Source organism: Duganella sp. GW821-FHT07G03 (genome assembly GCF_059418605.1).
Map to the genome: position 1 here is coordinate 57,672 of NZ_JBWKQE010000026.1, position 45,535 is coordinate 103,206.

The 45,535-nt window shown below is 63.1% G+C and carries 45 protein-coding genes and 1 pseudogene (1 of these 46 running past the window's edge); 10 read left to right on the forward strand and 36 right to left on the reverse strand.

The features are described from left to right. Together chrA and icd are read right to left on the reverse strand one after the other, a co-directional pair. A protein-coding gene (chrA, locus tag AC07OK_RS25950) for a chromate efflux transporter (RefSeq protein ID WP_494692962.1) crosses the window boundary here: on the reverse strand, positions 1-711 show its 5' portion. It extends 627 nt beyond the left edge of the window; only the first 711 of its 1,338 coding nucleotides appear in the window; the start codon lies at positions 709-711; its stop codon lies off the left edge, out of view. Between the two features lie 70 nt (positions 712-781). Beyond that, the gene (gene icd, locus AC07OK_RS25955; RefSeq protein ID WP_494692963.1) at positions 782-2,035 is read right to left on the reverse strand and encodes an NADP-dependent isocitrate dehydrogenase; all 1,254 of its coding nucleotides are present in this window, start codon (positions 2,033-2,035) and stop codon (positions 782-784) included. Positions 2,036-2,194: 159 nt separating this feature from the next. Here icd and AC07OK_RS25960 point away from each other — a divergent pair, with 159 nt between their 5' ends. Further along, positions 2,195-2,755, forward strand: coding sequence for a pseudouridine synthase (locus AC07OK_RS25960; protein ID WP_217940588.1), 561 nt, complete (start codon positions 2,195-2,197; stop codon positions 2,753-2,755). Between the two features lie 72 nt (positions 2,756-2,827). Here the strand turns inward: AC07OK_RS25960 and AC07OK_RS25965 are convergent, their stop codons facing one another. After that, positions 2,828-3,118 (reverse strand): hypothetical protein, encoded by a 291-nt coding sequence (locus AC07OK_RS25965; RefSeq protein WP_494692964.1) that lies wholly within the window; start codon positions 3,116-3,118, stop codon positions 2,828-2,830. A 225-nt stretch (positions 3,119-3,343) separates the two neighbouring features. After that, positions 3,344-3,610: a 30S ribosomal protein S20 gene (rpsT, locus tag AC07OK_RS25970; protein WP_008446456.1), complete on the reverse strand. Its 267-nt coding sequence runs from the start codon at positions 3,608-3,610 to the stop codon at positions 3,344-3,346. A gap of 191 nt (positions 3,611-3,801) precedes the next feature. On the opposite strand from rpsT, the gene murJ reads away from it, so the two are divergent. Next, positions 3,802-5,352, forward strand: coding sequence for a murein biosynthesis integral membrane protein MurJ (murJ, locus tag AC07OK_RS25975; protein WP_494692965.1), 1,551 nt, complete (start codon positions 3,802-3,804; stop codon positions 5,350-5,352). A gap of 62 nt (positions 5,353-5,414) precedes the next feature. On the opposite strand, the gene AC07OK_RS25980 is transcribed toward murJ, so the two are convergent. The 12 genes from AC07OK_RS25980 to gspG all read right to left on the reverse strand — a co-directional run bounded on the left by AC07OK_RS25980 (position 5,415) and on the right by gspG (position 15,670). After that, positions 5,415-5,897, reverse strand: coding sequence for an FxDxF family PEP-CTERM protein (locus AC07OK_RS25980; RefSeq protein ID WP_494692966.1), 483 nt, complete (start codon positions 5,895-5,897; stop codon positions 5,415-5,417). 379 nt (positions 5,898-6,276) lie between these two features. Then, complete coding sequence (locus tag AC07OK_RS25985; protein ID WP_494692967.1) at positions 6,277-6,975, reverse strand: type II secretion system protein; 699 nt, start codon at positions 6,973-6,975, stop codon at positions 6,277-6,279. Continuing rightward, the gene (locus AC07OK_RS25990) at positions 6,975-7,355 is read right to left on the reverse strand and encodes a type II secretion system protein (protein ID WP_494692968.1); all 381 of its coding nucleotides are present in this window, start codon (positions 7,353-7,355) and stop codon (positions 6,975-6,977) included. Before AC07OK_RS25990 ends, AC07OK_RS25985 begins: the two co-directional genes overlap by 1 nt. Next, entirely contained in the window at positions 7,349-7,825 is a 477-nt protein-coding gene (locus tag AC07OK_RS25995) for a prepilin-type N-terminal cleavage/methylation domain-containing protein (RefSeq protein ID WP_494692969.1), read from the reverse strand. The genes AC07OK_RS25990 and AC07OK_RS25995 overlap by 7 nt, the downstream gene beginning before the upstream one ends. Before the next feature lie 4 nt (positions 7,826-7,829). Next, complete coding sequence (locus AC07OK_RS26000) at positions 7,830-9,815, reverse strand: secretin GspD/PilQ domain-containing protein (RefSeq protein WP_494692970.1); 1,986 nt, start codon at positions 9,813-9,815, stop codon at positions 7,830-7,832. Further along, positions 9,815-10,354: a hypothetical protein gene (locus tag AC07OK_RS26005; protein WP_494692971.1), complete on the reverse strand. Its 540-nt coding sequence runs from the start codon at positions 10,352-10,354 to the stop codon at positions 9,815-9,817. Before AC07OK_RS26005 ends, AC07OK_RS26000 begins: the two co-directional genes overlap by 1 nt. After that, the gene (locus AC07OK_RS26010) at positions 10,351-10,914 is read right to left on the reverse strand and encodes a hypothetical protein (RefSeq protein ID WP_494692972.1); all 564 of its coding nucleotides are present in this window, start codon (positions 10,912-10,914) and stop codon (positions 10,351-10,353) included. Before AC07OK_RS26010 ends, AC07OK_RS26005 begins: the two co-directional genes overlap by 4 nt. Continuing rightward, on the reverse strand, positions 10,899-11,444 hold the full coding sequence (locus AC07OK_RS26015; protein ID WP_494692973.1) for a PilN domain-containing protein: 546 nt from the start codon (positions 11,442-11,444) through the stop codon (positions 10,899-10,901). Before AC07OK_RS26015 ends, AC07OK_RS26010 begins: the two co-directional genes overlap by 16 nt. Then, complete coding sequence (locus AC07OK_RS26020; protein WP_494692974.1) at positions 11,441-12,295, reverse strand: hypothetical protein; 855 nt, start codon at positions 12,293-12,295, stop codon at positions 11,441-11,443. The genes AC07OK_RS26015 and AC07OK_RS26020 overlap by 4 nt, the downstream gene beginning before the upstream one ends. Next, positions 12,288-14,003, reverse strand: coding sequence for a GspE/PulE family protein (locus AC07OK_RS26025; RefSeq protein ID WP_494692975.1), 1,716 nt, complete (start codon positions 14,001-14,003; stop codon positions 12,288-12,290). The genes AC07OK_RS26020 and AC07OK_RS26025 overlap by 8 nt, the downstream gene beginning before the upstream one ends. Further along, positions 14,000-15,196, reverse strand: coding sequence for a type II secretion system F family protein (locus AC07OK_RS26030; RefSeq protein WP_217940603.1), 1,197 nt, complete (start codon positions 15,194-15,196; stop codon positions 14,000-14,002). Before AC07OK_RS26030 ends, AC07OK_RS26025 begins: the two co-directional genes overlap by 4 nt. Positions 15,197-15,226: 30 nt before the next feature. Further along, positions 15,227-15,670 carry a type II secretion system major pseudopilin GspG gene (gene gspG / locus AC07OK_RS26035; protein ID WP_494692976.1) on the reverse strand — a complete coding sequence of 148 codons (444 nt, stop codon included), beginning with the start codon at positions 15,668-15,670 and terminating at the stop codon, positions 15,227-15,229. A 374-nt stretch (positions 15,671-16,044) separates the two neighbouring features. On the opposite strand from gspG, the gene AC07OK_RS26040 reads away from it, so the two are divergent. Beyond that, a complete protein-coding gene (locus tag AC07OK_RS26040; RefSeq protein ID WP_494692977.1) occupies positions 16,045-16,815 on the forward strand; it encodes an NF038120 family PEP-CTERM protein in 771 nt (256 codons plus the stop codon). Positions 16,816-16,844: 29 nt separating this feature from the next. Beyond that, a complete protein-coding gene (locus tag AC07OK_RS26045) occupies positions 16,845-20,030 on the forward strand; it encodes a S8 family serine peptidase (protein WP_494692978.1) in 3,186 nt (1,061 codons plus the stop codon). Between the two features lie 53 nt (positions 20,031-20,083). Here the strand turns inward: AC07OK_RS26045 and AC07OK_RS26050 are convergent, their stop codons facing one another. The 5 genes and pseudogenes from AC07OK_RS26050 to AC07OK_RS26070 form a co-directional block, all read right to left on the reverse strand. Further along, the gene (locus AC07OK_RS26050; protein WP_494692979.1) at positions 20,084-20,890 is read right to left on the reverse strand and encodes a LuxR C-terminal-related transcriptional regulator; all 807 of its coding nucleotides are present in this window, start codon (positions 20,888-20,890) and stop codon (positions 20,084-20,086) included. Between the two features lie 2 nt (positions 20,891-20,892). Further along, positions 20,893-21,627: a phosphate regulon transcriptional regulator PhoB gene (gene phoB, locus AC07OK_RS26055; RefSeq protein ID WP_494692980.1), complete on the reverse strand. Its 735-nt coding sequence runs from the start codon at positions 21,625-21,627 to the stop codon at positions 20,893-20,895. A 184-nt stretch (positions 21,628-21,811) separates the two neighbouring features. Continuing rightward, entirely contained in the window at positions 21,812-22,441 is a 630-nt protein-coding gene (locus tag AC07OK_RS26060; RefSeq protein WP_494692981.1) for an NF038129 family PEP-CTERM protein, read from the reverse strand. Between the two features lie 10 nt (positions 22,442-22,451). After that, positions 22,452-25,478, reverse strand: coding sequence for an ExeM/NucH family extracellular endonuclease (locus tag AC07OK_RS26065; protein ID WP_494692982.1), 3,027 nt, complete (start codon positions 25,476-25,478; stop codon positions 22,452-22,454). 125 nt (positions 25,479-25,603) lie between these two features. Continuing rightward, positions 25,604-25,720: pseudogene (locus AC07OK_RS26070) on the reverse strand (IS5/IS1182 family transposase); the annotation flags it as partial. Positions 25,721-26,013: 293 nt separating this feature from the next. Here AC07OK_RS26070 and AC07OK_RS26075 point away from each other — a divergent pair. The 6 genes from AC07OK_RS26075 (at position 26,014) to AC07OK_RS26100 (ending at position 30,843) form a co-directional block, all read left to right on the forward strand. Then, complete coding sequence (locus tag AC07OK_RS26075; RefSeq protein WP_494692983.1) at positions 26,014-26,430, forward strand: hypothetical protein; 417 nt, start codon at positions 26,014-26,016, stop codon at positions 26,428-26,430. Positions 26,431-26,859: 429 nt separating this feature from the next. Beyond that, positions 26,860-27,021 (forward strand): hypothetical protein, encoded by a 162-nt coding sequence (locus AC07OK_RS26080; RefSeq protein WP_494692984.1) that lies wholly within the window; start codon positions 26,860-26,862, stop codon positions 27,019-27,021. Positions 27,022-27,076: 55 nt separating this feature from the next. Continuing rightward, positions 27,077-28,285, forward strand: coding sequence for a zinc metalloprotease (locus AC07OK_RS26085; RefSeq protein WP_494692985.1), 1,209 nt, complete (start codon positions 27,077-27,079; stop codon positions 28,283-28,285). After that, on the forward strand, positions 28,266-29,423 hold the full coding sequence (locus AC07OK_RS26090; RefSeq protein ID WP_494692986.1) for an LpxL/LpxP family acyltransferase: 1,158 nt from the start codon (positions 28,266-28,268) through the stop codon (positions 29,421-29,423). Before AC07OK_RS26085 ends, AC07OK_RS26090 begins: the two co-directional genes overlap by 20 nt. A gap of 14 nt (positions 29,424-29,437) precedes the next feature. Beyond that, positions 29,438-30,169, forward strand: a complete 732-nt coding sequence (locus tag AC07OK_RS26095; protein WP_494692987.1) for a hypothetical protein — start codon at positions 29,438-29,440, stop codon at positions 30,167-30,169. Next, a complete protein-coding gene (locus tag AC07OK_RS26100) occupies positions 30,166-30,843 on the forward strand; it encodes a thiol:disulfide interchange protein DsbA/DsbL (protein WP_494692988.1) in 678 nt (225 codons plus the stop codon). The genes AC07OK_RS26095 and AC07OK_RS26100 overlap by 4 nt, the downstream gene beginning before the upstream one ends. Before the next feature lie 98 nt (positions 30,844-30,941). Here the strand turns inward: AC07OK_RS26100 and AC07OK_RS26105 are convergent, their stop codons facing one another. The 15 genes from AC07OK_RS26105 to AC07OK_RS26175 form a co-directional block, all read right to left on the reverse strand. Continuing rightward, positions 30,942-31,226 (reverse strand): transposase, encoded by a 285-nt coding sequence (locus AC07OK_RS26105; RefSeq protein ID WP_494692989.1) that lies wholly within the window; start codon positions 31,224-31,226, stop codon positions 30,942-30,944. A 9-nt stretch (positions 31,227-31,235) separates the two neighbouring features. Continuing rightward, positions 31,236-32,255: a TIGR03790 family protein gene (locus AC07OK_RS26110; RefSeq protein WP_494692990.1), complete on the reverse strand. Its 1,020-nt coding sequence runs from the start codon at positions 32,253-32,255 to the stop codon at positions 31,236-31,238. A 73-nt stretch (positions 32,256-32,328) separates the two neighbouring features. After that, on the reverse strand, positions 32,329-32,862 hold the full coding sequence (locus tag AC07OK_RS26115; protein ID WP_494692991.1) for an FxDxF family PEP-CTERM protein: 534 nt from the start codon (positions 32,860-32,862) through the stop codon (positions 32,329-32,331). 275 nt (positions 32,863-33,137) lie between these two features. Beyond that, positions 33,138-34,553 carry a mannose-1-phosphate guanylyltransferase/mannose-6-phosphate isomerase gene (locus tag AC07OK_RS26120; RefSeq protein WP_494692992.1) on the reverse strand — a complete coding sequence of 472 codons (1,416 nt, stop codon included), beginning with the start codon at positions 34,551-34,553 and terminating at the stop codon, positions 33,138-33,140. Beyond that, entirely contained in the window at positions 34,550-35,710 is a 1,161-nt protein-coding gene (locus AC07OK_RS26125) for a nucleotidyltransferase family protein (RefSeq protein WP_494692993.1), read from the reverse strand. Before AC07OK_RS26125 ends, AC07OK_RS26120 begins: the two co-directional genes overlap by 4 nt. Positions 35,711-35,719: 9 nt before the next feature. After that, the gene (gene galE / locus AC07OK_RS26130) at positions 35,720-36,724 is read right to left on the reverse strand and encodes a UDP-glucose 4-epimerase GalE (RefSeq protein ID WP_494692994.1); all 1,005 of its coding nucleotides are present in this window, start codon (positions 36,722-36,724) and stop codon (positions 35,720-35,722) included. A 32-nt stretch (positions 36,725-36,756) separates the two neighbouring features. Next, a complete protein-coding gene (locus AC07OK_RS26135; protein WP_494692995.1) occupies positions 36,757-37,470 on the reverse strand; it encodes a hypothetical protein in 714 nt (237 codons plus the stop codon). 12 nt (positions 37,471-37,482) lie between these two features. Next, a complete protein-coding gene (gene epsG, locus AC07OK_RS26140) occupies positions 37,483-38,361 on the reverse strand; it encodes a chain length determinant protein tyrosine kinase EpsG (RefSeq protein ID WP_494692996.1) in 879 nt (292 codons plus the stop codon). A gap of 11 nt (positions 38,362-38,372) precedes the next feature. Beyond that, positions 38,373-39,779 (reverse strand): chain length determinant protein EpsF, encoded by a 1,407-nt coding sequence (epsF, locus tag AC07OK_RS26145; RefSeq protein WP_494692997.1) that lies wholly within the window; start codon positions 39,777-39,779, stop codon positions 38,373-38,375. A gap of 71 nt (positions 39,780-39,850) precedes the next feature. Continuing rightward, a complete protein-coding gene (gene epsE / locus AC07OK_RS26150) occupies positions 39,851-40,639 on the reverse strand; it encodes a polysaccharide export protein EpsE (RefSeq protein WP_494692998.1) in 789 nt (262 codons plus the stop codon). A gap of 35 nt (positions 40,640-40,674) precedes the next feature. After that, entirely contained in the window at positions 40,675-41,643 is a 969-nt protein-coding gene (locus AC07OK_RS26155) for an EpsD family peptidyl-prolyl cis-trans isomerase (protein ID WP_494692999.1), read from the reverse strand. A gap of 172 nt (positions 41,644-41,815) precedes the next feature. Next, positions 41,816-43,192, reverse strand: coding sequence for an undecaprenyl-phosphate glucose phosphotransferase (locus tag AC07OK_RS26160; protein WP_494693000.1), 1,377 nt, complete (start codon positions 43,190-43,192; stop codon positions 41,816-41,818). A 9-nt stretch (positions 43,193-43,201) separates the two neighbouring features. Then, positions 43,202-44,476, reverse strand: a complete 1,275-nt coding sequence (gene epsL, locus AC07OK_RS26165; protein WP_494693001.1) for an XrtB/PEP-CTERM-associated polysaccharide biosynthesis outer membrane protein EpsL — start codon at positions 44,474-44,476, stop codon at positions 43,202-43,204. Positions 44,477-44,525: 49 nt separating this feature from the next. Further along, complete coding sequence (locus AC07OK_RS26170) at positions 44,526-45,185, reverse strand: CAAX prenyl protease-related protein (protein ID WP_494693002.1); 660 nt, start codon at positions 45,183-45,185, stop codon at positions 44,526-44,528. A gap of 91 nt (positions 45,186-45,276) precedes the next feature. Then, complete coding sequence (locus AC07OK_RS26175) at positions 45,277-45,480, reverse strand: ABC transporter C-terminal domain-containing protein (protein WP_494693003.1); 204 nt, start codon at positions 45,478-45,480, stop codon at positions 45,277-45,279. Positions 45,481-45,535 lie beyond the last annotated feature (55 nt).

Below are 45,535 nucleotides of genomic sequence, written 5' to 3' on the forward strand. Positions count from 1 at the left end.
CGGCGCCAGCCACAACAGCACGCCGCAGCCGCAGACCAGCGCCAGGCGGCTCCAGCGGAAGCGGGCGTGCGGTGGTGGCGGTGTTTCATCGTCGATCACGGCGGCCCCATACGATGCCTTGGCGGCACCATGCCCGCCGCCGGTCTTGAACGCCTGCGGCAAAAACCGTCCGCCGGCAAACCCAGCCAGCGCGGCGCCGGCGACGATCAGCGGGAACGGCAGTTGCAGGGTGAAGATCGCCACAAACGCCGCGCCGGCGATGGCCCACAGCCAGCCGTTGCGCAAAGCGCGCGTACCGATCCGGTGCGCGGCCTGCAGCACGATGGCCGTCACCGCCGGCTTGATGCCGTAGAACAGGCCGGCCACCAGCGGCTGCTGGCCGAACGCCATGTACACCCAAGACAACAGCACCAGCAATAGCAGCGAAGGCAGCACGAACAAGGCGCCGGCGATGATGCCGCCGCGCGTGCGATGCAGCAGCCAGCCGATGTAGGTGGCCAGCTGTTGCGCCTCGGGGCCGGGCAGCAGCATGCAGTAGTTCAGCGCGTGCAGGAAGCGGCGCTCGGAGATCCAGCGGCGGCGCTCGACCAGCTCCTGGTGCATGATGGCGATCTGGCCCGCCGGTCCGCCAAAGCTGATACAGCCCAGCTTGAGCCAGAAGCGGAAGGCTTGCCAGAGGGTGGGCGCCGGCGGCGCGTCGGAAGGCGTCATCGTGGGGTGCCTGTCAAAAAAAAACCCCGCTCCATTGCAGAAGCGGGGCTGATGTGCGTCGGTGGCCGGCTTACATCTGCTCGATCATCACGTCGCCGAAGCCGGAGCACGACACTTGGGTCGCGCCTTCCATCAGGCGGGCGAAGTCGTAGGTGACCTTCTTCGAGTCGATGGCTTTCTCCATCGATTTGATGATCAGGTCGGCCGCCTCCATCCAGCCCATGTGGCGCAGCATCATTTCGGCGGACAGGATCAACGAACCCGGGTTCACATAGTCCTTGCCGGCGTACTTAGGTGCGGTGCCGTGGGTGGCCTCGAACATCGCCACCGAGTCCGACAGGTTGGCGCCCGGCGCGATGCCGATGCCGCCCACCTGCGCCGCCAGCGCGTCGGAAATGTAGTCGCCGTTCAGGTTCAGGGTGGCGATCACGCTGTACTCGATAGGACGCAGCAGGATCTGTTGCAGGAAGGCGTCGGCGATCGAATCCTTGATGATGATGTCGCGGCCGGTCTTCGGATTCTTGAACTTGCACCATGGACCGCCGTCGATCAGCTCGGCGCCGAATTCTTTTTGCGCCAGTTCATAGGCCCAGTCACGGAAGCCACCTTCGGTGTACTTCATGATGTTGCCCTTGTGGACGATGGTCACCGATGGCTTGTCATTGTCGATGGCGTACTGGATCGCCTTGCGCACCAGGCGCTGCGTACCTTCGATCGACACCGGCTTGATGCCCAGGCCCGAGGTTTCCGGGAAGCGGATCTTGGTGACGCCCATTTCCTTGATCAGGAAGTCCATCAGCTTCTTGGCGCCTTCCGAACCCTGCTGGTATTCGATGCCGGCGTAGATGTCTTCCGAGTTCTCGCGGAAGATCACCATATTGGTCTTTTCCGGCTCTTTGACCGGCGACGGCACGCCGGTGAAGTAGCGCACCGGGCGCAGGCAGACGTACAGGTCCAGCTGCTGGCGCAGGGCCACGTTGAGCGAACGGATGCCGCCGCCGACCGGGGTGGTCAGCGGGCCCTTGATCGAGACCACGTAGTCCTTCAGCACGGTCAGGGTTTCTTCCGGCAGCCAGACATCCGGGCCGTACACGGTGGTCGATTTTTCGCCGGCGAAGATTTCCATCCAGCTGATCTTGCGCTTGCCGCCGTAGGACTTGGCCACCGCCGCGTCGATCACCTTGATCATGACCGGGCTGATATCGACGCCGGTGCCGTCACCCTCGATGTAGGGAATGATCGGGTTATCTGGTACATTCAGGGAAAAATCGGCGTTGACGGTGATTTTTTGGCCGTCGGCAGGTACTTTGATATGCTGATACATCGTGATCTCCGAAATGGACGTTGCCGGTTTGGTACATTTATCCTAGGTCTTCTATAAGACATAAGACTCTGTTTCACATTATGCACCAGTATTTTAGTGGGCGCTACGGTTTTCCTCCACCGGCCGTCAAGCCTACACCAAAATCATCTTAAGAGAAGTATGTCCCTCATTCTATTTAACAAACCTTTCCAGGTGCTGTGCCAGTTCTCGCCGCAGGACGGCCGCGCCACCCTGGCCGACCACCTGAAGATCCCCAACATCTACCCCGCCGGCCGCCTCGACGCCGACAGCGAAGGCTTAATGCTGCTGACCGACGACGGCAAGCTGCAACACAGCATCGCCCACCCCGACCACAAGGAAGCGAAGATTTACCTGGTGCAGGTCGACGGCGTGCCGGACGCCGACAGCCTGGCCCGGCTGCAGGCGCCGCTGGACCTGGGCGACTTCGTCACCAAGCCATGCAAGGCGGTGCAAATCGCCGAGCCGGCGTGGCTGTGGCCGCGCAATCCGCCGATCCGCAGCCGGGCCGAACACCCGACCAGCTGGCTGGCGATCACGCTACAGGAAGGCAAGAATCGCCAGGTGCGACGCATGACGGCGGCCGTCGGCCTGCCGACCTTGCGGCTGGTGCGCAGCGCCATCGGCGCCATCTCGCTGGCGACCCACCCACTGATGCCGGGCGAGTGGATGGAGGTGTCGGCCAAGGACCTGGCCGGGTAGATTGATGCGTTGCAGCAAATAAAATTCTGCTTTTCGCGCGTTTTTGTGTCAACTGGAAATTTTCGGGCAGCGTTAATGAGATAGATTCATCTGAATCTTCGTTTTTTTTAGCCGGTTCAATCCACTGCCAAAGGAACTCATCATGTCCAAGATCATCGCTGCCCTGGTTGCCTCCCTGTTTGCCGCTTCCGCTTTTGCTGCCGCCCCATCGGCGTCGGCATCCGCTTCGGCCGCGGCTTCGGCCCCGATGGCATCGGCCCCTTCCGCATCGGCCTCCGCCTCCGCTTCCGCACCAAAAGCCAAGAAAGCCAAGCACAAGAAAGCATCGGCAGAAGCTTCGGCGTCGGCTTCGATGCCAGCCAAGTAAGCGCTGCCACCCCAGCAAGCCGGCCTCGGGCCGGCTTTTTTTACGTCCACGCATGCGAAAAAACCCGCGCTAACCAGAGGCCAGGCGGGTTCTTGCTTTAAGAAGGCGCTTCAAAATGACTGTGGCGTCGTTTCGGCTCCTTGCCGTGCAGGCGCACTGCCTTCGTCGCCGCGCCTAGCCACACTCATTTTGAAACGCCTTCTACATCCCAGCGAGGGGAATTAAGCGGACAGTGCCTTCAGGGCAGCTGCCAGACGGCTCTTATGGCGAGCTGCCTTGTTTTTGTGGATGATCTTCTTGTCCGCAATGCTGTCGATGGTCGACACGGACGATTGGAAGATTGCCGTCGCAGCAGCTTTGTCGCCGCCTTGGATCGCTTTGCGTACTGCTTTGATAGCGGTACGCAGGGTCGAACGCTGGGACGAGTTGTGAGCGTTTTGCTTGACTGCTTGACGAGCGCGCTTGCGCGCTTGTGCGGTATTTGCCATGGAATTTCCTAAAACAGGGTAAAGGTGCGTTTGCAAACATTATTGTTTGCCAAACAGGTGCGTTCAGTGCGTCTGCCGAACCATGTGAGTCAAACTACTGCCTGCCAAACATTAGTGTCTGCGTAACAGAATTCTGTACAGCCTGCGATTATAGCGATGTTTTCTGTCAGGAGCAACTATAATCACTGCCCATGAACTTGCTTAAAACTCTAGCCGCCATCTCCAGCATGACCATGCTGTCCCGCGTAACCGGATTATTGCGTGAAACCTTGTTTGCCCGTGCCTTCGGCGCCGGCGCCTACACGGACGCTTTCATCGTCGCGTTCCGCATTCCCAACCTGCTGCGCCGCCTGTTTGCCGAGGGCGCCTTCTCGCAAGCGTTCGTGCCGATACTGTCCGAGTACAAGAACCAGCACGGCCAGGAAGCCAGCAAGACGCTGGCCGACCATGTGGCCAACACGCTGGTGTGGTCGACCTTGTTCGTCAGCGCGCTCGGCATTATAGGCGCGCCGTTGTTTGTTTACCTCATCGCCACCGGCCTGGACAAGCAACCGGGCGCCTTCGACGCCGCCGTCTGGATGACGCGGCTGATGTTCCCCTATATTAGCTTCATGGCCTTCGTGGCCATGGCCGGCGGCGTGCTCAACACCTGGCGCGAGTTCAAGATCCCGGCCTTCACGCCGGTGTTGCTGAATATATCCTTCATCGCCGCCTCGCTGTTCCTGCAAGCGCACCTGGAGCAGCCCATCTATGCGATGGCGATCGCGGTGTTCGTCGGCGGCATCTTGCAGGTGGCGATACAGATCCCGGCGCTGATCAAGATCGGCATGCTGCCGCGCCTGTCGTGGAATCCGGCGGCCGGCCTGGGCGATCCGGGCGTGCGGCGCGTGCTGAAGAAGATGGGACCGGCCGTGTTCGCCGTGTCGGCCGCGCAAATCAGCCTGATGATCAACACCAGCATCGCCTCGCGCCTGGCCGAGGGCAGCATTTCCTGGCTGTCCTACGCCGACCGCCTGATGGAGTTCCCCACGGCCCTGCTGGGCGTGGCGCTGGGCACGATTTTGCTGCCCAGCCTGTCCAAGGCCAAGGCCGATGGCGACACCCAGGAATATTCCGACCTGCTGGACTGGGGCCTGCGCCTGACCTTCCTGCTGGCGCTGCCTGCAGCGGTGGGCATGGCCGCGCTGGCCAAGCCGCTGATCGCCACCCTCTTCCACTACGGCAAATTCACCGACGAGGCGGCCACGCAGTCGTCCTACCCGCTGATCGCCTACAGTGCCGGCCTGCTGGGCATCATCCTGGTCAAGACGCTGGCGCCGGCGTTCTATGCGCGCCAGGACATCCGCACCCCGGTCAGGATCGCCATCGGCGTGCTGATCGCGACGCAGCTGATGAACTGGATATTCGTGCCGTATATCAAAGTATCCGGCCTGGCGCTGTCGATCGGCCTGGGCGCCTGCATCAACGCCAGCTTCCTGTATGCCGGACTGCGCAAGCGCGGCATTTACACGCCCAAGCCGGGCTGGCCGCTGTTCTGCGCCAAATTGGCGGTGGCGTGCGTGCTGATGGGCGCTGCCGCGTGGTTCGGCGGGCAGCAGGTGGACTGGCTGGGCATGCAGCACCACACGCTGCTGCGGATCGGCGCGCTGCTGCTGTTGATCGGCGTGTGCGGCGCGGTGTACTTCGCGGCGCTGTTTGCAATGGGCTTCCGCCTGCGCGACGTCAAACGCACGGCCCGATGAACTGGAAACGCCGGACGTAAAAAAACCCGCCGAGGCGGGTTTTTTTACGTCACAGCTGAAACTTAAGCTGCTTTTTTTGCTTTGCGACGAGCAACAACACCCATCAGAGCCAGGCCGCCCAGCAGCATGCCGTAGGTTTCTGGTTCTGGTACCGCGGTCACGGATACGTCACCCGAGTAACCGAAGGCTTTGTTAGCCTTGGTAGCGCCGCCGACCAGGGTCAGCGCGAACGGTGCCAGGCCGGTGTATTCAACGTCAATGAATTGCAGTTTGGTGCCCGTATAGGTGCCGGTAACGCCGTTCAGCTTGGTCAACGCCTGGTTCCAGGTGATGTTCTGCGAACTGATGGTCAGGCTGATGTCGTACTTGTGGCCAGCGGTTACGCCGGCAAAAGTAATCACGTCGTCGCCGCCATCCAGAATCGTCGGGGTTGCGGTGAACGATATAACATCAGTCAGATCCAGCGTTACAACTTGGTCACCAGCAAATGCGCTAACCGAAGCGGCGGCCAGCAGCGCGCCAGCAACGAAAGATTTCAATTTCATGTGATTTCCTTAATCAAACGAATTGTGGCTGCGCTTTCGCCAACCACCGTAGTGTTAATAGGAGTGTAGAAGTGCTACGGGACAAATAATAGCATAACAGCACGAAATGTCATTGTAAATTTTCCATTTTAGTTTACGTGAGAGCAACTTATTTCACAGTGCAAAATACCGTAATGCAACGCAATAAATTTTGTACTTGTTTTATGCAAGCAACGCACGGTTTGATGGATTTTTTTGCCTTGCCAGCACAAATGCGAGGTCTTCCGAGGCGGACGGAGCGGTTCGAGCACCACCGGCGGCAAATCCCAGGCGCAGCGCTATTTTGTTGTGCATTTGACACAGTTGCGGCCGGTGGCGCCTCTCCGGCCTAGCTTGGTCGTTATTCTTGCGGCACCGGCGGCGGTTCGGGCACCTCAGGCTCACGCGGCTGCGGCGGCTCCTCCGGCGCGGACGGTGGCGCGGGTGGCGCGGGCGGCGCGTCGGCTGGCGGCGCCGGCGGCGTGGGAGGACTTGGAGCAGCTGGCATCGGCGGGCTTGCCGTTTGTTGCTCAACCACCCTGGCGGAGATTTGCGGCGCTGGCCCAGTCATCAAACTTGGCTCCGGCCCCGCCTGGGCCATCGCAAACTTCCAGTCAGAAATATGGTTCTTGCTTTCAAACCCGGAATAGCGCGTGGGGAAATTCCCTATCTTTACTGGTTTTGCCGAGGACAGGCTGTACACCGCCAGCACGCCGACCTTGTCGCCGAGATAGACGATGCCCCACTCCGCCGTGCCCGTCATGGGATCGACGAACATTTTGCGCAGATGCCGGCGGGTGCCGGGAAAGCGCGGATCCTTCAGCAATTCCTTCAGCGACGGCGGCTGCGGCGGCAGGCCGGCGGGTGTGGCGTCGGCATAGCTTTTCAGGGCGTCGCTGAAGGCGGCGCCGATATCGAGCAACTCCTGCTCCGCCCGGCTGCGTTGTATCACCGCGCCCAGCTTCAACGCCGACGCCGTCACCAGCCCGATGATCGCCAGCAGGATGATCAGGCTCAGATAGGTAAAGCCGCCGCTGCGGCTCCGGCGTCGCGCGCTCATCACCAGTCGGCGTAGGGTTTGCCGCTGCGGTCGTTGCCGGGGGCGCCGCTCTTGATGTTGTACACGCCGCCCTTGGTGGCGTCTTCCGGCGGCACGATGACCCACGTGGTATCGCTGTCGGTGATCGGATCGACCGGCATCGCCCGCAGGTACTTCTTGTCCACCAGCTGTTCCAGCGAGTCGGGATAGCGGCCGGTGTCGCCGTAGTACTGGTCCAGCACCTGCCGCACATTGCGCAGGTTATCGGCCAGCACCACCTCCTTCGACTTGTCGATGCTGGGGAAGTAGCGCGGCACGGCCAGCGTCAGCATCAGCGCGACGATGCCCAGCACCACCAGCAGCTCGATCAGCGTGAATCCTTTGGTCTTCATGTTCACCATCTTTTGTAGGGTACGCCGTTCAGGCCGGTCTTGTCGCTCAAGCTGTAGACGTCGTAGACATCCTCGCCCTCCTTCGGCTGGTCGGCGTCGCTGGCGTAGCTGCGCTTGCCCCAGGTCTGCGACTCGCTCAGCGTGGCGTCCGGGTTGAACGGATCGCGCGGCACCCGGCGCAGGAAATACATCTTCAGATGCTTGGGGTTCTGCAAATCCGGCACGCCCTCCACCAGCAGGTCGAGCGTCTTCGGATAGCCGGTCGCGGCCAGCGTCTTGGCGACCCGGCCCTGGTCGTAGGCCAGCTTGTAGGCGTCCAGCGCGGCGCGGATCTGGTGCAGCGCCTCGCGCAGCTCCTGCTCCTGGCGACGCTGCACCACCACTTGCGCGGTCGGCACCACCAGGGCGCTGAGCAGGCCGAGGATGGCCAGCGTCACCAGCAGCTCGATCAGCGTGAACCCACGGCCGCGTTTCATCATGGGCTTACTGCACCGGTTGTTGCTGCGGCTGCGGCTGTTGCTGCTGCGGCTCCGGCTCGGGCGGCGGCAGCACCGGCTGCGGCTGTTGTCCCTGGCTAGGCGGCAGCGGCGCCGGCTGGCCCTGCGAGATCGGCATGGACTGCACCGGCAGCGGCGGACGCACCGGCGCCGGTGGCGGCAAGGCGCCCGGCGATGGCGGCATCGCCACGTTGGGGCGTGCGCTCAGGTCCGGGCGGCGGCGGAAGCTCGCCTCCGTGCCAGCCGAGAATTCCGACGCGGCCGCTTCCGGGCGCTGCACGTTGCGGATCAGGTGCGGCGTGATCGACAGCACGATCTCGGTCTTCTGGCTGTCGTCACGCTTGCTGCCGAACAGGCGGCCGATGATGGGCAGGTCGCCCGCGCCCGGCACGTGGTTGGCGGTGCCGCGTTCTTCGTTGTTGATCAGGCCCGCCAGCACCTGGTTCTCGCCATCCTTCAACTGCAGCATGGTGGTGGCCTGGCGCGTGCCGATCTGGTAGGCCGTGCCGCCGCTCTTGGTGGTGATGGTGCCGGTCAGGTTGCTCACCTCCAGCTGCACGCGGATCGCCACCTCGTTGTTCAGGTAGACCGTCGGCTCGACGTTGAGCGTCAGGCCGACGTCGACGTAGGTCACGTTGTCGCTGGCGAAGCCGCCCACGCCGGAGGACACGGTGGTGGTAATCACCGGCAGCTTGTCGCCGATGACGATCTTGGCCTTCTCCTTGTTGCGCACGCGGATGCGCGGATTGGCCAGCAGGTTGGAATCCGTGTCGTTCTTGTTGGCGTTGACGCCGAGCGCGATGCCGGTCACGCCGATGGTGCGCTGGTTCAGGTTATTCAGGTCGCGGATGGTGATGCCGGTGCCGCCCGAAGTCGACAAAGGCGTCAAGCCGACACCGGTCGGCCACACCACGCCCAGGTCCATCACGCTGCCGCGCTTCACTTCCAGGATCTCCACTTCCAGCATCACTTCCGCTTCCGGCGCGTCCTGCAAGGCCACCAGTTTCTCGGCCAGGCGGATCGCTTCCGGGCTGTCGCGCACGATCAACAGGTTGAGTTTTTCATCGACCACCACGTCGCGCGACTTGAGGATGGTCTTGAGCGTGTTGGCCACCAGCTTGGCCTCGGCGTTGGCCAGGAAGAAGGTCTTGACCGTCATCTCCTGGTATTCCTTCAGCTTGGCCGCCACGTTCGGGTAGATCAGGATGGTGTTCGCATCCATCACCTGCTGCTCCAGCTGATTGGTCAGCAGCAGGAAGTAGATCGCCGATTCGACGGTGCTGTTCTTCAGCAGCACGGTGGTGCGCTGGTCGGTCTTGACGTCCTTGTCGAACACGAAGTTCAGACCCGAACGGCGCGAGATCACTTCGAACACCTGCTTGAGCGGCGCGTCGCGGAACTCGATCGAGATCGGCTGCTTGTAGGCTTTCGACAGGCCCGGTTCCGCCGCCGGCGGCGCGATCTTGTCGCTGGCCTCGCGCAGCATCAGGCGCGCTTTGTCGTTGGCCGGATTTTCGGTCAGCACCGCGTTGAGCTTTTGCCTGGCCAGTTCGTACTCGCCCTTGTTCATATGCTCGGCGGCGGCGGCCATTTGCCTGGTCTGGCGGTCGTCGCGTTCCAGCGCGCGCAGGCCGGCGCGGGCGCGCTCGTTGAGCGGGTCCAGCGCCTGCACGCGGCGGAAGCCCTGCTCCGCCAGCGCCAGCTGCCCTTCCGACTGCTGGCGCTCGGCCTGGTCGAGGAAGCGCAGCGTGGCGCGGTCGCGCGCCAGCAGATAGGCCGAGCGGTATTCGGCGTTGCCCGGTTCGGCCTTGACGGCCTCCTGGTACTTGAGCAGGCCCGCTTCCAGCTGGTCCTTGGCGATCAGGTCGCGGCCATCGCGATAGGCCATTTGTCCGGCGCAACCGCTCAGGGCGATCGCCAGCATGGCAGGCAGCGCGGCGCGGCGGCCCAAATTCTTCAGATGACTAGCCATCAGTCGAGGACTCCAATATTGATCTGTTGTACCTGGTTCAAAGGCAGATAGGTCACGGACATCAGCGGCGGCGCGATCTTCTCGACCCGATACGTGCCGTCGATGACGGTCTGGTTTTTAACGACGTAAGTCTTGTCGCCACGCGCCAGGTAGACCTCCCAGGCGCCGTCGGCGACGGCCTTGCCGATCACCGTGAACGGCATCGGCGGCGCCACCGGCGCTGGCGGCGGAGCGTTCGATACGGGCGGCGGTGGCGGCGGGGGCGGATTCCAGTTCTGTCCCTGGAACACACCCTCGCCCGATGCGAAGGTCGCCTCGCCGGATTCGCCGACCAGCATGGCGCGCGGCGTCAGGCGCAGGATCGCCACCTCGGCCTGCGGCTTGGCTTCTTTGCCGGCGCGCGGCGCCGGTACGGCCGGCGTGGCGCGGCTGCGCGTCACCGGCTCGGCGATATCGCCCGCCGGCGAGTTATCGCCGAACAGCACCAGGCCACCGGCGACGGCCAGCGCGAGACCCATCGCGATTTGATAAGGCTTCATGGCTCGCCGTCCTTCAGGTACAAGGTAAAGCGCAAACGCGCCTCCACCGTGGGTTCGGCGATGGCTTCGCGGCGGAAGCCGACTTCGTCCAGCGATGCGAACGGCATGTCGCGCAGGCCCTGCATGGCGAACTGCCAGATCGATTGATACGGCCCCTTCACCGGCAGCAGGATCTGGTAGGTGCTGACGCGGCTGGCCTTGTCGTAGGCGGCCTTGTATTCGCCCTGGCTCAGCGACAGCTTGTTCTTGGCCGCCAGGTCGAACAGCACCTTGACCTGCTGCTCGGCGTAGCGCTTCTCGCCCAGCACTTCGTAGAAACCGGCCAGGTTCTGGTTGGCCGACGGCGGCGGCGGTGCGGTCACCAGCGACGCAGGCGTCGGCAAGGGGCGCGCCATCAGCTGCGCCTGCGCCGCACGCTGCGGCAGCAGCCACGCCCACGCAGCGGCGCCGGCCACGCACAGCGCGATGGCGATGCAGGCCGGCGCGCCCAGGCACACCAGCACCAGCCGCGCACGCAGCACGATGGCGGCCAGGTTGATCTTGGTCATCGGGCTATCCATGTCGCCTCCAGCTGGAAGCGCAAGGGCCGGTTCGGATCCTGCTCATTGATTTCATGACGGGTCAGCATCACGCCGCTGAACAGTTCCTGCTGCTTCAACTCCGCCACGTAGGCCACCATGTCGTCGCTGTTCTTGGTTTCGGCGGTGATCTTCAGCACCTGCTTGCGCGGGTCAGGCTCCATCGCCACCAGCGCGACGTTGCGCGGCGTGGCTGCGGCCACCGCATCTTGCAGTTCGCGCCACGGCAGGTTCAGTTGCAGGATGGCGCCGTTGACGAAGGCGGCCTGCCCTTCCGGTATCGCCACCTGCGCCACTTCCACCGGCCGCGCCGAGATGGCCGCCGCGCGTTCCTGCAAGTGGTGCAGTTCATGCTCGCGCAGGCGCTTTTGCTCGACCAGCTTCCAGCCGCCGAAGGCAGCGGCGGCGCTCAGCAGCAGCCCCGCGCCGGCCAGCGCCAGCACCGCCGGATGGGTGTGGAACAAGGTGCGGCGCAGGCTGCGCGGCGCGAAGTCGATATTCATACTCTTCATGTCGTGCTCCCGCCGCGCGCCAGCAGCGCCATCGTCGACAGGCCGCCGCTGGAAGCCTGCTGCACCTGGTCCAACACGGCGCAGGCGATGTGCGCGGGATTGCTCACCGGCTTGCTCCACACGGCCGGCGCGGCGCCGCACACTTGCAGCAGCTCCGGCTCGGGCATGTCCAGCAGCAGCGCTTCGCGCTTCAGCGTCTGGCCCAGCCAGTATTGATCGGCGCCCTGCCCGACCGGCATCGGCAAGGCGCGGATGGCGCGGATGCTCTTGCCATCGGCTTCGATGGCGGCCAGCGTCAGCAGGTGGTCGTGCGCCAGGCCGAACCATGCGCCCGGCTTCACGCCGCGCCGCCAGCGATTGTAGGCGCTGATGAAATGCGGCTCGATGCCGACCACGTGCAGCTTGAATTCCTGCGCCACCAGCCGCAGCACGGCCAGCAAGGAGCGCGGCACGGCGGCGGCGAAGAACGGCTGCGTGGCGCTCCAATCGCCCGAGATCTGCCAGGCCGCCGGCGCTTCGCCGTACAGCGCCTGGAAGCGGAAGCCCGCCGCCGCTTCGATGTCGGCCAGGCGCGCCGCCGCCGGCGGCGGCGTGACGCGCCACAAGCGCGTCAGGTCGTCGGCCAGCACGATGCAGACCGGCCAGCCGGCCACGCTCTTGTCGCCAAGCTGTTCGCCCAGCAGCGCGCGCAAGGCATTGGCGATGGCGTCGAACGGATGCTCGCCCGACGGCGCGAACGCATGCTCGGCCAGCACCGTCACCGGTTCGCCGCGCCAGCGGCTGGTGCGCAGCAGGCTGACGGCAAAGCCGGAGACGCCGATGCGCAGTGATTGTCCAATTGCTCTACGCATGCAAGGTTACTCGTTTGATTTCGGACAGCGTGGTGCCGCCCCGTTTGACCAGTTCCAAGGCCGCCAGGCGCAGGCTGCGCGTGCCGTTCTCGTAGGCCGCCTGCTTGATCTGGCGGATCGGCCGCTTGTCGACGATCAGCTCGCGGATCTCGTCGTTGAGCGTGAGGATCTCGGCGATCGAACGGCGGCCCTTGTAGCCGGTGCCGCGGCAATCGCCGCAGCCCTTGCCCTGCATGAAGCGGTAGTCGTAGACGTCGGCGCGGGCCAGGCCCACGCTGGCCAGTTCGTGGTCGTCCGGCGTGTACTGCGCCGCGCAGTGCGGGCAGTTGATGCGCACCAGGCGCTGCGCCCAGATGCCGTTCAGGGCCGACACAAACGCATACGGGTCGATGCCCATGTGGGTGAAGCGGCCGAACACGTCGAACACGTTGTTGGCGTGGACGGTGGTCAGCACCAGGTGGCCCGTCAGCGCCGACTGCACGGCGATTTCCGCCGTCTCGCGGTCGCGGATCTCGCCGACCATGATCTTGTCCGGGTCGTGCCGCAGGATGGAGCGCAAGCCCTTGGCGAAGGTCAGGCCCTTCTTTTCGTTGACCGGGATTTGCAGGATGCCCGGCAGCTGGTACTCGACCGGGTCCTCGATGGTGATGATTTTTTCGCGGCCGTTGTGGATCTCGGTCAGCGCCGCGTACAGCGTGGTGGTCTTGCCGGAGCCGGTCGGGCCGGTCACCAGCAGCATGCCGTAGGCTTCCTGCGCCAGCACGCGCAAGGTAGCCAGCGACGGCGCGTCGAAGCCCAGCGCCTCCAGCGTCAGCGAGCCGTAGGCCTCGATCATGGCGCGCTTGTCGAGAATACGGATCACCGCGTCCTCGCCGTGGATGCTCGGCATGATGGAGACGCGCAGGTCGATCTCGCGCGAGTTGGCCTCGACGCGGAAGCTGCCGTCCTGCGGCACGCGGCGTTCGGCGATGTCGAGCTCCGCCAGCACCTTCAGGCGCGAGATGATCTGCTCGGCGACGTCGATGCCGTTGACCGAGGTGGCGTGATCGAGCACGCCGTCCACGCGGTACTTGACGGCCAGGCCGCCGGCGGTGCTTTCCAGGTGGATGTCGGAGGCGCCGGCTTTCAAGGCGTCGTACAGGGTCGAATTGACCAGGCGCACGGCGGGACTGGCCGCTTCCGACACCGAGGCGAACGACAGCACGGCGGCGGTCTTGCCGTCGCGCCGGCCTTCGCTGGCGCCGGGCAGCAGCGTGTCGGTGGCGCGCGCCGACTCTTCCTGCTTCGACAGATAGGCCTGGATGTCGGCCTGCAGCGCCAGCCGGGTTTGCAGCGGCGCGTGCGGCGTGGCGCGCGCCTGCGTGCCCAGCCAGGTTTGCAGGTCCAGGTCGAAGGGGTCGGCGATCACGCCGACCACCGTGCCGTCGTGCCCGCGCAGCAGCACAGAATGACGAGCTAAAGCCTGGGATAGTGGCAGCAGCTCGAAGGCCGGCGTGTAGCCCAGCATGTCGATGGTCTCCAGCACCGCCATGCCGAACGGCTGCGCCAGCGCCTGCACCACCAGGCGCGGTTCCATGTCGGTCAGCGCGACCAGTTCCTCGACCAGCGTGCGCTTCGATTGCTGGCGCAGGTGGCGCGCGCGCGCCACCAGGGCCATGTCCAACGCCGGCGTTGCGGCGACTAGGTGGGGGGTGGCCTGGGCCGTCATGACATGTCTCCGGCCAGATCGAAAATCGGCATATACAGCAGCACCACGATGGCGCCGACCACCAGGCCGATCGCGGCCATCAGCAGCGGTTCAAAGGTGCGGGTAAAGCGCTCTATCCAGCGGCTGATTTCGCCGTCGTAGAAGGCCGCGGATTGGGTCAGCATCGGGCCCATGTCGCCGGTGCGCTCGCCCACCCGCAGCATGCGCAGCGAGATCGGCGTGGTCAGGTGGCTGGCCTCGAAGGCGGTCGACAGCGGCAGGCCCGATTCGATGTCGGCGCGCGCCGCTTGCAGGTTCTGGCGGATGCCGGCCGAGACCATGCCCTGCACGGTCTCGATCGCATGCACGATGGTGATGCCGCCTTCGCTGAGCATGCCCAAGGTCAGGTACAGCCGCGACAATTCGTAGATGCGCACCCGCTCGCCGATGCCGGGCAGGCGCCCCATCAGGCGGGCGAAGCCGCCGTTGCCCATCAGCTGGCGTACGCCCAGCACCAGCGCGCCCAGCACGGCGGCGATGCCGCCCAGCAGCACGGTCGTATGCGCGCCGGCGAACTGGCCCCAGTTCAGCATCTGCTGCGACAGCCACGGCAGGTTGCGGCCGGCGCCCTGGTAGACCTCGGCAAAGCGCGGCACCACATAACCGATCAGGAACAGGCTGACGCCGCCGCCGACCAGCAGCAGGATGCATGGATAGATCGCGGCCGACACCAGCTTGCCGCGCACCAGGTCGATGCGCTGCTGGTAGTCGATGAAACGGGACAGGGAACGCGGCAGGTCCGAGGTTCCCTCGGCGGCCTTGACGATGCCGATGTACAGCGGCGGGAACAGTTCGGGCTGCTCGGCCAGCACGGCGGAAAAACGCTGGCCTTCGCGCAGGCCGGCCAGCAGGCGTTCGAGCACGCTGCGGGTGACGGGGCTGGTTTCCTTTTCCAGCAGCGCCTCCAGGCCCTCGACGATGCCGAGGCCGGCGGTCAGCAGCGCCAGCAGCTCCTGGCTGAACAGCACCAGCGAGAGGCCCTTGCCGCGCGCCTTGCCGCCGCGCAGGCCGAGCCCGCCCCGCACCGGCGCGATGGCGCTGACGTACAGGCCGCGCGCCTCCACCTGACGGCGCGCGTCGGCCTCATCACGGCCATCGATCACCAGATGGGAGATGGCCATATCGGCCGACAAGGTGCGGACATCGAACTGCATGGCGAAAACTACTTTCCGTGACGGCGAGACTTATTGTGAGGTGATGTCGGCGTCTTCGCCGGTACCGCCGGGCTGACCGTCGCGGCCCAGCGATGTGATTTCAAATTCGGACTTGCTGCCGGGCGCCTTGTATTGGTAAGGATGGCCCCAAGGATCGGGCGGCACGCCCTTCTTCAGGTACGGTCCGTTCCACTTGGCGCCCGCCGTGGCCGGCGCGACCAGCAAGGCGGCCAGGCCCTCATCGGTGGTCGGGTAGCGGCCGACGTCCAGGCGATAGGTGTCGAGCGATTTTTCAAACGCTTCGATCTGCGCCTTGGCGATGGTCACTTCCGACTTGCCCAGTTGGGCGAAATACTTGGGACCGACATACGCCGCCAGCAAACCGATGATCACGATGACGACCAGCAATTCCAGCAGGGTAAAGCCGCCAGCCTTGTGAGCCGCGGACTGACGGTGTTTCTTTGCAACTTCCATCCGAACCACTCCTTAATTCGCACGCCTTGAGGGCGAGATGTCAGAGGCTACCACGCGGATTGCATACCGGACAATCTTTTCTTGAAAGTCGACACCACGGCACGAAAATAGCAAGTTTTCCATCTTTTATTTTTTAGCAATTTGTGGTGTTTTCATCACGTTTCCAAAATAAAACTATAAGAATTTCGTCATCAAACTGTCATGGTCAAAACAAAACTAAGCGCGGAAAAATGGCTTTAAACAAGTATAAAAATCGTTGACCAATTGCCTACTTAAATTGTGATTATGCCTATACTCGACAGCAACCTGATCAATGAGCAAATCAGGGGTTGAGGGTGTTGTCAAATACATTAAAACATCAAAGGGGTTTTCCTATGCAAGATGATTTCGTCTCTACCGCCGCGCAGTCACCGCTGCACCGCGTGCTGTCCCGCTCTATCAAAGCGGCACTGGCCGGCTCGCTGGCGCTGGCTATCCTGCCAGCCGCCCATGCCACCACCACCATCGACTTCAACAACCTCACCGGCGCGGCGATGTACCACGGTGAAACGTCGTATGTGAACAACGGCTTTTACATTACAAACTTCTCCAACTCCAGCTCTGCCCAACTCGGCGACTACGTCGGCATGATCGTCGACGACGGCGCCAACCAGTGCGCGCTGAGCCTGCAGTGCCCGATCACCAACACCCCCTACCTGGCCGCCGTCAACGACAGCGCGATGTACGCCCAGCGCGACCAGGATCATCAGAGCTTCCAGATCAAGTCGTTCCAGGCCGCCTTCCTGGGACCGGTCGACCCGACCAATCCCAGCGTGACGGGCTTGCTGGCGATTGAGGCCCACGGCGCGTCCGGCACCCAGACGGCCACCTTCAACCTCGGCGCCCCCGGCCCCCACGGCTTCGAGTTCGCCAACTACACCACCAGCGGCGCCTTCAGCACCACGCTGTTCTCCGCGTTCTATGTCTACGGCTACGCCTGCAACGCCACCGGCTCCTGCACCGCGTTCAACAGCGACCGCGGCCAGTTCGCGATCGACAACATCGTCACCTCGGCCGTGAGCGCCGTGCCCGAGCCGTCGAGCTGGATGATGCTTGGCGCCGGCCTGCTGGGCCTGGCAGCCGCCGCCCGCCGCCGCAAAGCCTGAAGCCCCCCTCACGTTCAAGGATAACAACAATGATGAAACTCAATCCTGTGGCCGCAGCCGTGGCGCTGTTGCTGGCCGGCGCCGCGTCGCTGGCCCACGCCGACGACACCCGCCGCTCCTACATCGTGCAACTGGCCGACAAGCCGGTCGCCGCCTACAACGGCGAAGTGGCCGGCCTGGCCGCCACCCAGCCGGCGCCCGGCTCGCGCCTGCAGATGGGCGCGCAAACGGTGCAGCTGTACATGGACTACCTGGACCAGAAGCAGGCCGACGTCAAGGCGCTGGTGCCGAACGCGCCGATCAACCACGACTACAAGGTGGTGCTGAACGGTTTCTCGGCCATGCTGACCGACACTGAAGTGCGCACCCTGCAAGCGAACAGCGCCGTGTCGACCATCACCGCCAACACGGAAAACCACCTGCTGACCAACTATACCCCGACCTTCCTCGGCCTGGACGGCCCGAACGGCCTGTGGGCACAGCTGGGCGGCAAGGAACACGCCGGCGAGAACATCGTCATCGGCGTGGTCGACGGCGGCATCTGGCCGGAAAACCCGTCCTACGCCGACCGCGTCGACGGCAACGGCGTGCCGACCTTCGACCAGGGCGGCAGCATCGCCTACAGCGCGCCGGCCAACTGGAACGGCACCTGCCAGACCGGCGAAGGCTTCACCGTGGCCTCCTGCAACAACAAGCTGATCGGCGCGCGCTACTTCAAGAGCGGCTTCGACGCCTCCGGCAAAGCGCTGCACTGGACCGAATTCGTCTCGCCGCGCGACTCGGTCGGCGGCACCGTCGGCCACGGCGGCCACGGCACCCACACGTCGAGCACGGCGGGCGGCAACAACGGCGTGCCCTCGGTGCTGAACGGCATCCCGATGGGCGCCGTGTCGGGCATGGCGCCGCGCGCGCGCATCGCCATGTACAAGGTGTGCTGGTCCTACAACGACGCCACCGACGCCACCGGCGGCAAGAACAGCTGCTGGACCGACGACAGCGTGGCCGCGATCGACCGCGCCGTGCAGGATGGCGTGCACGTCATCAACTACTCGATCAGCGGCGGCACCACGCCGAACGACGCGGTCGAGCAGGCCTTCCTGCGCGCCACCAACGCCGGCGTGTTCGTTTCGGCCTCGGCCGGCAACGACGGCCCGGCGCAAACGGTCAACCACATCGGACCGTGGCTGTCGACCATCGCCGCCGCCAGCCACAACCGCTTCCTCAAGGCTGACGTCAAGCTGGGCAACGGCGCCAGCTACAGCGGCGCCTCGCTCAACATCGACGCGCTGCCGGCCGGCACCCCGATCATCCGCTCGGAAGACGCCGCCGCGGCCGGCGCCAACGCCAACCTCGTCAAACTGTGCTACAGCGCCGGCTCGAACGGCGGCGTGGCCGTGCTCGACCCGGCCAAGGTGGCCGGCAAGATCGTCACCTGCGTGCGCGGCACCAACGCCCGCGTCGACAAGAGCCTGGCCGTCAAGCAGGCCGGCGGCGTCGGCATGGTGATGGTCGACAACGGCGCCGGCCTGGTGGCCGAAGTGCACTCGGTGCCGACGGTCCACCTGTCGGCCGCCGATGGCGCGCTGGTCAAGGCCTACGCCCAGCTGGCCAACAGCAGCGCCGCGCTGACCCACTTCGTCAACGCGGTCGGCTCGTCGCCGGCGCCGGTGATCGCCAACTTCTCGTCGCGCGGTCCCAACCTCAGCGACGGCAACGTGCTCAAGCCCGACATGGCGGCGCCCGGCGTCGACATCCTGGCCGGCGTGACGCCGGAACTGACGCCGGCGCAGCAAGCCTCGCTCAACACCGGCACCCTGGCGCCGCAAGCCGCCTGGGCGCTGTACCAGGGCACCTCGATGGCCGCGCCGCACGTGGCCGGCGTGGCCGCGCTGTTGCGCCAGCAGCATCCGGGCTGGTCGCCAGCGGCGATCAAGTCGGCGCTGATGACCACCGCCACCCCGACCTTCGGCGACGGCCTGGCCGGCACCCAGCAGGGCATCCTGCCATGGGCGCAGGGCGCGGGCCACATCAATCCGTTCGGCACCATGCTGCACCCGGCCGACGGCCAGTCCTACAACCCGAACGGCGCCACCGATCCGGGCCTGGTGTACGACGCCGGCGCGACCGACTACAAGAAATACCTGTGCGGCGCCGGCGTCGCCAGCCAGTGCAGCAGCGGCTCCCTGGCCGGCTACAACCTGAACCTGCCGTCTATCACGCTGGGCAATGTGCTGGGCAGCGTCACCGTCAGCCGCAGCGTCACCAACGTCGGCACGGCGCAGGCGACCTACACCGCCAGCGCCAGCGTCAGCGGCTACACCACGGTGGTCACGCCGTCGTCGCTGAGCCTGGCGCCGGGCGCGACCGGCAGCTTCACCGTCAAGCTGACCCGCACCAGCGCCGCCGACAATGTCTGGCAGTATGGTGCGCTGACCTGGACCGATGGCAGCCACATCGTGCGCATCCCGGTCACGGCCCGCAGCGGCAAGCCGATCACCGCGCCGGCGCTGCTGGCCAGCACCAAGGTCACCGGCAACACTTCGCTGAGCATCGGCACCGGCTTCTCGGGCCGCATGAACGTCGCCAGCGGCGGCATGAAGGCAGTCACCAAGAGCGCCATCATGACGGTGGCCGAGGCGGTCACCGGTACCGTCGACTCGGTCGATCAGGTGAAGGCGGCCTGCAACAGCGGCGCCACCGGCACCACGGTGGTACCGGTCAGCATCGCCGCCAACACGGTGGTGGCGGCGTTCGAACTGTTCAATGCCGACACCAGCTCCGGCAACGGCGGTGACGATCTCGACCTGGCAGTGCTGAGCGGCGGAAACGTCGTCGGCTACAGCGGACACGGCGGCGCCAACGAGGCGGTGATCCTGACCTCGCCGGACGCCGGCAGCTACAGCGTGTGCGTGATCGGCTACGCCGCCGCCAACGGCAGCGCGACCGACTTCAAGCTGTCGTCGGCCGTGGTGACCCGCGGCGACACCGGTGGCGCGCTGCGGGTCGCCGTGCCGAGCCAGGTGTACGCGGCCAGCACGGCGTCGGTCAGCGCCAGCTGGTCCGGCCTGGCGGCCGGCACCCGCTACTACGGCGGCATCCAGTACCTCGGTCTCGACAGTAGCGTCGCCGCCACCACGGTGCTGAAAGTGGAAACCAATAATCCGGTGCCATTGGCGCAGCCAGACCGGATCGCACGCGGCGTCGGCGCCCAGTAAGCTGTCGACGCGGTGCATGGCGCCGGGCCGCGAGGCCCGGCGCTTTTTTTTGCTCAGGCGGCGCGCGCCAGCGGCGCCGGCGCCTGCTCGAACAAGTGCAAGGCCATGCCGCGCGCGATGGCGTGGGCGCGGTTGGACACGCTCAGCAGGCGGTACGTCCGCTGCAGGTGGTTCTTCACGGTCAGGCCGCTGATGCCGAGGATCAGGCCGATTTCCTCGTTGCTTTTGCCCTCGCGCACCCAGTGCAGGATTTCCATCTCGCGCGCGCTGACCGGCCGCGCCAATGCGCCGGCGCGGGCCTGGCGTTGCTGCTGACCGACCCGTTGCAGCGCCAGGTGCAGATGCGGCAGCAACAGTTCGAAGAAATAGGCGTGGCGCGGGCGCGGCCTGTGCGGCAGGCCGAACAACGCGAAGAAGGTCGAGCCGCCCGGCAGGCGCTCGGTGCCGTGCAACAGCAGGTTGTCCAGGCCCAGCGCGCGCAGCTCGTCGGCGAACGGCGCCAGCGGCTGGCGCGGCGCGTCCAGCGGCCCGGTAGCGCTGGCGCTGGCGTCCAGCAGGGCCGGCAGCCGCACGCCGTCGCGGCAGTGGCGCGCCAGCCGCAGCGCCAGGCCGTCGGCCTTGTCGGCCAGGCGGGCCAGCAGGCCGGCGTCCAGCACCGTGCTGTGCATGCATTCGACGTGTTGCAGCTCGTCCTGGGCGCCGAACTGCAGGCAGACCATGATGCGGTGCGGCAGCAGCGCCTGGAACTGGCCCTGGGTCCACAGGCACAGCTGGCGTGCCTGGCGCACCGGCAGCACCGCTTCGATCGCGTGCAGCAGGTATTCCTGCTCCAGCTTGCTCAGGATGACCAGTTGTTCCATCGTCAGACCCGGGCCGTTTCGAGGACCGCCCGGGCGCCCTGCTCCCAGGCGACGAAACGGTAGCCGCTGCCGCGCACGGTTTCGATGTGCTCCTGGTGGCCGCTGGGCTGCAGCGCGCTGCGCAGGCGGCCGACATGGGCGTCGACGGTGCGCTCGTCGAGGTAGACGGCGCTGCCCCACACCTGGTCGAGCAGCTGGGCGCGGGTGTGGACCCGCTCCGGGTGGTGCATCAGGAAGCTCAGCAGCTTGAATTCGACCCGGCCCATGGCCAGCTCGCGGGCGCCGGCCGTCACGCGCAGCGTGTGCGGATCGAGCCGCAGGCCGGCCATCTGTACCGCGTCGGCCTGCGGCTGCACAGGCACTTGCAGGCGGCGCAGCAGCGCGTGCACGCGGGCCACCATTTCGCGCGGGCTGAAGGGCTTGGTCATGTAGTCGTCGGCGCCGCTTTCCAGCGCCATGATCTTGTCCGGCTCGCCGCAGCGGGCGGTCACCATGATGATGGGCAGGTCGCGCGTGCGCGGCTGTGCGCGCAGCCGGCGTATCAGCGACAGGCCGGACTGGCCCGGCAGGTTCCAGTCCAGCATGACCATGGCCGGCAGGCTGTCTTCCAGCATCAGCAGCGCGCTTTCGGCGTCGCGCGCGCGGCGCACGTCGTAGCCCGCCATGCTGAGGTTGAGGGCAATGAGTTCCTGGATCGCAGGCTCGTTTTCAATGACAAGGATATGGGCGGGTCGCATGGCAAATCCGTGTAAAGGAAGAACTATGCAACAGGCAATCTGGCATTACTAATATGATTTCCAAGCGGGATTCAGAGTTTGGCGATATATATCCAGTCCCTGCCTGCATGACTCGCCATTTAGAACGCACCGTCTAAAAGAAAAAACGACACCCGCGGGTGTCGTTTTTTTGCAAGCGCAAAGCTTAGGCGGTCAGCTTGCGGCGGCGCGCAAAACCGACCAGCGCCAGGCCGGCGCCCAGCATGGCCCAGGCCGACGGTTCCGGCACCGCGCTGATGCTGCCGATCGCGTGGTCGGTGATGTCCGACGACAGCACGCCAGCGCCGGCGGTCGGCTGCCACGTGATCGACATCAGCGTGCTGTCCTGCGGGTTGAAGTGGCCTAGCGGCGTGCCGCCGTCGGCGCCGAACAGCGACACGGAAAACTGGCTCTGCAGCGCGTTCGGCGACGGATCGGACAGGCCGCCGAAGGTGACGTCGAAGCTGACCTTGCCGCCAAAGGACATCGCCTGCCACAGGTCGTTGCGGTCGGTGGTGTTGCCGAACACGAAACCGCCGGCGGTCTGCTGCAAGTCGCCGATCAGGCTGACGCCGGACAGGTCGCCAAAGCCGGACAGGTGGTTGATGGTGGCGCTGGCGAAGCTGGCTGGCACCTGCGCCGGATTGAACTGCAAGTCCAGGAAGCCGCCGCTGCCCAGCGACGCGGTGTTCAGTTCCACGTGCATGGTCTGGGCCGTCGCCAGGCCGGCGATGGCGCTCAGCGCCAGCGCCATCGCGGCATGGCGCAGGGTCAGGGAGAAGTTTGGTTGGAACATGGTCATATCCTTAGAAAGTGCCGCTGTAGACTTTGGTGGTGTAGCTGATATTGGCCGTGCCGGTCTTGCTGAAGCTCAGCGCGAACGAGACGGTGGCGCCCGGCGCCAGGCTGGCGGCGTTGACCGTGATGTAGGGCGCGCCGGCGTGGCTGCCGCTGGCGTTGCTCAGCGTGATGCCGGCCGGCAGGCCGTCGAACTCGACATGGAACGGGCCGTTCAGCGCGGCGGCGCCGGTGTTGGTGACCGAGAACGTCGAGCTGTACTTGCCGGTGGCGCGGTTGAACACCAGGCCGCTGCCAACCGCCTTGACGCCGGCGCTGACGTCGCTGTACGGCGCGGCCAGGTTCAGGCTGATGACCACCGGGTCGTGGTCGGAAGCGCGGTACGGCGCGGCGCTGTACTTGTCTTCCGGCTTGCCGTCGGTGTTGTAGTCGACCACGGTCGGCTCGTCGGCGTTGTTATGCCATTCGGCGGCGTCCACCACCGAGGCGCTCATGGCGGCGTTGCTCAGCGCGTGGTCCAGGTAGCCCGCTTCGCCGTTGAAGACGAAGGAGTAAGGCATGCCGCCGCCACCGCGCACGAAGCGCTCCAGCTGGTTGACGTAGCCCAGGTCGGTGATGGCCTTGATCGGATCTTCCATGCCGTAGGAATTGAAGTCGCCGATCATCAGCAGCTTGGCGTCGCCGGCGGCGGCCGCCACTTGCGGCGCGAACACGTTGACCAGGCGGTTGGCCTGGTTGACGCGGGTGGCGTTCCAGCAGCTCTGGCCGTCGCCGTTGTCGGCGTCGGCGCCGGAACCGGTCGGGCAGCCGCCCTTCGATTTCAGGTGGTTGACGATCAGCGAGAACTTGGCGCCGTTGGCGGCGACAAAGGTCTGCGCCATCGGCGGACGGTTGTTGACGCTGTCGTCGTCGGACAGCGCGCTGCCCACCATGGTCAGCGAGGCCGGCTTGTAGATCATGGCGACGCGGATGGCGTCGGTGCCGGTGGCGGCCGGCTTGGGCACGACCGCGTAGGTCTGGAAGCCGGTGCCCGGCGCGATCGCCTCGTTGAGCGCCTTGACCAGGTAGCCGACCGTGTACTCGCCGCTGTTCTGGATCTCCATCAGGCCGAAGACGTCGGCGTCGATGGCCTTGAGCTCGCCGACGATCTTGGCGGTCTGGCGGTTGAACTCGTTGAGGTTGTCGGCGCCGCGGCAGTTGGACTTGCTGACGCTGGAACCGAGCGCGCAACCCTGGCCGCTGCGGCCTTCGACGTCGCTGCCGTTGGTGAAGGTGGTGAAGTAGTTCAGCACGTTGGCGCTGGCGACCTTGATGTTGCCGGCCACCAGGGCGGGCGGCGCCGTGCGCGGATTATCCTGCGAGAACACCGGCGCCACGGTCGGCTGCAGCTTGAAGCCGGCGCCGCCACCGCCCTTGGCGCCGAAGTCGACCACGCCGGTCAGGCCGGAGACGGTGTCGCCGGCGCGCAGCGAGCCGTCCGCGCCCAGGTAGGGGATGGTGCTCGGGGTGACGAAGATGCCGTCGTCCAGCACGATCTGGTTGCCGGCGTTGGCGATGGCCAGCGCCTTGGCTTCGGCCGAGCCGGCGCGGTAATGGTTGGTCGGCGCTTCCAGGCGGCCGGACGACAGCGTCACTTCGCCGCGGTCGCCCAGGAACTCCAGCTGCGACACGGTCAGCGCGTTGGTGAAGCGCACCAGCATGCCTTCGACCTGGCCCAGGTTGGCGTAGGGCAGCGCGATATTGGTCGGGGTGATGGCGATGCCGCTGCCGGTCTTGACGATGGCGCTGATGGTTTGCAGCTCGGTGTAGGCGTGGCCGCCGGCCACCGGCGCGTAGTCGCTGACGGTGCCGGTGATGCGCACCTGGTCGCCCACCTGCACGGTGCCGGTGTTGGCGGCGGTGGTGTAGACGAAGATGCCGTCCGAGGTCTGCGGATTGCCGTCGCCGGCCGCGTCCTGGATGAAGAAGCCGGAGCCGACCTTGGCCGTGACCACGCCTTCGGTGGTCTGCACGGTGCCGGCGTAGGGGCTGGTCTCGCCCGGCCCCTGGATTTGCGGAATGCTGTGGGTGACGGCGGTCGGCACGGCCACGCTGACGTTGATGGTGCAGCTGGTCTGCTGCGCCTGGTCGTTATCGAAGCGCACCACCACCGGATAGCTGCCCTGCGGCACGCCGGCGGCCACGTTCAGGCTGACGGTGGCGTTGGCGCCGGCGGCCGAGGCGGCCAGGAAGTTCAGCAGGCTGATGCCCGGCACGCTGGTCGAGGTGATGACGGCGTGGTTGACGACGCCGTCGGCGTCGGTCGCGCTCAGGTCGGCGTTACCGGCGAAGCCGACCGCCATCGACAGGCTGGCCGGGCAGCTGGCGACGATAGTCGGCGCCGGCGGCACGCCGCACGAATGCAGGGCGCTGGCGGTGTTGCGCGGGGTCGGGGCGCCGGTGGCGAAGTCGCTGCCGTTGTTGTCGGTGTCGGAGCAGCCGCCGTTGGCGCGCAGCGCGGCGGTGGTGTTGCTCAGGCCGGGGCCGTTGGTGCCTTCGAAGTAGCCGGCGTTATAGCCCAACAGGTCGACCAGCGTGGCGCCGGACGGGGCGGCGCCGGACAAGGCGTTGCCGTCGTTCACCAGCGCGACCTTGCCGGCGGTGCCGCTCATCGGGATGGTGCCGGTGGTGTCCGGGGTCAGCAGGGAACCGGCGCCGGTGCCGGCCGCTTCCTGCACCAGGTAGTACTGGCCCGGTTGCAGCACCGGTGCGCCGCTGATCTTGGTCACCTGCCACGAGGCGCCGGCGGCGCTGGCGTATTGCACGCTCCAGCCGGCCAGGCTGACCGGCTGCGTGCCGCGGTTGAACAGTTCGATGAAATCGTTCTTGATGGTGGCGCCGGAGTTGCCGCCGCCACCGTACACCTGGCTGATCACGACCGGCGAATCGGCGTGCGCCGAGGCCGACAGGCCCGCCATCAGGGCTGCGGCGATGATGGTGCGCCGGCCCGGCGTGGAGGCAGCCTGGGCGTTCGGCGTGTGGGGAGTTTTTTTCATGAGTGGATCCTGGTGGAGAGAAAATGTCGGCGCGGCGGTCTAGGCAAAATGATTTCAAAAATTACATTTTGCATAATAGACGGCCGGCTTGACGCCTTGATGACATGCCTTTAGTCCGTTCGGACCAACCAAAAGCACTGCTGGGCCACATACATGCGCAGCATGCGCCCTCCTATCGGCGGGTGACTGGCGCCCTCAATCTTCGGATAAACCGGTTCGACGAGCTTGTGCAGCTTGCCCCACAGCCATGAAAATGTGACAATATGATAATATAATAAAATTAACCATGAATCAGACAACACTCCCATCCCCCACCGACGATGAGGTACGCTCGCAGAGCGGGCGGCCGCGTATTGTCACAGGCGTGGCTGTATCCTTGTTGTTGCATGCGTTGCTGGTCTTGGTCTATTGCTTTGCTGTCGCACCTCAGCCTGAAGCGCCTGAACGAACAAACGAGACGATAACTACATGGATATACCCAACGCTACCGCCCCGACCGCCAAAGCCATCCCATCCTTCCGAGCCGGAGGTGAATATGGAGCTACCTTCTGCAATTGCGGTCACCAAGCATGAGTATAAAGCGCAGGCTAGACATACCAGCGCGCCAGAACCGGCGCAGCAACCGGCTGGTGCCACCGAAGAGCAGCCTGTTACCGCCCCCGTTCCCGTCAACATTCCAGTAGACACGTTTCATCCGGAACCGCTGTCGAATAAGTTTGATCCAAATGCGGCTCTGAAAACTGCGCGCAAAGTGGCCCACGAAAAGGATCCCGCACGCGCTGACTTGCCTGTTGCGCAACTGGAAGATCATCCGCTCTACCCTGAACAACGCGACACAAAGCTGGCCCGCGACATTCAAAAAGCAACCAGGCCAGACTGCAGAAAAAATGGCAGCCTCCTCTCGCCACTTATCTGGCTGATGGATAAAAAAGACAGCGGTTGTAAATTCTGAGGGCTATCGGCCCGACTAGTCACGCCGTCCATGTTGCTCGGTCTCCCCATCGTTTCAACTCAGGGAAACGGCAGGGTACACCTGGGTGAAAGTCAGATAGGCAAACCCGACCGAACGACCGCTGCACGGCGCTGTCGGGTTAAAGCCCCCCATCATGACACCGTAGAAATTCCTCAAAAAATCCCATTAAAATCAATGTATTACGTAACAAGTGCGGCTGAAAAACACAGGTTATCGAGATGTGCGTCAGGAGCAAGCCGGCATATGGAACTGATCACTTATGGCAAAAACAAAAAGATAACTATATTCATCAACAATGAAGTATTGACAAAAAAATTCCTTATGAATATTATTCATATGCTAATTATCAAATTAGCCAGGATTGCCGAAAACTGCTTAAGAGTAGGCGTTTAATTTGAAGAAGACAACATGAAACATTCGTTCGAGCAAGAATTGGAAAATAGTCTGAAAGTAACGGAACTGGAACAGCGTCTGGAGATGCTCTACTGCTGCGCTGGCGGTTCTTGCGGATTGTGCTGTGGAACCGGCGATGCTAAGTGGCCAGTTGAAGGTCAGTGCGGTAACAACTAACAAATAAGACTAAAAAGCTGCATACGATGTATGCAGCTTTAAGAAAGAAAACAGTATGCCTGGCTATCCTGTCATTTCAGAGACAATCGAATTATCTCCAGTCAAAAATTCCGAAGAATTTTTTTTACGCGTAAACGGAGCAGCCATGTATGTTGCGCCGCTGATCGGAATAATTATTGGGGAAATGCTTAAAAAAACCAATGTAAAAAATATATTAAAATTAGTCAATGATAAAAAAATACTCTCTAAAGACATAAATATTGACGAATTAAATTTTATCATACATGAAAAAATACTTTCCGGCATATTGGATAAAAATTCCAAATCTCTTCAAAATAAAAATAAAGATATAGGTTTTAGATTTATTATAGCGAAATTCAATCATATGCGATGGCTATTAGATATTTCTAAATTTTTATTTACTAAAGAAATATTTTTTACATCGTTCTTCCTGAGCCTGGCCACCTCAATCGCTTTTGTCTCATCAGTAGATTCAGCACAACTACTAGCTGCCGATTTTTCAAAATTACAATATCTACAAATTGCAGTATTTTTAGGCGTAACTGGATTAATACACGAACTTGGGCACGCCAGTGCAGCGCATTATTACAAAATTCGATCCAGTGAAATTGGTTTCGGATTATATTTAATATTCCCAGTGTTTTATGCTGACGTTACCAATGTCTGGGGTCTTGTACCAAAGGAACGTGTTGTTGTAAATTTGGGAGGAATTTATTTTCAACAGATATTGAATATTTTATTTATTTTATGTTATTTGTCATCAAGTAATCAAGACGCACGCAATGTGCTTCAGAGTTGTATATTTTCCAGTTTAGGATTGATATTTCTAAACATGTTTCCATTTTTAAAATTCGACGGGTATTGGATTTATTCTGATTTTTTCAATATCAAAAACCTAAGAAAATCAAGTTATGAACTGATAAATTACAATCTTAAGAATAATTGGCGGAATTCGCTTAGATTTAACTGTTCTAGAGTTTCGCTTGCCGTTTACTCGATGGGAAGCATTTTTTTTAGCATTTTCTTCTTTTTTGTATTTTTAAAATTTGCCTCGCATAGTCTCGATGAAATTATACATTTACTGAGATCGTTGATGGATGTGAAAAATATAGAAAATATATCTCTTATTGCGTGCATGAAGACGCTCGCAAACGGAATGATATTGATATTTTTCATCACAAAAACTCTTGGATTATTTTTAAAAACCATAAAAAAGGCAAAAAATGCAAGTGAAAGACTATAAAGCCGCAGTTCAGACAATAAAAAGGGACAAGGAAAATAGATCTACCTCCGATCTAAAACGCCGCACGATAGTTTCAGCTAGTTTATATAATTTACTGCCAGGAATTCCCGTAGAGTCGCACGAAAAAATAATAAACAACATTGAGTTTTACCAGCAATGGGCCATTCTGGACCAGCATCATATCAGTTTGGTAAACGACATTATTCCACAAGGCGCAGTCCCTGATTTTGATACATTAGCCTCCACGCCAACTATATTTTGTTCTTATCATCTCGGTTCCTATCGGTTGCTGATACCGTATTTAATAAAGAAAAATATAAAATTTACGCTGCTTATAGATTCACAAGTGGCGGCTATCCAGAAAAATGATTTCGAAACCGTTATTAAAAGATCCATCCATATGTTTGGAGCGGACGAGGACTGCTGCCGGATCATTGATACCTCAAGTGGCGGAGTTATTTTTTCCCTATTAAAGGAACTCAAACGGAATCGATCCCTGCTAATTTTTGTTGACGGGAACACGGGAGTTGACGCGACCCGTGAAGGCAGCAATAATCGAGTGGAAATTAAATTTTTAGGACAAAGCTTGAGCGCCCGCCAAGGGATTTCTCATCTTTCATATCTGGCGGGGGTATCTATAACACCCATGTCGATGTTAAGGGGGAGAGATAATATATGGGAAAATGTCCTGAAATTCGGTCAAGTTATTTATCCAAACACTTTCGACAATCGTGATGATTACGCGCCGATTGCCATGCAAAACATATATACAGTACTAGAAGAAAACCTTGCGGATCACTATGATCAATGGGAGAGCTGGTTTTACATTGAACAGTCGCTATTTGCTTCGATGCTTGAGCCTGTAGACGAAATGGTAGGAGATATTTCACATGGCGGCTTTTTTACATTCAATAGCAATCGTTTCGACCATTCACAGCCTGATAAGAACGAGTTTCTTATTTTTGATAGAAAATATTATCGAGCAACATTTATCTCGCAATCTTTCAACGATTATCTATGTCATTTTATAAATAAAAAAATCTCACACGCTGAATGCTTCGAAAATCCACAAACCACAGAATCCTTGATAAGAAAATTGTTGTCAAAAGGTATTTTAAAGTATACCGAAAATAACTAACGCAACCACAAAATATGAAATCTATCATATCCCTATTTGTTATAGTCTTTCATTGTCAAACGGCACTTTCTCAGGAAGTCAATGCAGAAAATATCAGCAAAGATTTAGAATCAATCGAACGAGTAAACGTGCTCGCTTTAAAAGATCCTTATCGCTTAGATTACAGAAATATCATCAATGGAATTAAGGCGGCAACGGAGGTTCCGGGGTTGGCTCCGCAGGCAACCATACGATGGGCCATTGTGCCAAAAAATGGAGGCCCCTATATTTCTGGAGTATCGATAAGAATAACTGGAAATGACAAATTCAGGGCCGTCATGGCTACTCCGGATGGACTGTTTAATTTGCCGATGCAGGTTCCCGAATTGGGCGAAGCTCCCGAACTCATATTGGATGTCAAACGAGCCAGCGTAAACTTAATCCCCTATGTTGAAACAGTTGAAATCCCATCATCAAAAAGACGGATGGGCGATTTGCGTCTGGAATGTGAAATCGTGTGGCGAATGGAATACGAAGCTGCGACATTTCTTCTCAAGGCCGCGCTTAAAGTTATCGGTAGTCCCTGCGATTCTTCGAATTATGGAATGGATTTTTATAGCCCAAAACCAGTTAAGGCTATTTTCGTGTCGGAAAACGGCATGCAAAAAAAATTACCTTTGAATAGCTCGCGCAATATTTACCGCGCCCCACTTTACGATAAAAGCATCAGCAATGACGCCCTAGTCAGCATGGAATTTCCAGAATGAAAAATATATTGTTATTTCTCCTTCTATTCCCATTTTTCTTAAATTTATATGCTGCTGACAAAGTACCGCTAAAAGATATAGATTTTATTGCCGTACCACTATCTCCCATACAAAACCACAAGTTGATAGAATTCTTTTCGTACTCCTGTCGACATTGTTATGATTTTTACAATCCAATGGAGGTTTGGAAAAAAACAAAAAAAGGCTCTTTTGATCTGCAACGCGTACACGTAAACTTCGAAAAGAACAACTATTTACAAAAACTTTTTTTCACGTTGGAGTTTTTGCAGGTCGGAGACGATGTGCATAAGAAGATATTCAAAAAAATACATATTAATCACTCTCGATTTAACAATGAAGACTCTATTTTTAATCTAATTGAAGAAATTGGGATTGATAGAAATAAATTTATAGCGGCATATCAATCAAAAGAAGTGGCTGATAAAATTACGAAGGCAAACGATCTTCTTGAGCACTACAAAATAAAAACCATTCCGACGCTGGTCGTAAAAAACAGATTTCTTATAACGCCGGAGTTTTTTTTAAAACCACGTAACACTACTGAATATTTTTTGGAATTTTTTAATTTTTCATATAATTCAGCAGAAAAAAGAACATACGCCATTGAAAAGACGTTCGCGGTAGCGGATTATTTGTTAATTCAACCGGAATGACAGCGCCGAACCGGAATCTTCAGGCCACCTCGAATAACCCTTCTTTAACGATGTGCGGTTTGAGGCGGCTGCGGCGGTTCCCGGCCACCGTGGTTTGCTCAGAACGGCGCCAACCCGCCTTCCTTCAGGAACACCAAGCGTTTCAGGTTGTAGCTTGCCGCCTTGAGGTGCAAGGCGAAGGTGACGCGGACGATGCCCAAACAGCGCACCAGCTTGCCACCCATTTGTGCCAGCGCGCCAAAGACATGTTCGACGCGGGCTCGTGGTGTGGCGATGCCGCTATAGCGCTTCTTTTGCGCATCGGAGATGCCCTTGGTGGCGCTGCTTTTGCGCTGGATGTGCACGCGCCAGCCGGCTTGCTTCAGCGACGCTTCCCGCCCCAACCGCCGGACTCAGCGGCGGTAAGGGGCGGCCAGCGGCTCGCCGATGAACACGCCCTGGGCCGGCCAGGCCACGCTCTTCCAGTACGCCTCGATCGCGCTATTGCCGCGCAGGTAGTGCGACAGCAGCACCGTCGAGTTGGGAAATTTTTGCCAGTAGTTGCAGGGTTCGCTGACCGTGCCGTAGCTGGCCGTGGCGCCCGCGTCCAGCCAGCGCAGGCTGCTCATCTGCCCGCCCTCGGCCAGCAAGTCGCCGCCGAACGAGGTCAGGTGGTCAGCCAGCGCGCCCGGCACGAACTTCAGCGTATTCAACTTGGACACATGGGCCAGCCCGGTCTCATAGACGACGATGCCGTCGACCTGCTCGATGCTGTCGGCCTGCAAGGTCTTGATGGTCAGCTTCTTCGACGGCACGCTCATCGAACGCGGGAAGAACCGCGCCCGGCTGCTGCGCGCGGCGTCGCTGGTGTTGAGGAAATACGCGGTGGCGCTCGGCATGGCGAAGCCGGCCAGCACGCCGCGGTCGATCAGCGCCTTCGACGCTTCCACCGATTCGGTCGGCAGCAGCATCGACAAGCGCATCTGGTGATCGGTGTAGGGCTTGGCCGACGGCGAATTGTAGTAGCTGCTGGGCTTGCTCGGGCCGCAGGACTTGGCGCACAGGCCGGCGTCCAGGCCCAGCGTATAGGCCGCGGTCAGCGCGTTGCATTCGACCGCGTACGGCGCGCTCCACACCATCAACACGGCCTGGATCTCGGGCCCCAGCCGGGCGTCGATCTGCGCCTTCAGCGCCTCGAACTGCTCGGCGTCGAGCTTGCGCGGCCGGTGCGCAATGCGCACGTGCACCATGTTGGCGGCCGGGATGGCGCGCGCCTTGCGGTAGTACTCGCCGAGCTCAACACTGTTGGGCTCGTCATCGTTGACGACCACCGCCAGCTGGGCGGCGCCAAGGCCGGCGACCGGGATATTTTGCGCCCGGGCCAGGCCGCACAGGGCCAGCAGGGCGGCACAGATAAGTAGGGAAAGTCGCAAGTGAGTCGTTCGCTGGTGGAGGTGGCAAAAAAAAACGGAAGCGGCGGCTTCCGTTGGAATTATAGCGCCTATGTCAGGCTTTGCGTCGCCGCGCCAGCCAGCCGACGATGCCTGCGCCGCCCAGCAACATGCCATAGGAGGCCGGCTCGGGCACCGGACTGATGGCCATCGACCCGACGTAGTTGCCGGCCGCGCCATTGCGGACGGTGCCGCTGACGAGCAGGTAGTAGTGGTCGGCCAGCAGGCTATGCGCGCTCAAGCTCCACACCTCGGCCGCCGCGCCCGGCGCCGACTGCCTGCTGCCGTCGAGCGAGAAGCCGGCCGAGTTGTACACCTTGAAGCTGTCGAAGCCGGCGCCGCCCAGGCCCGGCAGGTCCAGGCTGCTGACCATGGCGCCCAGCGACTGGCCGGCGGCCGCGCTGAAGTTGTAGCGGTCGCTGAACGTGTTGCCGGCGTTACCGGCGCTAAATTCATGCTTGAGCACCGCGCTGCCGCTGCTCAGGTCCAGGGTTTGCACGCCCTGGCTGATATCGGCCGCCCGTGCCAGCGGCAGCCCCGCGGCGGCCGCCAGCACCAGCGCCGCCACGGCGGTTTGTGTACGCTTCATAGATCACCTCCCTCAAACAAGGCGGCCACGGCCCGCGCGGCCGCCGATGGTTGAACAAATACTGCGGCTTTATCCTAGCATCGGCGCCTGGGGCGGCAAGCGGCGCACACCTATCGCGCGCAGCCGGGCCCGCCATGCGGGCACGGCGGCACGGCGCCGGCGCTGCGAGGGAAAAACGGCGATGGGGAACGGTGTGGCGGACGACGTAGGAAAGCACCTACGACTAGACGGGAAAACGGCGGCCGGGCTTAGTCAGCCGCGGCCGCCGCCGGGGATCAGGCGCGCTGGTAGACGTCTTCCAGGCGCACGATGTCGTCCTCGCCCAGGTAGCTGCCGGACTGGACTTCGATCAGGTGCAGCGGCAGCTTGCCCGGATTTTCCAGGCGGTGCGTGGTGCCGATCGGAATGTAGGTCGATTCGTTCTCGGTCAGCAAGGTCACCTGCTCGCCGCAGGTCACGCGGGCGGTGCCGCTGACCACGATCCAGTGTTCGGCGCGGTGATGGTGCATCTGCAGCGACAGCTTGCCGCCCGGATTGACGGTGATGCGCTTGACCTGGAAGCGCTCGCCGATGTCGATGCCTTCGTAGCAGCCCCAAGGACGGTAGACCTTGGTGTGGTGCAGGTGTTCGGTGCGCTGCTTGGTCTTCAGGTGCTCGACGATGTTCTTGACGCGCTGCACCTGGTCCTTGTGGCAGACCAGCACGGCGTCGTTGGTTTCCACCACGACCACGTCCTGGACGCCGATCACGGCCACGATGCGGCTCTCGGCGCGCACCAGCGAACCGCTGACGTCGTCCAGGTAGACGTCGCCGCGGGTGGCGTTGCCCCGGGCGTCCTGCTGCTGCACTTCCCACAGCGCCGACCACGAGCCGACGTCGCTCCAGCCTATGTCGGCCGGCACCACGATGGCGTGGCGGGTGTGTTCCATCACCGCGTAGTCGATCGAGTCCGACGGGCAGGCGGTGAACGAGGCTTCGTCCAGGCGGCAGAAATCGAGGTCGCGGTAATCCTTGCCGACCGCCGCCGCGGTGGCGCTGGCGATGGCCGGCGCATATTCCTGCAGCTCCTTCAGGTAGCTGTCGGCGCGGAACAGGAACATGCCGCTGTTCCAGTAGTAATTGCCGGCGGCGACGAAGCCCTCGGCGGTGGCGCGGTCCGGCTTCTCGACAAAACGGTCGACGCCGTAGCAGTGGGCGGCGGCGGCCGGCTTGCCGCTCTGGATGTAGCCGTAGCCGGTTTCCGGCGCGGTCGGCACGATGCCGAAGGTGGCCAGCGCGCCGCCGTCCACCATGGCGCACGCGTGCTCGATGGCGGCGTAGAAGGCGTCGGTGTTGTCAATCACGTGGTCGGCCGGCAGCACCAGCATGACGGCGTCGGCGTCGATCGCGCGCAGGTAGTGGGCGGCGGCGGCCACGGCCGGCGCGGTGTTGCGGCCCACCGGTTCCAGCAGGATGGCCAGCGGGGCGATGCCGATCTCGCGCATCTGCTCGGCGACCAGGAAGCGGTGCTCGTTGCCGCACACCACCAGCGGCGCCATCATCCGCGGCCGGCCGTGCAGGCGCAGCGCGGTGTCCTGCAGCATGGTGCGGTCCGACACCAGCGGCAGCAGCTGCTTGGGCAGGACGGCGCGCGACAACGGCCACAAACGGGTGCCGGAACCGCCCGACAGGATCACTGGGTAAATTTTCATGCTCGAATTCTCTTATCTATGGGTTCATTGCTGTGTTCAGTCCGGCGCTTGCTGCGGCGGTCGCGGGCATTGGCCCACGAATCCGGATCGGTCTCGGACACGTGCTTCATCTCGCCCGCGCGGTCGACACTATAGTCCTTAAACACGATCATTTCATTTAGAGAAACATTCGGTAACACGCGAGTATATTCGAACAGCACGCTGCGCACCACCTTGGCCCCGGCGCACACATGGCTGCCGTGGCCGATCCAGGTGGGGCCGACGATGTGCACGCCGGCCTCGATGCGGGTGCCGGAGCCGATGTAGACCGGGCCCTCGATGGTGGTGCCGTCCCAGTCGATGCTGGTGTTCAGGCCGACCCACAGGCCGTCGTTGATCTGGATGCCGGGCATGTGCAGGTGGGCCACCTCGCCCATCAAGACGCTCTGGCAGGTTTCCCAGTAGTCGGTGACGCTGCCGATGTCGATCCAGTTGAAGTTGCGGGTCTGGGCGTAGAAGGGCATGCCCTTCTCGGCCAGCAGCGGGAACAGCTGGGAGCCGATGTCGAAGGTCTGGCCCGACGGGATCAGGTCGATCACTTCCGGCTCGAACAGGTAGATGCCGGTGCTGACGAAGTTGGACTTGGCGTCCTGCTGGCTGGGCTTTTCCTGGAACTCGGTGATGCGGCCGTTATCGTCGGTGACCACCACGCCGTAGTTCGACACCTTGTCCCACGGCACTTCCTTGGTGATGACCGAGGCCAGCGCGCCCTTGCGGCGGTGCTCGAACAAGGCCGACTTGAGGTCGAGGTCGATCAGCGCGTCGCCGCACAGCACGATGGTGGTGTCGTCGAAGAAGCCGCCGAACTCCTGGATCTTCTTCATGCCGCCGGCCGAGCCCAGCGGCTGCGGCACGACTTCGCCGTCGTCGGTGGTGTAGCCTTCGAAGGAATAGCCGATCTGGACGTCGTACTGGTGGCCCTCGCCGAAGTACTCCTCGATCTTCTCGTGCAGGTAGCTGACGTTGACCATGATCTCGGTCACGCCATACTTGTGCAGGTGTTCGATCAGGTAGGCCATCACCGGCTTGCCCAGGATGGGAATCATGGGTTTGGGTAAATCGTAGGTCAGCGGGCGTACCCGGGTGCCCTTGCCGGCGGCAAGTATCATAGCCTTCATGCGTAGTCCCTATTCAGTCGGCGTGGTCTGCCAGCGCCAGGCATCGGCGCACATCTGCTCGACATTGCGCAGCGCCTTCCAGCCCAGCTCGCGTTCGGCCAGGCTGGCATCGGCATAACAAGCGGCGATATCGCCGGGGCGGCGCGCCACCAGCCGGTAGGGCACGGGGCGTCCACTGGCCGTCTCAAACGCGCGCACCATTTCCAGCACGCTGTTGCCGCGGCCGGTCCCCAGATTGTAGGTAAAAATGCCGACCTCGGTCGCCAGCTTGGACAGCGTGGCCAAATGGCCGCGCGCCAGGTCGACCACGTGGATGTAGTCGCGCAGGCCGGTGCCGTCCGGGGTCGGGTAGTCGCCGCCGTAGACCGACAGGAATTCGCGCTGGCCGTCGGCCACCTGGGACACATAGGGCAGCAGGTTGTTTGGGGTGCCGTTCGGCTCCTCCCCGATCAGCCCGCTTTCATGGGCGCCCACCGGGTTGAAGTAGCGCAGCAGCGCGATGCGCCAGGCCGGGTCGGCGCGCTGCAGGTCGCGCAGCATCTCCTCGACCATCAGCTTGCTGCGGCCGTAGGCGTTGGTGGCCGACAGCGGGAAGTGTTCGAGGATGGGCACCGAGGCCGGATCGCCGTACACCGTGGCCGAGGAGCTGAACACCAGCGTCTTGACGCCGGCCCGGGCCATGCTCTCGAACAGCACCAGGCTGCCGGTGACGTTGTTGTCGTAGTAGCGCAGCGGCTGCTGCACCGATTCGCCCACCGCCTTCAGGCCGGCGAAATGGATCACCGCGTCGATCCGGTGGGCGGCGAACAGCGCGTCCACCGTGGCGCGCTCGCGCACGTCGCCCTCGACCAGCGTGAACGGCCGGCCGGCGATGCGCGCCACGCGCGCCTGCACCGAGGCGCGGGCGTTGCACAGATTATCGAGCACCACCACCTCGTGCCCGGCGGCCAACAATTCGACCACGGTATGCGAGCCGATGTAGCCCATGCCGCCGGTGACTAAAATTTTCTTCATAGCTTGTTCCTTGGGAGGGGTTGAAGCGCGCCTCAATGCAACTGCCTGGCCTCGTCCATGCGGCGCAGCAGGGTGGCCGCGTCGAGCCAGCACAGTTGCGCGCCGGTCGCGTCGGATGGGGTGGCGGCGGCGCCCGGCAGCAGGAAGCGTACGCTGGCGGCCAGGTTGGCGCGCACGTCGGCCTGGCCGAGCGGGTCGCCGCTCTGCACGATGCCCTGCGGCGTGACGCCGATGTCGCGCCCGCCGGAAAAGATCACCGCCGGCGAGCACAGCAAGGCTTGGCTGCAGGCGTCCTGGCCGGCCACATAACGTTCGCCGTCGGCGTCGCGCCGCAGCACCACCTTGGTCGGCACCACGTCCCGCCGCACCTGGGCGGTGCTCATGGCCGGGGTCACGCTGTAGTGCAGCAAGTGCTCCCAGCCGTCGGCCGGCGCCAGGCCCAGCGTGGTCCACGGCAGCAGGCCGGTGCACTCGGCCTCGCCGGCGCAGTCGGCCGCCTGTTCGCGCCCGTCCAGCGCCGACACCGCCGGCCGCGGCAGGCGGCCGTTGGCCAGCGCGTAGCCGACCAGCGCCTCGCGCGCGCGCGCCAGCTGCAGCCCGGTGCGCTGGGCGCGCGCGGCCAGCTGCTGGCGCGGCGACCACGCCTGCATCAGCAGCGTGGCGCCGGCCAGCATCAGCAGCAACAGCAACACCAGGGCCGAGCCGCCGGCGCGGCGGCGCGGCGCGGCCGGGCGGCGCGCGGCCAAGGCAGTCCGCCGTTAAAAGTCGACCAACACCGAACCGATCACTTCCGCGCCGCTGTGACGCATCTGCTCGGTCAAGGCGTTGACGTCCTCCAGGCGCGAGTGGTTCTTGCGCGCCACCACCAGCACCCCGCCCACGCGGGCCGCGATGGCCACCGCGTCGGCGCCGGTGGCCAGCGGCGAGACGTCGTACAGCACCACGTCGTAGCGCTCTTCGAGGCGCGGCGTGAGCGCGGCGAAGACGCTGCGGCTGAGCAGTTCCTGCGGATTGGGCGGCAGCGTGCCGGCCGCCAGCACCGACAGGTCGACGAAGGAATCGATCTTGGTCACCACGTCGAGGTCGGCGCGCCCGGCCAGGATGTCGGACAGGCCGGCGCGGCCCTTGAGGTCGAAGATTTCATGCTGGGCCGGCTTGCGCAGGTTGCCGTCGACCAGCAGCGTCGGTTCGCCCAGCTGGGAGAACACCACCGCCAGGTTGGCCGCGAACAGGCTGGCGCCGTCGCCCGAATCGACGCCGATGATCACCAGGCCTTTTTTGCCGCGCGCGAACCAGCGCAACATCAGCTGGCTGCGGATCGCGCGCAATTGCTCGACCTGGTGGCTGAACGGCTGGTAGGCCGCCACCAGCTTGGGCGAATAATTGCCCTCGCCGGCCTGCAGGTAGGGGTAGTCGAACTGGCGCGCCAGCACTTGCTGGATATCGGCCTCGGTGATCAGGCCCAGGCGCTGGGCCGCCTCGCCGAAGCGGATGCCCAGTTCCTTTTGCATGCGCAACACGCGCTCGGCGTTTTCCGGCGTGATCTTGCCGGACTCGAGCAGCAAGCCGCCGATGCTGGAATCGGAACCGCGCGGCACGGGCGCCGCAGGGGAAATGGGATGGGCTGGAGCATTCATTGGGGGTTCCTTTAATTCAGACGCAGACGGCGCAACGACAACACGCGCTTGACGCCGGTCGGACGGCGCGGACTGGCGTTCCATTCAATCATACCGAACACCGGGATGCCCAGTGCCTCGCTGAGGTCGCTGTCGGAGCGCACCCGGCGGTCCAGCAGTTCGATGCCCAGCGCCATGCCGACGCCCAGCATGCCGCCCAGCACCAGCGACAACAGCGTATTGAGCAGCACTTTCGGTCCGGCCGCCTCGATCGGCGCCACGGCCGGGTTGAGCAAGGCGATATCGGACTGGTCCGCCTGGCCCTCGATGCGGGTTTGCGAGAAGCGCTGCGAGGTCACGTCGAAGGCGCGCTGGGCGCTCTCGACATCCTTGGCCAGCACATTGAGTTCGTCACGGGTACGGTTCAGTTCCAGCACCTTGGCTTTTTGCTCGGCCAGCGCGGCGCGCACGTCGCCCTCTCGCTTGCGCAAGATGGTGGCGTTGTTGCCGACGCTGTTGGAAGTGCTCTGGATGGCGGCGTTCAGGTCGGCGCGCAGCTTGTCCACCTCGGCCTTGGCGGCCTGGTATTGCGGATGGTTGCGGTCCAGGCGCTGCGACAGCTCGGCCAACTTGGCTTCGGCGTTGCCCACGCTCAGGCGCAGGTTCTGCACCAGCGGGTTGGCGGCCACGTCGGGCGACTCGGCCGAACCGCGGCTGGCCATGCCGGCGCGCGACGACGCCTCCATCAACTGCCCCTGCGCGCCCACCAGCTGGGCCGACAGGTCGTTGAGGCGGTTGCTCTCGACGTCGAGGCGGTTGTCGACGCTGACGATGCCGTGTTCCTGCTGGTACTTCGAGAGCCGCGCCTGGGCCGTCTCGACGTTATCGCGCAGCAGCTTGAGCTGCTCGTTGAAGTAGCCGGCCGCCTTCTTCATCGGCTCGACCTTCAGCTGCACGCTGATTTTCTGGTATTCGTCGGCAAAGGCGTTGGCCACCGCGGCCACGAACGCCGGGTCGGCGCCCTTGAAGCTGATCTCGACCACGCTGCTCTCGCGCGAGGGCGTGATGTCGAGCTTTTTGAGCAGCAGGTCGGCCAGCCAGTCGCGCACCGTGCCGCGGCCGTCGGCCGCCTCGCGGAACTGCTCGATGACCGCCGGGTTCTTGGCCAGGCCGAGCGCGTCGACCACGCGCAGCGCCACGTTCTTGCTGGTGATGATGTCGATCTGGGTGGCCATATAGCCCGGCAGCAGCTGCCCCGGCATGGTCAGGCCGGTCACCGGGTCCATGCCCTTGTAGTTCAGCAGCACCGAGGCGGTGGCCTTGTAGTTCTTGGGCAACAGCAGGCTGACCGTCACGGTGGCCAGCACCGTGACGGCCAGCACCACCACCACGATCCAGCGGCGCGCCAGCAGGATCAGTAAAAATTGGGACACGTTCATGGCAAAACTCTCAATATAGGGACGTCAAACGCCGGCAGCGGCCGGCGGTTCGGGGCGACGGCGGGTCGCGGTCAGAACAGGCTTTCCTTTACATATACCACATCATCGACCTGCACCAGGTCGTCCTGCTTGACCTCCAGGATCACTTGCTTGCCGCTGGCGTCGCGGCGCTTGATGGTCAGGCCGCGCTCGGTGCCGCGCGGGGTCAGGCCGCCGCCGGTCGAGAGCGCCTGCAGCACCGTCATCGCGCGCTCCAGCTTGAACGGGCCCGGACGCTGGACCTCGCCGTAGATGTAGAAGCGCGGCGCCCGTTCGACATACAGCACGTCGTTGGCGGACAGCTCGACATCGTTGTTGAGGGTGCCGCTGCGCACCATGGCGATGATGTCGATCACATCCTTGGTGGTCTTGTCGCCGCGCTTGCGGATCAGTGAGACGGCGTCGCCGCCGTCGGCGCTGATGCCGCCGGCCATGGCCAGCAAGTCCAGCAGGCTGCGCTTGCCTTCGATCGGATAGCGGCCCGGCCGGTTCACCTGGCCCAGCACCGAGACCTGCTGGTTCTGGATCTGGGTGATCAGGATGTTGACCTGGGCCTTTTTCAGGAAGCCGCCGTGCTCCAGCAGGCCGCCGATCTTTTGCTCGGCGGCGGCGCTGGTCAGCCCCCCCACGGTGACCGGTCCCAGCAGCGGGAAGGTGATGCTGCCGGCGTCGCTGACGCGGGTGTCGATGGTCAGGTCGGGATTGTTGTAGACCGACACTTTGAGCACGTCGCCCGGTCCGAGCACCGCGTCGGCGGCGTGGGCGCCGCCCACCAGCGCCAGCAGCATCAGCGCCGCCAGCCATATTTTCAATTGTTTCATCGTGTGCTTACCTCTTGCTTGACAGGTGGGTGTGATTATTTCAGTCCGGCGACGCCGCGCGCGGCGGCATCGCCGGCGTCGGCGGCCGGCTTGGCCTCGGCCGCCGGCTGGGGGGCGGCCGGCTTGGCCTCGGCCGCCGGCTTGGTCTCGCCCGGCGCGGCGCTGCCGTTCAGGTAGACCACCTTGGCGGCCGCGCGCAGGCGCGCCAGCTCGGCGTCGGCGACGCTCTTGTTTTTCTGGTTGACCAGGAATTGCTCGATCTGCGGCGCGGCCTGCTCCAGCGTCACCGGCGCGTCCTTGACGTCGGCGATCGCCACCAGCAGGCTGCGCTCGCCCTCGCGGATGATGAACATCTGGCCCTTGGGCATGCCCAGCAGCTTGTCGGCCAGCTCGGGCGCCAGCTCGGCGGTGGTGCGCGAGAGCTGGGCGCGGACGAACTTGACCTTGCGCTGCTCCAGCAGCGCGGCGGCCTCGTCGAGCGTCTTGACGGCGTCCACGCCGGCCTTGACCTCGGCCGTCATATCCTTGGTCGCCAGCACCAGCTGGCGCATGTCGAGCTGCTTGCGGTTGCTGAAGAACTGCGGATTCTTCTGGAAATACGCCTCGACCTCGGGCCGCGTCGGCCGCACCGGGGCGCCGACATGTTTTTGCAGGTAGGCCTGGGCCAGGATCAGCGCCTTGGCGCGCTCGACCGCGGCGAGCACCTTGGGATCGCGGTCCAGCTTGTCCTTGACGGCCTGGTTGAGCAACAGCTGCCGGTCCACCAGCTGGCCCAGCAACTGTTTGCTGGCCACTTCCTGCTGGGCGCTGGGCACGCCGGCGCGCTGCAATTCCTCGTTCAGCTGCAGCACGGTGATTTCCTCGCCGTCGACGCTGGCCAGCGACTGGCCCGGCTTGCTGTCCTTGTGGCCGCATGCCGCCAGTCCCGCCAGCAGGGCCAGCATGACCGCGGTCCGCAGCGTGTTGTTGCCAGGTGCACCGGCACGCACATATTGATTCAGCATTGATATCCTCGGTTACAGAACGGCGGCATGGCCGTCCGCAATGATTAAAATGACAATAGATATTGACAAAATTCTACACCTGCAAGCGCCAAGTATGCCGCCCGTCCCGGCGCTTGTCAATCTTGTAAATAGTGATGATTTTACACCATCGAAGGGCGCGCACGGCAGCGCGCTAGTGGGCATTTTCGCGCTTGATCACCACCTGCACGGTCTTGATGATGATCCACATGTCGAGCCACACCGACCACTTGCGCAGATAGTCGAGGTCGTACTGGATGCGCGCCTCCATCTTGTCCAGCGTCTCGGTCTCGCCGCGCGAACCGTTGACCTGGGCCCAGCCGGTGATGCCCGGCTTGACCTTGTGGCGCAGCATATAGCCCTTGATCAGCTTGCGATACAGCTCGTTGTGCGCCACCGCGTGCGGGCGCGGGCCGACGATGCTCATGCGCCCCTGCAGCACGTTGATGAACTGCGGCAGCTCGTCGAGCGAGCTGCGGCGCAGGAAGGCGCCGACCTTGGTCACCCGGGCGTCGTTCTGGCGCGCCTGGACCACGGTCGGGCCGTCGTCGGTGACGGTCATCGAGCGGAACTTGTAGACCACGATTTCCTCGCCATACAGGCCGTAGCGGCGCTGGCGGAAGATCACCGGCCCCGGCGAACTGAGCTTGACGGCCAGCGCGATCACCAGCATCAGCGGCAGCAGCAACACCTGGATCAGCAGGCCGAGCACGATGTCGCTGGCGCGCTTGACCATGCTGTTGATGCCGGTGAACGGCGACTCGCAGATGGCGATCACCGGCATGCCGCCGACGTTGTCGAAGCGCGCCTGCATCAGGTCGAACACATAGATATCGGGCAGGAAATAGACCGAGGCGGTGGTGTCCTGCAATTCGTCGAGCAGCTTGCGGATGCGCGGCTGCGCCGAGATCGGCTGGCTGATGAAGATCATCTTGATGCCGTGCGCCCGCACATAGGCGGCGATGTCGCTCATGCGCCCCAGCACCGGCGCGCGGGCGTCGGCCGGGTAGCGGTCCTCCAGCCGGTCGTCGAAGAAGCCGACCATTTTCATCAGCAGGTTGGGATTGCGGGCGCAGACGTTGGCGAACTTCAGGCCGACGTCGTTGACGCCGACGATGATCACCGAGCGCACCTCGCTCGCGCGGTTGGGGCCGGTGCGCTGCAGCAGCAGCGGCGCCAGCATCAGCAGCGCCGGCGTGGCGATGAACCAGGCCAGCACGGTGCGGGCGTCGACGTGGCGGTCCATGCCGCTGGCCGAGCCGATCAGCAACAACACGCCCACCGTCAGCGCCCAGCCGAACAGCATGTCGCGCGCATAGGCCAGCATGCGGCCGCCGCGCCAGGCGCGGTAGGGGTCGACGTACTGGTAGATCGACGACGACACGAAGAACGCCAGCACCATCAGCACCAGCGCATAGCCGGTGAACGGCGCGCCGCACAGGCTGGCCGACAGGTACAGCGTCCCCATCACGATCAGCGGATCGAGCACCCGCTGGAAGAACGAAATCAAGGGAATATCATTGAGCGTCATGGGCGACCATCAGTATTGCAGATTCACGTTCAGGCTCACCCCGGTGGCGTGGTAATTGCCGTTGCCCAGCACCGGCACGCCGCTGCGCGCCTCGCGGTAGACCGACAGCCCCAGCTGCACCATGCGCCACGGCACATAGCTGACCCCGGCCGAGGTGTTGCGGGTGGTGTCCTCCAGGCCGTAGCCGACCAGCGAGGCCAGCTGGCCCTTGAAGGCGCGTTGCTCGCGCCGGGTCTGGGCGTTGAACTGCAGCTTGGCGCTGGCCGCCCAGGTGGCCGCGACGCTGGCGCCGGTGTTCAGGCTGTAGCTGACGATGTTGCTCTCGACCGCGGAATACTCGCGCCACAGCGCGGCGTTGGCGCTCCACTGGCCGCCGGCCAGGGTGCGCGCCGTGAGCCGCGTGTTGACGCCGCTCGAATCGCGCTCGGTGAAGAAGGCGTGGGTGCGCTCGGCGCGGCCGCCGAGGAACTCGAGCTCGCTGATGCCGCTCACCTTCCACAGCACTTTGAGCTTGAGCTCGTTTTGTTCGGAGCCGGGGTCGAGCGGCTGGCCGGCGGCGGTGCTGCGCAGCTGGTCGTAGCGGCTCTTCAGTTTGCGCGCCTGCAGGCCGACGGTGCTGCCGCTGAAGGCCAGGTAGTCAATGCCGAGCTCGCCGACGTCGTCGTTGCGGTTGCCGTAGGCCTGGCTGGCCAGGTCGTAGTGGTAGCGGTCATGGGTGGCGCCGGCGCGCAGGCGCCAGCGCGGATGCGGCGTCCAGTTGCCGCTCAGGTATTCGTGGCGCTGCACGCGCAGGTTGCGCTCGCGCGTGACGACGTCGGTGTACGGCGCCAGCACCTCGGTGTACAGCACCCCGGCCTTGCCGTCCACATGGCTGCCCAGGCGCCAGTTCCATTCGGCCAGCAGATTCTTGCCGTTGTAGTCGAGTTCCTTGAAATGGTCGAAGCTCACCGAGCTGGCCTTGGCCTGCAGCGTGAACTCCTGGCGGCCATAGGTCTTGTCGAACACCAGGCCCGCTTCGACGCTGCGCAGATCGTCGCCGCGCCGGCCGTCGTAGCCGGGCTGGCCGTCGGCCAGGCGGAACAGATTGTTGTCGCGGCTATACGCCAGCGAGGCGTAGGGATGCAGCGCATCGTCGGCCGCGCCCCAGGCGCTGCCGGCGCCCAGCGCGCACAGCACCAGGCTCCAGCGAGCCCAGTGCGGGCGGCCGGCGGCCGCGGCGGGCGGGTACGAGGACGGGAGGGAGGGGCCGCGCGGGCGGCACTGCGGGGACGAGGAACTCACCATGGAAAATGTCTTGGGTAATTGTTAAAAAACTGCTGTTAAAAAATCAATATTACCAGTAAGTCCAATTACCCGTACAGATAATCCAGACACCCAGCACGCCGTTCGTGATCCCATGCGCCAGGATCGCCGCCCACAGGCTGCCGCTGCGCATATACAGCAGCGCGTAGGCGGCGCCGGCCACCATGCCGGCCAGCCACAGATTGTGTTCGACGCCAAATAATATCACAGTAACAATAAAGCTACGCACATTTAGCTGTGCCGGACGCACCCGGGCGAAGTCCTCGTCCACCAGCCAGCGCATCAGGAACGAGCGCCAGAACAACTCCTCCATCACCGGCACCACCAGCGCCGCCCCAGCCAGGCGCACCAGCACCAGCGGCCAGCACAGCGCGCCGTCGACCCGGGGGTCGAAGCCGGCCGACTGCCCCACCGTCATCCAGCCGGCGCTGAGCGTGATCCACAGGCCGAACACCAGAGCGCCCGCCAGCAGCGCGGCCAGCGCGGCGCGCGCCGTCGGCCGCGCGCGCAGCTCGGCGTAGTGCGGCCAGCCCCACAACAGCAGCGCCAGCACGACGCCGATCTTGAGCGGGTAGAGCCAGCGCAGCGCGGCCGCGCCGACGCCGGCGCGGCCCAGCAGGTCGGCCACCAGGATGAAGCCGATGTAGGCCAGGAACGGCAGGATGTGCGCCAGCGCGGCGCGCTTAAACACGGGGCCCCGCGGACGGGGTGGGCGGGGCTGAGCCCGCGGCGACGGTCGGCATGCTGGTCTCCTCGATGGCTGGATGGATGGGCGGCGCGGCTTAGCCGCGGGCGCGGGCCTCGATCTGCTCCCACTGCTCCAGCGCGGCCAGCAGCTGGGCCTCGATCGCCTCGACCCGGGCCGTCATGCGCTGCGCCTCGGCCGGATTCTGGCGGTAGATATCGGGATCGGCCAGCGCGATCGCCAGCACCGACTGCTCGTCCTCGAGCTGGGCGATCAGCGCCGGCAGACATCGCCGGACCATGGAATGATGCCGTAGCGCTGCGTGCCCGAATAACCGGCGCGCATCAGGATGAAGG

What these genes read in the sequence shown, in the direction of transcription:
- icd (WP_494692963.1), bottom strand. Translation starts at nt 2,035, where the DNA reads ATGTATCAGCATATCAAAGTACCTGCCGACGGCCAAAAAATCACCGTC.
- AC07OK_RS25960 (WP_217940588.1), top strand. Translation starts at nt 2,195, where the DNA reads ATGTCCCTCATTCTATTTAACAAACCTTTCCAGGTGCTGTGCCAGTTC.
- rpsT (WP_008446456.1), bottom strand. Translation starts at nt 3,610, where the DNA reads ATGGCAAATACCGCACAAGCGCGCAAGCGCGCTCGTCAAGCAGTCAAG.
- murJ (WP_494692965.1), top strand. Translation starts at nt 3,802, where the DNA reads ATGAACTTGCTTAAAACTCTAGCCGCCATCTCCAGCATGACCATGCTG.
- AC07OK_RS25980 (WP_494692966.1), bottom strand. Translation starts at nt 5,897, where the DNA reads ATGAAATTGAAATCTTTCGTTGCTGGCGCGCTGCTGGCCGCCGCTTCG.
- AC07OK_RS25985 (WP_494692967.1), bottom strand. Translation starts at nt 6,975, where the DNA reads ATGAGCGCGCGACGCCGGAGCCGCAGCGGCGGCTTTACCTATCTGAGC.
- AC07OK_RS25990 (WP_494692968.1), bottom strand. Translation starts at nt 7,355, where the DNA reads ATGGTGAACATGAAGACCAAAGGATTCACGCTGATCGAGCTGCTGGTG.
- AC07OK_RS25995 (WP_494692969.1), bottom strand. Translation starts at nt 7,825, where the DNA reads ATGATGAAACGCGGCCGTGGGTTCACGCTGATCGAGCTGCTGGTGACG.
- AC07OK_RS26000 (WP_494692970.1), bottom strand. Translation starts at nt 9,815, where the DNA reads ATGGCTAGTCATCTGAAGAATTTGGGCCGCCGCGCCGCGCTGCCTGCC.
- AC07OK_RS26005 (WP_494692971.1), bottom strand. Translation starts at nt 10,354, where the DNA reads ATGAAGCCTTATCAAATCGCGATGGGTCTCGCGCTGGCCGTCGCCGGT.
- AC07OK_RS26010 (WP_494692972.1), bottom strand. Translation starts at nt 10,914, where the DNA reads ATGGATAGCCCGATGACCAAGATCAACCTGGCCGCCATCGTGCTGCGT.
- AC07OK_RS26015 (WP_494692973.1), bottom strand. Translation starts at nt 11,444, where the DNA reads ATGAAGAGTATGAATATCGACTTCGCGCCGCGCAGCCTGCGCCGCACC.
- AC07OK_RS26020 (WP_494692974.1), bottom strand. Translation starts at nt 12,295, where the DNA reads ATGCGTAGAGCAATTGGACAATCACTGCGCATCGGCGTCTCCGGCTTT.
- AC07OK_RS26025 (WP_494692975.1), bottom strand. Translation starts at nt 14,003, where the DNA reads ATGACGGCCCAGGCCACCCCCCACCTAGTCGCCGCAACGCCGGCGTTG.
- AC07OK_RS26030 (WP_217940603.1), bottom strand. Translation starts at nt 15,196, where the DNA reads ATGCAGTTCGATGTCCGCACCTTGTCGGCCGATATGGCCATCTCCCAT.
- gspG (WP_494692976.1), bottom strand. Translation starts at nt 15,670, where the DNA reads ATGGAAGTTGCAAAGAAACACCGTCAGTCCGCGGCTCACAAGGCTGGC.
- AC07OK_RS26040 (WP_494692977.1), top strand. Translation starts at nt 16,045, where the DNA reads ATGCAAGATGATTTCGTCTCTACCGCCGCGCAGTCACCGCTGCACCGC.
- AC07OK_RS26045 (WP_494692978.1), top strand. Translation starts at nt 16,845, where the DNA reads ATGATGAAACTCAATCCTGTGGCCGCAGCCGTGGCGCTGTTGCTGGCC.
- AC07OK_RS26050 (WP_494692979.1), bottom strand. Translation starts at nt 20,890, where the DNA reads ATGGAACAACTGGTCATCCTGAGCAAGCTGGAGCAGGAATACCTGCTG.
- phoB (WP_494692980.1), bottom strand. Translation starts at nt 21,627, where the DNA reads ATGCGACCCGCCCATATCCTTGTCATTGAAAACGAGCCTGCGATCCAG.
- AC07OK_RS26060 (WP_494692981.1), bottom strand. Translation starts at nt 22,441, where the DNA reads ATGTTCCAACCAAACTTCTCCCTGACCCTGCGCCATGCCGCGATGGCG.
- AC07OK_RS26065 (WP_494692982.1), bottom strand. Translation starts at nt 25,478, where the DNA reads ATGAAAAAAACTCCCCACACGCCGAACGCCCAGGCTGCCTCCACGCCG.
- AC07OK_RS26075 (WP_494692983.1), top strand. Translation starts at nt 26,014, where the DNA reads ATGGAGCTACCTTCTGCAATTGCGGTCACCAAGCATGAGTATAAAGCG.
- AC07OK_RS26080 (WP_494692984.1), top strand. Translation starts at nt 26,860, where the DNA reads ATGAAACATTCGTTCGAGCAAGAATTGGAAAATAGTCTGAAAGTAACG.
- AC07OK_RS26085 (WP_494692985.1), top strand. Translation starts at nt 27,077, where the DNA reads ATGCCTGGCTATCCTGTCATTTCAGAGACAATCGAATTATCTCCAGTC.
- AC07OK_RS26090 (WP_494692986.1), top strand. Translation starts at nt 28,266, where the DNA reads ATGCAAGTGAAAGACTATAAAGCCGCAGTTCAGACAATAAAAAGGGAC.
- AC07OK_RS26095 (WP_494692987.1), top strand. Translation starts at nt 29,438, where the DNA reads ATGAAATCTATCATATCCCTATTTGTTATAGTCTTTCATTGTCAAACG.
- AC07OK_RS26100 (WP_494692988.1), top strand. Translation starts at nt 30,166, where the DNA reads ATGAAAAATATATTGTTATTTCTCCTTCTATTCCCATTTTTCTTAAAT.
- AC07OK_RS26115 (WP_494692991.1), bottom strand. Translation starts at nt 32,862, where the DNA reads ATGAAGCGTACACAAACCGCCGTGGCGGCGCTGGTGCTGGCGGCCGCC.
- AC07OK_RS26120 (WP_494692992.1), bottom strand. Translation starts at nt 34,553, where the DNA reads ATGAAAATTTACCCAGTGATCCTGTCGGGCGGTTCCGGCACCCGTTTG.
- AC07OK_RS26125 (WP_494692993.1), bottom strand. Translation starts at nt 35,710, where the DNA reads ATGAAGGCTATGATACTTGCCGCCGGCAAGGGCACCCGGGTACGCCCG.
- galE (WP_494692994.1), bottom strand. Translation starts at nt 36,724, where the DNA reads ATGAAGAAAATTTTAGTCACCGGCGGCATGGGCTACATCGGCTCGCAT.
- epsG (WP_494692996.1), bottom strand. Translation starts at nt 38,361, where the DNA reads ATGAATGCTCCAGCCCATCCCATTTCCCCTGCGGCGCCCGTGCCGCGC.
- epsF (WP_494692997.1), bottom strand. Translation starts at nt 39,779, where the DNA reads ATGAACGTGTCCCAATTTTTACTGATCCTGCTGGCGCGCCGCTGGATC.
- epsE (WP_494692998.1), bottom strand. Translation starts at nt 40,639, where the DNA reads ATGAAACAATTGAAAATATGGCTGGCGGCGCTGATGCTGCTGGCGCTG.
- AC07OK_RS26155 (WP_494692999.1), bottom strand. Translation starts at nt 41,643, where the DNA reads ATGCTGAATCAATATGTGCGTGCCGGTGCACCTGGCAACAACACGCTG.
- AC07OK_RS26160 (WP_494693000.1), bottom strand. Translation starts at nt 43,192, where the DNA reads ATGACGCTCAATGATATTCCCTTGATTTCGTTCTTCCAGCGGGTGCTC.
- epsL (WP_494693001.1), bottom strand. Translation starts at nt 44,476, where the DNA reads ATGGTGAGTTCCTCGTCCCCGCAGTGCCGCCCGCGCGGCCCCTCCCTC.
- AC07OK_RS26175 (WP_494693003.1), bottom strand. Translation starts at nt 45,480, where the DNA reads ATGGTCCGGCGATGTCTGCCGGCGCTGATCGCCCAGCTCGAGGACGAG.